Origin of the sequence: Sphaerimonospora thailandensis, assembly GCF_016863115.1 — a bacterium.
In the GTDB taxonomy this organism is placed as follows: domain Bacteria; phylum Actinomycetota; class Actinomycetes; order Streptosporangiales; family Streptosporangiaceae; genus Sphaerimonospora; species Sphaerimonospora cavernae.
The window spans coordinates 55,035-112,705 of record NZ_BOOG01000012.1 but is presented as its reverse complement, the minus strand read 5'-3'; the positions used below and the strand labels follow the sequence as shown (position 1 = coordinate 112,705).

Annotated in this window: 50 protein-coding genes (2 of these 50 cut by a window edge); 36 read left to right on the top strand and 14 right to left on the bottom strand. The window is 67.7% G+C overall.

Annotation, left to right across the window (positions count from 1 at the left end; translation table 11 throughout):
• Together Mth01_RS29575 and Mth01_RS06695 are read left to right on the top strand one after the other, a co-directional pair.
• Nucleotides 1–673, top strand: the 3' portion of a protein-coding gene (locus Mth01_RS29575; protein WP_239089423.1) for a carbohydrate-binding protein. Its footprint begins 209 nt before the window's first position; the window shows 673 of its 882 coding nt (coding positions 210–882); the start codon falls outside the window, past its left edge; it ends in the stop codon at nt 671–673.
• A 204-nt stretch (nt 674–877) separates the two neighbouring features.
• Nucleotides 878–1,732, top strand: a complete 855-nt coding sequence (locus Mth01_RS06695) for a hypothetical protein (RefSeq protein ID WP_239089422.1) — start codon at nt 878–880, stop codon at nt 1,730–1,732.
• Between the two features lie 31 nt (nt 1,733–1,763).
• Here Mth01_RS06695 and Mth01_RS06690 read toward each other — a convergent pair whose 3' ends face one another.
• Nucleotides 1,764–2,630: an alpha/beta fold hydrolase gene (locus tag Mth01_RS06690; protein ID WP_204013094.1), complete on the bottom strand. Its 867-nt coding sequence runs from the start codon at nt 2,628–2,630 to the stop codon at nt 1,764–1,766.
• Nucleotides 2,631–2,728: 98 nt separating this feature from the next.
• Here Mth01_RS06690 and Mth01_RS06685 point away from each other — a divergent pair, with 98 nt between their 5' ends.
• From Mth01_RS06685 to Mth01_RS06665, 5 genes are all read left to right on the top strand, one after another.
• A complete protein-coding gene (locus tag Mth01_RS06685) occupies nt 2,729–3,190 on the top strand; it encodes a MarR family winged helix-turn-helix transcriptional regulator (RefSeq protein ID WP_204013091.1) in 462 nt (153 codons plus the stop codon).
• Nucleotides 3,191–3,302: 112 nt separating this feature from the next.
• Nucleotides 3,303–3,611: a type II toxin-antitoxin system Phd/YefM family antitoxin gene (locus tag Mth01_RS06680; protein WP_204013088.1), complete on the top strand. Its 309-nt coding sequence runs from the start codon at nt 3,303–3,305 to the stop codon at nt 3,609–3,611.
• Between the two features lie 2 nt (nt 3,612–3,613).
• A complete protein-coding gene (locus Mth01_RS06675; RefSeq protein ID WP_204013086.1) occupies nt 3,614–4,132 on the top strand; it encodes a type II toxin-antitoxin system RelE family toxin in 519 nt (172 codons plus the stop codon).
• A 229-nt stretch (nt 4,133–4,361) separates the two neighbouring features.
• Nucleotides 4,362–4,850, top strand: a complete 489-nt coding sequence (locus Mth01_RS29570) for a hypothetical protein (RefSeq protein WP_239089421.1) — start codon at nt 4,362–4,364, stop codon at nt 4,848–4,850.
• Between the two features lie 110 nt (nt 4,851–4,960).
• Complete coding sequence (locus tag Mth01_RS06665; RefSeq protein ID WP_204013071.1) at nt 4,961–5,362, top strand: hypothetical protein; 402 nt, start codon at nt 4,961–4,963, stop codon at nt 5,360–5,362.
• A 46-nt stretch (nt 5,363–5,408) separates the two neighbouring features.
• Here Mth01_RS06665 and Mth01_RS06660 read toward each other — a convergent pair whose 3' ends face one another.
• Both Mth01_RS06660 and Mth01_RS06655 read right to left on the bottom strand, forming a co-directional pair.
• The gene (locus Mth01_RS06660; protein ID WP_204013069.1) at nt 5,409–5,762 is read right to left on the bottom strand and encodes a DUF742 domain-containing protein; all 354 of its coding nucleotides are present in this window, start codon (nt 5,760–5,762) and stop codon (nt 5,409–5,411) included.
• Complete coding sequence (locus Mth01_RS06655; RefSeq protein ID WP_204013066.1) at nt 5,759–7,852, bottom strand: sensor histidine kinase; 2,094 nt, start codon at nt 7,850–7,852, stop codon at nt 5,759–5,761. Before Mth01_RS06655 ends, Mth01_RS06660 begins: the two co-directional genes overlap by 4 nt.
• 349 nt (nt 7,853–8,201) lie before the next feature.
• On the opposite strand from Mth01_RS06655, the gene Mth01_RS06650 reads away from it, so the two are divergent.
• The gene (locus Mth01_RS06650) at nt 8,202–8,558 is read left to right on the top strand and encodes a hypothetical protein (protein ID WP_204013064.1); all 357 of its coding nucleotides are present in this window, start codon (nt 8,202–8,204) and stop codon (nt 8,556–8,558) included.
• Nucleotides 8,559–8,601: 43 nt separating this feature from the next.
• Here the strand turns inward: Mth01_RS06650 and Mth01_RS06645 are convergent, their stop codons facing one another.
• Nucleotides 8,602–9,624, bottom strand: coding sequence for an LCP family protein (locus Mth01_RS06645; RefSeq protein ID WP_204013062.1), 1,023 nt, complete (start codon nt 9,622–9,624; stop codon nt 8,602–8,604).
• Nucleotides 9,625–10,141: 517 nt separating this feature from the next.
• Here Mth01_RS06645 and Mth01_RS06640 point away from each other — a divergent pair.
• From Mth01_RS06640 to rfbD, 4 genes are read left to right on the top strand one after another with little or no spacing between them, the layout of a single operon-like run.
• Nucleotides 10,142–11,446, top strand: a complete 1,305-nt coding sequence (locus Mth01_RS06640) for a sugar transferase (protein WP_308440770.1) — start codon at nt 10,142–10,144, stop codon at nt 11,444–11,446.
• Nucleotides 11,447–12,514, top strand: coding sequence for a glucose-1-phosphate thymidylyltransferase (locus Mth01_RS06635; RefSeq protein ID WP_204013058.1), 1,068 nt, complete (start codon nt 11,447–11,449; stop codon nt 12,512–12,514).
• Nucleotides 12,511–13,479, top strand: coding sequence for a dTDP-glucose 4,6-dehydratase (gene rfbB / locus Mth01_RS06630; protein ID WP_204013056.1), 969 nt, complete (start codon nt 12,511–12,513; stop codon nt 13,477–13,479). The genes Mth01_RS06635 and rfbB overlap by 4 nt, the downstream gene beginning before the upstream one ends.
• On the top strand, nt 13,452–14,318 hold the full coding sequence (gene rfbD / locus Mth01_RS06625; RefSeq protein ID WP_239089420.1) for a dTDP-4-dehydrorhamnose reductase: 867 nt from the start codon (nt 13,452–13,454) through the stop codon (nt 14,316–14,318). The genes rfbB and rfbD overlap by 28 nt, the downstream gene beginning before the upstream one ends.
• On the opposite strand, the gene Mth01_RS06620 is transcribed toward rfbD, so the two are convergent.
• Entirely contained in the window at nt 14,315–15,457 is a 1,143-nt protein-coding gene (locus Mth01_RS06620; protein ID WP_204013053.1) for a GumC domain-containing protein, read from the bottom strand. The genes rfbD and Mth01_RS06620 overlap by 4 nt on opposite strands.
• 36 nt (nt 15,458–15,493) lie before the next feature.
• Complete coding sequence (locus Mth01_RS06615) at nt 15,494–16,603, bottom strand: glycosyltransferase family 4 protein (protein ID WP_239089419.1); 1,110 nt, start codon at nt 16,601–16,603, stop codon at nt 15,494–15,496.
• 105 nt (nt 16,604–16,708) lie between these two features.
• Between Mth01_RS06615 and Mth01_RS06610 the strand changes: the two genes are divergently transcribed.
• Genes Mth01_RS06610 through Mth01_RS06595 form a run of 4 tightly spaced genes read left to right on the top strand, consistent with a single transcriptional unit; the run spans nt 16,709 to nt 21,045 of the window.
• Nucleotides 16,709–17,851 carry a DUF1972 domain-containing protein gene (locus Mth01_RS06610; protein WP_204013050.1) on the top strand — a complete coding sequence of 381 codons (1,143 nt, stop codon included), beginning with the start codon at nt 16,709–16,711 and terminating at the stop codon, nt 17,849–17,851.
• A gap of 3 nt (nt 17,852–17,854) precedes the next feature.
• Nucleotides 17,855–19,138, top strand: coding sequence for an MATE family efflux transporter (locus Mth01_RS06605; RefSeq protein ID WP_204013047.1), 1,284 nt, complete (start codon nt 17,855–17,857; stop codon nt 19,136–19,138).
• Nucleotides 19,116–20,144 carry a hypothetical protein gene (locus Mth01_RS06600; RefSeq protein WP_204013046.1) on the top strand — a complete coding sequence of 343 codons (1,029 nt, stop codon included), beginning with the start codon at nt 19,116–19,118 and terminating at the stop codon, nt 20,142–20,144. Before Mth01_RS06605 ends, Mth01_RS06600 begins: the two co-directional genes overlap by 23 nt.
• A 1-nt stretch (nt 20,145) precedes the next feature.
• Complete coding sequence (locus Mth01_RS06595; RefSeq protein WP_204013044.1) at nt 20,146–21,045, top strand: phosphotransferase; 900 nt, start codon at nt 20,146–20,148, stop codon at nt 21,043–21,045.
• Here Mth01_RS06595 and Mth01_RS06590 read toward each other — a convergent pair whose 3' ends face one another.
• On the bottom strand, nt 21,046–21,903 hold the full coding sequence (locus Mth01_RS06590; RefSeq protein ID WP_204013042.1) for a sulfotransferase: 858 nt from the start codon (nt 21,901–21,903) through the stop codon (nt 21,046–21,048).
• 150 nt (nt 21,904–22,053) lie between these two features.
• On the opposite strand from Mth01_RS06590, the gene Mth01_RS06585 reads away from it, so the two are divergent.
• The 13 genes from Mth01_RS06585 to Mth01_RS06525 all read left to right on the top strand — a co-directional run bounded on the left by Mth01_RS06585 (nt 22,054) and on the right by Mth01_RS06525 (nt 40,522).
• Entirely contained in the window at nt 22,054–23,358 is a 1,305-nt protein-coding gene (locus Mth01_RS06585; protein ID WP_204013040.1) for an O-antigen ligase family protein, read from the top strand.
• Nucleotides 23,355–25,067, top strand: coding sequence for a right-handed parallel beta-helix repeat-containing protein (locus tag Mth01_RS06580; RefSeq protein WP_204013038.1), 1,713 nt, complete (start codon nt 23,355–23,357; stop codon nt 25,065–25,067). The genes Mth01_RS06585 and Mth01_RS06580 overlap by 4 nt, the downstream gene beginning before the upstream one ends.
• Before the next feature lie 133 nt (nt 25,068–25,200).
• On the top strand, nt 25,201–29,400 hold the full coding sequence (locus Mth01_RS06575; protein ID WP_204013036.1) for a LamG-like jellyroll fold domain-containing protein: 4,200 nt from the start codon (nt 25,201–25,203) through the stop codon (nt 29,398–29,400).
• A gap of 122 nt (nt 29,401–29,522) precedes the next feature.
• Nucleotides 29,523–30,119, top strand: a complete 597-nt coding sequence (rfbC, locus tag Mth01_RS06570; RefSeq protein WP_204013033.1) for a dTDP-4-dehydrorhamnose 3,5-epimerase — start codon at nt 29,523–29,525, stop codon at nt 30,117–30,119.
• A 439-nt stretch (nt 30,120–30,558) separates the two neighbouring features.
• Complete coding sequence (locus Mth01_RS06565) at nt 30,559–32,028, top strand: sugar transferase (protein ID WP_204013031.1); 1,470 nt, start codon at nt 30,559–30,561, stop codon at nt 32,026–32,028.
• A 117-nt stretch (nt 32,029–32,145) separates the two neighbouring features.
• Nucleotides 32,146–33,348 (top strand): class I SAM-dependent methyltransferase, encoded by a 1,203-nt coding sequence (locus tag Mth01_RS06560; protein ID WP_204013030.1) that lies wholly within the window; start codon nt 32,146–32,148, stop codon nt 33,346–33,348.
• A complete protein-coding gene (locus Mth01_RS06555) occupies nt 33,345–34,124 on the top strand; it encodes a glycosyltransferase family protein (protein WP_204013028.1) in 780 nt (259 codons plus the stop codon). The genes Mth01_RS06560 and Mth01_RS06555 overlap by 4 nt, the downstream gene beginning before the upstream one ends.
• Nucleotides 34,100–34,789 carry a PIG-L deacetylase family protein gene (locus tag Mth01_RS06550; protein ID WP_239089418.1) on the top strand — a complete coding sequence of 230 codons (690 nt, stop codon included), beginning with the start codon at nt 34,100–34,102 and terminating at the stop codon, nt 34,787–34,789. The genes Mth01_RS06555 and Mth01_RS06550 overlap by 25 nt, the downstream gene beginning before the upstream one ends.
• A 12-nt stretch (nt 34,790–34,801) precedes the next feature.
• The gene (locus Mth01_RS06545; protein WP_204013026.1) at nt 34,802–35,821 is read left to right on the top strand and encodes an NAD-dependent epimerase/dehydratase family protein; all 1,020 of its coding nucleotides are present in this window, start codon (nt 34,802–34,804) and stop codon (nt 35,819–35,821) included.
• Nucleotides 35,818–37,089: a DUF4910 domain-containing protein gene (locus Mth01_RS06540; protein ID WP_239089417.1), complete on the top strand. Its 1,272-nt coding sequence runs from the start codon at nt 35,818–35,820 to the stop codon at nt 37,087–37,089. The genes Mth01_RS06545 and Mth01_RS06540 overlap by 4 nt, the downstream gene beginning before the upstream one ends.
• Nucleotides 37,090–38,112: a hypothetical protein gene (locus Mth01_RS06535; RefSeq protein WP_204013024.1), complete on the top strand. Its 1,023-nt coding sequence runs from the start codon at nt 37,090–37,092 to the stop codon at nt 38,110–38,112.
• Nucleotides 38,109–39,605, top strand: a complete 1,497-nt coding sequence (locus Mth01_RS06530) for an oligosaccharide flippase family protein (RefSeq protein WP_204013021.1) — start codon at nt 38,109–38,111, stop codon at nt 39,603–39,605. Before Mth01_RS06535 ends, Mth01_RS06530 begins: the two co-directional genes overlap by 4 nt.
• Nucleotides 39,606–39,616: 11 nt before the next feature.
• Nucleotides 39,617–40,522, top strand: a complete 906-nt coding sequence (locus tag Mth01_RS06525; protein WP_204013018.1) for a glycosyltransferase family 2 protein — start codon at nt 39,617–39,619, stop codon at nt 40,520–40,522.
• On the opposite strand, the gene Mth01_RS06520 is transcribed toward Mth01_RS06525, so the two are convergent.
• A complete protein-coding gene (locus Mth01_RS06520) occupies nt 40,494–41,681 on the bottom strand; it encodes an acyltransferase family protein (RefSeq protein WP_204013015.1) in 1,188 nt (395 codons plus the stop codon). The genes Mth01_RS06525 and Mth01_RS06520 overlap by 29 nt on opposite strands.
• Before the next feature lie 150 nt (nt 41,682–41,831).
• Between Mth01_RS06520 and Mth01_RS06515 the strand changes: the two genes are divergently transcribed.
• Nucleotides 41,832–42,599: a hypothetical protein gene (locus tag Mth01_RS06515; protein WP_204013012.1), complete on the top strand. Its 768-nt coding sequence runs from the start codon at nt 41,832–41,834 to the stop codon at nt 42,597–42,599.
• 14 nt (nt 42,600–42,613) lie between these two features.
• Here the strand turns inward: Mth01_RS06515 and Mth01_RS06510 are convergent, their stop codons facing one another.
• A complete protein-coding gene (locus tag Mth01_RS06510; protein ID WP_204013009.1) occupies nt 42,614–43,486 on the bottom strand; it encodes a DUF6492 family protein in 873 nt (290 codons plus the stop codon).
• Between the two features lie 141 nt (nt 43,487–43,627).
• Here Mth01_RS06510 and Mth01_RS06505 point away from each other — a divergent pair, with 141 nt between their 5' ends.
• Together Mth01_RS06505 and Mth01_RS06500 are read left to right on the top strand one after the other, a co-directional pair.
• The gene (locus Mth01_RS06505) at nt 43,628–44,323 is read left to right on the top strand and encodes a YveK family protein (RefSeq protein ID WP_204013006.1); all 696 of its coding nucleotides are present in this window, start codon (nt 43,628–43,630) and stop codon (nt 44,321–44,323) included.
• Entirely contained in the window at nt 44,317–45,714 is a 1,398-nt protein-coding gene (locus Mth01_RS06500; protein WP_239089416.1) for an O-antigen ligase family protein, read from the top strand. The genes Mth01_RS06505 and Mth01_RS06500 overlap by 7 nt, the downstream gene beginning before the upstream one ends.
• A gap of 69 nt (nt 45,715–45,783) precedes the next feature.
• On the opposite strand, the gene Mth01_RS06495 is transcribed toward Mth01_RS06500, so the two are convergent.
• Nucleotides 45,784–46,374: a dTDP-4-dehydrorhamnose 3,5-epimerase family protein gene (locus Mth01_RS06495; protein ID WP_204013003.1), complete on the bottom strand. Its 591-nt coding sequence runs from the start codon at nt 46,372–46,374 to the stop codon at nt 45,784–45,786.
• A gap of 227 nt (nt 46,375–46,601) precedes the next feature.
• Here Mth01_RS06495 and Mth01_RS06490 point away from each other — a divergent pair, with 227 nt between their 5' ends.
• The 3 genes from Mth01_RS06490 to Mth01_RS06480 are packed head-to-tail and all read left to right on the top strand — an operon-like array spanning nt 46,602 to nt 50,799.
• Entirely contained in the window at nt 46,602–47,339 is a 738-nt protein-coding gene (locus Mth01_RS06490) for a WecB/TagA/CpsF family glycosyltransferase (protein ID WP_204013000.1), read from the top strand.
• A 2-nt stretch (nt 47,340–47,341) separates the two neighbouring features.
• Nucleotides 47,342–49,453, top strand: a complete 2,112-nt coding sequence (locus Mth01_RS06485) for a glycosyltransferase (protein ID WP_308440772.1) — start codon at nt 47,342–47,344, stop codon at nt 49,451–49,453.
• Between the two features lie 47 nt (nt 49,454–49,500).
• Nucleotides 49,501–50,799: a hypothetical protein gene (locus Mth01_RS06480; RefSeq protein ID WP_204012994.1), complete on the top strand. Its 1,299-nt coding sequence runs from the start codon at nt 49,501–49,503 to the stop codon at nt 50,797–50,799.
• A gap of 54 nt (nt 50,800–50,853) precedes the next feature.
• On the opposite strand, the gene Mth01_RS06475 is transcribed toward Mth01_RS06480, so the two are convergent.
• The 4 genes from Mth01_RS06475 to Mth01_RS06460 all read right to left on the bottom strand — a co-directional run bounded on the left by Mth01_RS06475 (nt 50,854) and on the right by Mth01_RS06460 (nt 55,794).
• The gene (locus Mth01_RS06475) at nt 50,854–51,735 is read right to left on the bottom strand and encodes a phytanoyl-CoA dioxygenase family protein (RefSeq protein WP_204012990.1); all 882 of its coding nucleotides are present in this window, start codon (nt 51,733–51,735) and stop codon (nt 50,854–50,856) included.
• Between the two features lie 30 nt (nt 51,736–51,765).
• Nucleotides 51,766–52,707, bottom strand: coding sequence for an NAD-dependent epimerase/dehydratase family protein (locus Mth01_RS06470; protein WP_204012976.1), 942 nt, complete (start codon nt 52,705–52,707; stop codon nt 51,766–51,768).
• Nucleotides 52,708–52,865: 158 nt separating this feature from the next.
• Nucleotides 52,866–53,942, bottom strand: a complete 1,077-nt coding sequence (locus tag Mth01_RS06465; RefSeq protein WP_204012962.1) for a 2-oxoacid:ferredoxin oxidoreductase subunit beta — start codon at nt 53,940–53,942, stop codon at nt 52,866–52,868.
• Complete coding sequence (locus Mth01_RS06460) at nt 53,935–55,794, bottom strand: 2-oxoacid:acceptor oxidoreductase subunit alpha (protein ID WP_204012960.1); 1,860 nt, start codon at nt 55,792–55,794, stop codon at nt 53,935–53,937. The genes Mth01_RS06465 and Mth01_RS06460 overlap by 8 nt, the downstream gene beginning before the upstream one ends.
• A gap of 533 nt (nt 55,795–56,327) precedes the next feature.
• Between Mth01_RS06460 and Mth01_RS06455 the strand changes: the two genes are divergently transcribed.
• Nucleotides 56,328–57,671, top strand: the 5' portion of a protein-coding gene (locus tag Mth01_RS06455) for a glutamate-1-semialdehyde 2,1-aminomutase (RefSeq protein ID WP_204012958.1). Its footprint extends 6 nt past the window's final position; the window shows 1,344 of its 1,350 coding nt (coding positions 1–1,344); its start codon is at nt 56,328–56,330; its stop codon lies beyond the right edge, outside the window.

Below are 57,671 nucleotides of genomic sequence, written 5' to 3'. Positions count from 1 at the left end.
CGCCCAGCCGATCAGCCTGAGCGTGCGTACCCCCCCTCTGCCTGACGGCGGGCTTGCCTTCTCCTTCAACTCGCCCACGATCATGGCCGGTCAGTACTCGACGCTGGCAATCGCTCCTTCGTCGCAAATCCCGAAGGGGACCTATCAGATCACTGTTGTGGCCACTGGCGCCTCGGTGACCCGGGAGGCGACGTTCTTCCTGACCATTGACGGCCACAAGCCTCCTCCCATGCCGACCATCTTCACATCGGTGGAGCCGTCGTCGGTCACGGTCCAGGCGGGCCAGTCGACCACCGTGACTCTCAACACCGAGATCGTGTCCAGCGGTCCGGTTCCCCTGACGCTGTCGGCTATCGCGCCGTACGGGGCGACCGTGACCTTCAACCCGTCCACGGTCATGGCGGGAGAAGCGTCGACGGTGACGATCACCACGTCCGAAGACCTCGTGGCGGGATCCCACGAAATCACTCTTCTGGCGAGTGTTGAGTGGCAGATGACCAGGTCGAGACTCTCGCTGACCGTTACCAAGGCGAGCAGTTGGGCGACCTGGACCCCCTACAAGGTGGGGGACACCGTGACCTACATCGGGCAGCGCTACCGATGCATCCAGGCGCACACGTCCTTGCCCGGCTGGGAGCCCCCCATCGTTCCCGCTCTGTGGCAGCGGATCTAAGGAACGCGGGAAGATGGCGCACCCGGATTGGACAGTTCCAGGAGCGTGATCGGATCCGTCGGGTCGATCGGCCGCAGCTCTGTCAGAAGCAGCGTCCCTAAATCCCGCGTTCACGAACCAAGTCAGCTGATGGGTGTCTCCTGCCGAGCGTACGAGCGAAAAAGCGGAAGCGCCGGCGGTCCGTGAAACGCCATCATGATGGGAATGGCGACACCGAACCTGCCGTTCCGATGGGATCTGGTCGGCCGCGACCAACTCGGCAACCTGCTGGAGGGGCGCCCCGAGCCCGCGCTGCCGTACCTGGACGCCCTGATCGAGTGCGGGGCGAGGGTGCTGGCCCGCAGCGGCGACGGCGACGTGCATTTCGTCGGGCGCTCGGCCGACAGCGTCTTCGATCTGTTGTCAGGCGCGCTGTCGGCCACCTCGCGGCCCGACCGGGTGCGCCTGTTGCCGTTCTCCTACCGGCTCGAACGGCCGCTGCTCGCCCATGAGGTCCGCCAGATGCGGGCCAACCTGGACGCCATGGGCCTCAGCCCTCAACGGCTGGCCCGCCGCAGGAGGCCGTTCGTGTTGGCCGACCTCGTCTACGCCGGTTACACCTTCACCCACCTCTACGGCTTCCTCCGCGACTGGGTGGACGAAGAGCGCGAGTCCTGGGATGTCATCCGGCTCAAGCTGCGCTTCCTCGGCATCACCGCACGCGGGAAGACCAGTCCGAAGACCTGGCGTTGGTGGCAGGACGCGGAGTGGACGACCGACCTGCCCCGCAGGAACGTCATAAACGTGTCGATCCACCCGTACGCCTGGAGCTATCTGGGAAATCACCAGCACAAGCTCACGCTGTCGTTCCGGCGCATCCGCTGGGCGGACGAGACGGTCACCGCGCCCCGGCACGACGACAAGACGCTTGACGCTCTCGCGGAGGCCGTCGCCCTCGTCGAGCGGGGCCGTACGTCCGCCGTACGGACCAGGATTGCCCGCCAGTTGGCCGAGGAGCCCTCGTTCGCCCAGCCGTGGCTGCGCTCGCTCGCCCTCGAACTACGCCGTGGAAGGTCCTGACGGTTTTTGCTCGACGGCCTGAGGTTCGGTTTCAGGCCGCGGTCCTGTCGAGAAAATCGACGATGCGGGTGTTGATGTCGGCGGCCTTGTGCCAGGGCATCGCGTGGTGGGAGAGGTCCGGTAGCACCGCGGTTTCCGCGTGCGGCAGGACGCGCATGACGGCGGATGCGATGCGAAAAGGGTCGTGCGCCCTGCCGCGGCCGGCGAGGAGCACCAGGGCCGGTGTCGTGAGTGCGCGCAGCGATCCGGGCTTGGACCGTTTGCCGATCACGACTTTCGTGTCTGGGAACTCCGCGGCCAGGCCGTACAGCCGCAGCCAGGCGGGGTCGGCTTCAACGCCGCCGGTCTCCCACGCCAGGAAGGCTCGTGCACGCGAGGCCGTCGGCCTGATGAGGGACGGCAGCGCGCGTGCCAGGTATCCGACCCGGAAGCCGCCGAAACATTGCGTCGGGTCGAGGAGAACGAGCCGCCGGACCCGCTGGGGCGCGTGGAGGGCGTACGTCAGGGCGATCCACCCGCCGTAGGAGTGCCCGCAGACGGCGGCGCTCCCGATTCTGAGCCCGTCGAGCACCCCGTCCAGCCAGTCGAGCAGGCCGGGGACGTCGCGAGGGGCTCGTTCGCCCCGGATGCTCCGTCCCGGCTCGCCGATGCGGTCCACGGCGTACACCCGATGCCGGCGGGCGAGTTCCGCGACGTTGGCGAACCACGATGCCGCGGTGGTGCCGCCGCCGTGCAGCAGGATCAGTGGCGGACCGTCCGCGGGCCCGCACGCGTTCACCCGGGTCGTGCCGTACGCCGACGGCAGGTCGATCGGCTCGACCTTGACCGGCCAACGTTCCAGGACCGCGTCATAGGCGGCGAGGAAGACCGCACTCGCGGCGTGACCGTCATCGGACATGCCTCACCTCGACAGGTAACTCGCCCAACAAGTATCTCGTTGATCGAGATACTGCCATAATATTGCGGTGGCCATGACGGAGGAAGGCGGCAGGCGACGTGCACGAACAGGACGCCGGGATGCGCGTGGTGCACCTGCTGCGCGCCATCACCCTGGAACTCGACCGGATCGGGGAGAAGTTCGCCGCCCGGCACGCCCTCCATCCGACCGATGTGCGCGCGCTCATCTGCCTCCTGGACGCCGCCCGCACGGGCGCGCCCGCCACCCCGGGAACGCTGGGGGCGCATCTCGGCCTCAACTCCGCGGGCACCACCGCGGTGATCGACCGGCTGGAAAGACTCGGTCATGTGCGCCGGGAACGCGACATCCGAGACCGCCGGCGTGTGCTGTTGAAAGTGGATGAGAGCGCGGTCGCGCTCGGATGGGGTTTCTTCGGCCCGCTCATCCATGAGGTCGTCGCCGTCCTCGGACGGTTCGACCCCGCGGATCAGGCGACCATCGAAGCCTTCCTCGGCGACGTCCATGAGGCTGTCACCCGGCGACGAGCCGGCCAGGACTGACGCACTCTCCGGCATGAATGCCGAAGATTCGGCCCGTGCCGCGGGTGCGGGTGACCTCAGTCGGTCGGGCGAGGCGATAGAGTTTCTGTACAAATTTCTATACAGTAGCCGCATGACGATGTTGCATGATGCCACTGAGTTGAGCGTCACGGAGGCGGCCCAGCGCGGAGTCGCACGTCTGGTCGCCGACGCCGAGCAGGGGAACGAGCTGGTCGTGACTCGTCGGCACCGACCGGTGGCGGCGGTCGTGAGCATTCGCCGGCTGGAGGAGTTGGAGGCGGCGGCGTCCGATCTGCGGGATCTGGCGCTGGTGCTCGCACGCTCGGTCACCGATACCGGGGAGCGTGTCTCGCTCGACGATGTGCTCACCGCTTTCGGACACACCCGTGAATCCCTGGCAGCGATGCCGGACGACGAGTAGCCGTGGCCGATATCGTCTTCACCGATCCGGCCGTCGATGATCTGCGGCGGATCGGCCCCGATGCCGTGCCGAAGGTGCTCAAAAAGATCCTCCTTCTGCTCGACGATCCCGAGGCGGGCTATCCCCTGGGTGGAGAGCTGACCGGATTCCGGAAGCTTGTGGTCGGGCGCAACACATGGCGGGTCGTCTACCGCATCGTTGCCGATAAGTCGATCGAGATCTGCGAGGTGCGGGCCGTTGGCGAAAGAGCCGACGCCGAGGTGTACGCCGAGGCCACGGCCAGGGTCCGTGCCGCCGGGAAGGGGCGTCCCGAAGTGGTGCTGCTTGGCCAGATCATTGAACGCCTCGGTGCGATGGCCGACCACGTCCGCGTCAATCAACCGTCTCCCCGGGAACCGGTCCCGGACTGGCTCGCGGATCGTCTGATTTATACGGTCGGCATGTCTCGCGAGGACGTCGCCGCTCTCGATTTGCAGCAGGCAGTCGATCTGTGGGCTGAGTTCCGTTCGAACCCGCGCTAGCCAAGGGGGCCGTCAGTCCATGCCGCGCCGCCCAAGGGCCCAGGGTTATCCGTCGCGAATGTGGCGTTCAGGTTCGCCCCGAACCTCGGCCTGAGCGCCGTCCACGTCGACCAGCACGTTGCGGACGTCCCGCTGAACGCGTGCCGATGGATCGCTGGTGGATCCGCCGAAAGCCGCATGGAGGTCGGTATTCCCTCTCGGCGGGTACGTTCCCAGGAGGGGGAATGCCATGAAGAAGATCTTCGCAGTCGCCGTGTTCGCCACGATGACCATGCTGGGCACGACCGCCGCCAGCGCAGGCAACGTCCATTCGCACGCCGGGTCGCGGGCCGGGGGGCCACCGGAACCGCAGCCGGGCGCCCAGCCGGGCGCCCAGCCGGGCGCCCAGCCGGGCGTCCAGTCGGGCGTCCAGTCGGGCACGGCGTCACAGCAGCCGGCGAAGGCGCTGCGTCAGGTGAGCGAGGACCAGTACAAGATCCTCCTCAACCAGTGCCGCTACGCGGATACGCAGGAGGCCCGCGAACAGTGCCGGGCGGACGTCGCCGAACAGTACCGCGTCGGCAAGCACGACCCCACGCTGGACTGCCGCGCCTACTCCGGCGTCACCGTCTGCGGTGAGCTGAAGCTGAGCGAGCGCGAGCAGGCCTGCGTCCAGGAGTCCGTACAGGGCGGGATGACCCATCGCCGCGCCGAGGTGGAGTGCTACGCCTTCCGCTGAGCGGCGCGATGCTCGGCCGAGTCCCGTCGATCCGCCCGTGACGGGGATAAATCACGCTGAACAACTAGATTTTGGCTGATTGTGAACTTCGGATGATCTAACCTTCCGGGGTGGACGCCAACAGCAAGGGCGCCGCCGATCTCCTGAGAGCTCTGATGCATACGGCGGCGCGGTTCAGCGACACCGGCCGGTCGCTTTCCGATGCCAACTTCCCCCACGTCCGCTGGGCACCGATCTCAGATCTGGCGGGCCGGGCCGTACGGCTGGGCCTGGAGCTCACGCTCCCCGGGCACGAGATCGTCTTCGAGATGTCGGTCGTGGTCCCGGTCGATGGGGGATTCGCGGTGCGGGGCGAGATCGTGCTGGACGGCGCGGAAGCCTGCCTTGTGCTGCCCCTGGTCGAGACCGCCGACGTGGCGGCGTGCGCGACGACGCTCGACCGCTACGCGGAGGAGCTCATCGCGCCCGCACGCCGGCATGTCAACCGGTTGCTCGAGGAGTGCTCGTCCTGATCTCGCCTGCCCGGGCCTGGAGGTGGGCGGGAGGCAGAGGCTGCCGTCACAGTGCCTGCAGGCCCTGGATCACCTCCCGGAGGATGTGCTCCTGGGGAAGCTGAGCGACGGTCGCCGGCGGGCGAGCCGTGATCAGGCCCTGGTCGCGTAGATCGCTGAGGAGGATCCGTACGACGTTCAGCGACAGGTTCAACTCCCCGGCGATGTCCGCGACCGAGGCCGGCGACTGGCAGAGGTTGAGGATCCGCAGGTGCTCGGGGGCGAGCCCGGCGGTACGGTCGTAGGCCGAAGGGGCGGTCCGAATGATCATCATCAGGTCGAACTCGGGCCCCGTCGGGCGGGTCCGACCTCGGGTGAGGGTGTAGGGCCGCAGCAGCGGCCCGAATTCCTGCTCCGTCATAAATCGTCCTCCTGAGCGCGCTGCCAGCCCGCCTGGAAGGAGGAGAACAAGTCGGCCCGCTCGTCACGCAGTTGTGGTGCAAGGTTCGCCTGCCGGACGCGCCTTGGCAACTCGTCCCCGTCGCCATCCCGATTGCCCAGGTCACCGCGGCCTCGCGGATCAGCGGCGGCGGTGTCGGCGGCCGGAGGGGTCAGCGAAAGAGCGGGAGCGGGGTGCGGTGCGGCGATTCGCTCGACGGAAAGATCCCGGGCCTCGGTCTCCACGACCAGTTCCTGCGGGACGAGCACGATCGCGCTCGTGCCGCCGTACGGCGAGGGCCGCAGCGAGACGCGCACGTTGTGGCGATGGGCGAGGCGCGCCACCACGAAGAGGCCGAGCCGGTCGCTGTCGGCGAGGTCGAATTCGGGCGCGTTGGCCAGCAGCTCGTTGATCCGCGCCAGCTCCTCCGGCGCCAGGCCGAGGCCGCGGTCCTCGATCTCCAGGGCGAAGCCCCGGGCGACCATCTCACCGCGGACCTGGACCCGCGTGTGCGGCGGAGAGAAGATCGCGGCGTTCTCGATCAGCTCGGCCAGGAGGTGGATGATGTCGGTGACCGCGCTGCCGACCAGAGCGTGGCCGTGCGGCACGATCACGTCGATCCGCAGGTAGTCCTCGACCTCCTCGATCGCGGCGCGGACCACGTCGAAGAGGTTGACCGGGTCGCGCCAGCCTCGGGCCGGGGCCGCCCCCGACAGGATGATCAGGCCTTCGGCGTGCCGACGCATGCGGGTGGTCAGGTGGTCGATCCCGAACAGCTTCTCCAGGACTTCGTGGTCCGCGACCTCCCGCTCCAGGCCGTCGAGCATGCCGAGCTGCCGCTGCAGGAGCGACTGGTTGCGGCGCGCCAGGTTGAGGAAGACCTTGTTGACGCCCTTGCGCAGCTCGGCCTCGTGGACGGCGGACTCGATCGCGGTGAGCTGCACCGAGGTGAACGCATTGTTGACGCTCTCCACCTCGACGGTCTCGGCGGTCTTGAGCGCGGGCGGGGTCTCGGCCGCCACGTCGACGTCCTCGCCGCGTCGGAGGCGGTTGATGATGCGGGGAAGTCGCAGGTCGGCGAGCTCGGTCGCGGCATGCTGGAGCCCGGTGAGCTCGCCCGTGATCCTCCTCGCGAACCGGAGTGAGACGAAGGCGGTGGCGAGGATCGCGAGGAGTCCCGCAACGCCGATGACGGCGATGCTGATGAGGATGCCCTGGGCCCGCGGGGCGGCCCGCGCGGTGAGGGTCATGCCCACCCCGAGGGTGAGCTCCTCGAACTTCTTGGACAGCCCCTCGGCGACCGTCGGCCAGGATTGCGCGCTCGACGGCAGTGGCTTGTCGGGCTTGATCCGCTTGACTATCTGGTCCTCGATCGACGTGAACGAGCTGTAGAGGGCGCTGGTGTTCAGGTCGGTGAACGGCTGAAGCAGTTCCGCGTCGAGTTGACCTGTGCCGAGGCTGTAGAGCAGCCGCCGCTTGCTGACCATCGCGGCGAAGGCGTCGCGCTCGTCCTGCGTTATCCGGCCCGCTGTCTGCACCCCGGTGAGCAGCGCCGATTGCTGGCTCACCAGCTCGTGGCCGCGGACTATCAGGACGATCGCCCTGGTCTGTTCGATCATGTCGATGTCCGCGGAGATCATCAGATAGTCGTAGGCCAGGAAGCCGATGTCAGCGACCGCGGTGTACTCCTCGATGGCATCGAGGCTGTGCAACGTGTGGCGGTCGACCCGGTCGCGCAGTCCGTCGAGCTTGCGTGCCCGGTTGACCAACTCCTGGACCCGGTTCCACATCGCGGGAGGCGTGTCGTCCTTGACGCTGGAGGATGACCGGGCCAGCTCCGCCACCGCCTCGTCGGTGACCTTGCGCTCCTTGTCGAGCTCGCTCTTGAGCGGGGCGGGAGAGTTGAGGCATTCGGCGGTCAGCAGGCGCTCACGCTGCAGTTGCAGGATCACGCCCGCCATGGGCTGCACCACGTTCGTGAAGACGGTCTGGATCCGGAGCAACTCGACGCCCTGCCGAATGGTGAGCGTGGCGGCGAACCCCCACGTCATCACCAGAGCGATGGTCGGCACGAGCAGGATCGCCGTGATCTTGAATCGAATAGAACGTTTTCGGCCAGCCATAAACCTTGCCCGTCCCTGACCCCTCGCTTAATAGTGGCGAAACCCTAGCAATCCGTGAGGCGCACTACCAGCCAGGGTTCTTAACAGTTGGGGGACGGTTCGCTGCAACATCCTGTTTATGGCGATTTGCGCGGTTTTGTCCTAGATTTAAAGTGGGCCGGCCGGGGCGCGTGGTCGCACGACGGGTTCGGAGACCGGCGCCGTCCCGCGACGGTCGCGCCCCGGATCCTTCCATGACACGTACGGCCTTCCGCCGGTTCGCTTGCGGGTGCGGCGTCAAGTCGTCACAATCGCGCCCATGCACGGCGACCCAGTGCCGGATTCCTATGTGTACGTCACCGAAGAAGGCGTGACCCGCCATTACGCGGACGGCAGCGTCGAGGCCCTCGCGTGGGAAGACGTCGTCGAGGTCAGGGTCGGCGGCCACAGGCCCGCCGACGGCGACGTTTTCATCGTCCTTCTGGACAGCGAGGGTGAGGGCTGCGTCGTCCCGCGGTCGGCGACCGACGCGTCCTTCCTGACACGCTTGAGGTATTTGCCGGATTTCGACCTAGATCAGTTGAGTGCTGCCGTTGAGGGCGCCCATGACGGATATGTCGTGGTATGGCGTAGTCCGGATCCTCCCTCGTCGATTCCTGATCTCGAGTACGGCTGATCCGTGATGGCACCTCGGGTGGGAGACCACGGTCGGTGCCGCATCACATAACGGTCGAGGTGTCGTTGAGTCCACCGTTGTCGGTGAAGTAGTGATCGAGGGTGTCGTTGCTGATCGCTTCGGCGAGCTTGGCGCCCTCGCGCGCGTCGAGCCGGACGATGCTCATCCCCTTGACCGTGTCAGTCCCCGAGATGGGCATGGTGGTCGACAGCAGGTCGCCGCCTCTGACGTCGCGCAGCTCGAATACGAGGTCGCGGAACGTGCCGATGGTGACGCTCGAATCCACGGTCACCGACTTGGTCAGCGCCTGCAGGAACTCGTCGAGCGCGAAGGGGTCGGTGAGCATGCCCTTGCTGAGCGCCTTCTGCATCATCGCGCGGAGGAAAGCCTGCTGACGCTTGATCCGATCGAAGTCTCCGCCGGGCAGGCCGAAACGCTGCCGTACGAACAGCAGGGCCTGCTCGCCCTCCAGGTGAGTCTCGCCCTGCCGCCAGCTGACCTTGTTGGCCGAGTCGTACGAATCCTTCGAGATGTAGACGGTGACACCGCCGAGCGCCTTGCTCATCGTGACGAAGCCGGCGAAGTCGAGCGCGGCGAAATGGTCGATCCGCACGCCGGTGAGCTTCTCCACCGTCGTGATGAGCAGGCGTGCACCGCCGTAGGCGTAGGCCGAGTTGATCTTGCCCTTGCCGTGGCCGGGGATCGTGACATAGGAGTCACGCGGGATGCTGATCAGGTAGACGCGCTTCCTGTCCGCCGGAATGTGCGCGATCATGATGCAGTCCGACCGCTGGAACCCCCCTTCGTCGGGACGGCGGTCAGACCCGATGACCAGCCAGTTCTGTACGGATCCGACCGCTTTGGCCGGTCGGTCCTGCTCCGCCGGAAAAACATCCTGAACGCGTTGGATGTTGCTGTCGTAGACGTACTGACGCTGCATCGCCAGCGCGAACAGCGCCGCGAGCGGCAGCAGCAGCACAAGGGAGACGATGATCAGGACTTTGCGCCGGCGTGCGGTCGGTGGTCGTGCGTCCGTGCGGACGGGGAGTTCTTTGGAGGTCGTCACCAGGGGGGTCCAATGCGGCGATCCGTTGCTCTCATGAACGTAACCGAAGAAATGGTGCAGGCGTAAGGGGGCCTCGCGCCGGCGCCTCAGCGGCTCGTCAAGGTGCCGGAGGGGATCGGCCGATTGGGCGAATAGTACAAATAGGACATTCGGGGATGAATGTCTGGTCGACGGGAGGGTCCAGCCTCATGCTGGGGTGCGCTCCATAAGATGGCAAGGCATATGGCCACATGGGGACGCAAAGGTGAAGTTCCAGGGAACTTCAGGTATTACTGGGAGCGTTCCAGAGGCCACTTCCGGAAGCCGTGGTGAACCGAACGGGCTGCGACGCGTCTTCTTAGTGATCGACTAACGACGCAGGGCGGGGTATATGGGCGTTGCCGTTGAAAGTGCCGTGCTCTCAAGTGGTGGGCGCACGGGCAGAGCAGACTGGCGACGGCGATACATTCGCCGAGTAGTGGCGGGTGATGCCCTCGGCGGAGGGGCGGCGATCTTCCCTGTCCTGACGGTCAGGGCATTGGCCACGGAAGTCGAGATGCTGGAGGCCGTTCTCGCGGCGTCTCTCACCGTCGGCTGGCCGATTGTCCTCGCTTTGATCGGCGGCTATGACCTGCGCCATCTCGGAGACGGCGCCGAGGAGTACCGCAAGGTCTTCCACGCCGCCGGGATCCTCGCCTCCGTTGTAGCGATCTCCGCCTATCTCACCCAGACCCCGATAGCCCGCAGCTACGTGATGGTCGCCGTCCCACTCGCCGGCGTGATCTGCTTCGCGTGGCGGTACGGCTTACGCAAGCGGCTCCACCGGCTGCGCCGCGACGGTGAATGCCTGAGCCATGTCGTCGTGGTCGGCCACTGGGCCGCGGTGCTCGAACTGCACAGGCAACTGAGCCGCGAACGCCATCATGGCATGCGGATCGTCGCCGCCTGCGTTCCCCCGCAGCAGCACGTGGACCTGCCCCCGCAGTTCGACGGTTTCCCCGTGCTGGGTGACTTCACCACCGCGGCCGAGGTCGCGGAGAAGACGCAGGCGGACACGGTCGCCGTCCTGTCCTGCCCCGAGCTGGACGGTACGGCACTGCGGCATCTGGCCTGGCAGCTCGAGGAGACGGGGACCGACCTCTACGTGGCTTCGGCGTTGATGGAGGTGACCGGGCCGCGCATCAGCATCCGGCCGGTGGCCGGACTGCCGCTGCTCCACGTCGCCCACCCCGATCTGCGGGGAACGCGACAGATCGTCAAGAGCATCTTCGATCGTGTGGTCGCGGCGGTGATGCTGCTCGTCATGTTGCCGGCCATGCTGCTGATCGGCTTGCTGATCGTCAGCGACAGCAGGGGGCCTGCCCTCTTCCGGCAGCGCCGCGTGGGCAAGGACGGCAAAGAGTTCACCCTCTACAAGTTCCGGAGCATGACGCCGGACGCCGAGGCCGCGAAGGACGCGCTGCTGCGCGACAACGAGGGCAACGGCGTGCTGTTCAAGTTGCGCGACGACCCGCGGGTGACGAGGGTCGGCGGCTGGCTGCGTAGGTACTCTCTGGACGAGCTCGCACAGCTGATCAACGTGCTGCGCGGTGAGATGTCCCTCGTGGGGCCTCGGCCTCCGCTGCCCGAAGAAGTGGCGCAGTACGGCGACGACGTGCGGCGTCGGCTGCTCGTCAAGCCGGGGATGACGGGGCTGTGGCAGGTCAGTGGTCGGTCCGATCTGTCCTGGGAAGAGTCGGTGCGGCTTGACCTGCGCTACGTGGAGAACTGGTCCTTCACCATGGACCTCCAGATTCTCTGGAAGACGTGGTCCGCGGTCATCGGCGGAGAAGGGGCCTACTAGATGAAGGCACTCGTTCTCGCGGGCGGATCCGGTACCCGCCTGCGGCCCATCACACACACCTCGGCCAAGCAACTCGTACCGGTGGCCAACAAGCCTGTGCTCTTCTACGGGCTTGAGGCGATCGCGGCGGCGGGCATCCGAGACGTCGGCATCGTGGTGGGGGAGACCCAGGCGGAGATCGAGACGGCCGTCGGCGACGGTTCCGACCTCGGGCTCGATGTGACCTACCTGCGCCAGGAGGCCCCCCTCGGGCTCGCCCACGCCGTGTTGATCGCGCGTGACTACCTCGGCGACGACGACTTCGTCATGTATCTCGGGGACAACTTCATCATCGGCGGGATCAACGCTCTCGTCGACCGCTTCAAAGCCGAGCGTCCCGACGCCCAGATCATGCTCACCCGAGTTCCCGACCCGCGCAGCTTCGGGGTCGCCGAAATGGACGCCCGGGGACGCGTGGTGCGTCTGGAGGAGAAGCCCGAGACCCCGAAGAGTGATCTGGCTCTGGTGGGTGTCTACCTGTTCACGTCGGCGGTGCACGGGATCGTGGCCGAGCTCAAGCCGTCATGGCGAGGCGAGCTGGAGATCACCGACGCGATCCAGGGCCTGATCGACGCGGGCCGGCGGGTGGAGGCGACGGTGATCTCCGGATACTGGAAGGACACCGGGAACGTCGACGATATGCTCGAGGTCAACCGCCTCGTCCTGGAGTCACTCGAGCCTGCCGTACACGGGCAGGTCGATGAGAACAGCGAGCTGATCGGGCGTGTCGTGGTAGAGGAAGGCGCGACGGTCCGCGACTCGCGGATCGTCGGGCCGGCGCTCATCGGTCCCGGAACCCTGGTGGCCGACTCCTACGTCGGCCCGTTCACCTCCATCGGCGCCGACTGCGCCATCAGCGACAGCGAGATCGAATACTCCATCGTGCTGTCCCGCTCCTCGATCACCGGTGTCCGCCGGGTCGAGGCGTCCCTCATCGGGCGTGACGTTGAGGTCACCCCCGCGCCCAAAACCCCCCGAGCCCACAGACTGCTGCTCGGCGACCACAGTAAGGTGCAGATTTCGTCGTGAGGATCCTCGTCACAGGTGGAGCCGGGTTCATCGGCTCGCACTACGTCCGAACCCTCGTCTCCGGCGGCTATCCGGCCTTCGCCGGGGCACGGGTCACCGTCCTGGACAAGCTGACGTACGCCGGCAACCTCGCCAACCTGGAGCCGGTCGCCGGTGGGTACGACTTCGTCCACGGCGACATCGGTGACGCCGCGCTGCTCGCCGAGGTTGTTCCCGGGCACGACGTCGTCGTCAACTTCGCGGCCGAGTCGCATGTGGACCGGTCGATCGATGGAGCCGCCGAATTCGTGCGGACCAACGTGCTCGGCACGCAGACACTCCTGCAGGCGTGTCTGGAGGCGAGCGTGTCCAAGGTCGTTCAGGTGTCCACGGACGAGGTCTACGGGTCCATCGAATCCGGGTCCTGGGATGAGGCGGCGCCGCTGCGGCCGCGCTCGCCGTACTCTGCCGCGAAGGCGGGCGGCGACCTGATCGCCCAAGCCTACGGTGTGACCTACGGACTGCCGGTGTCGATCACCCGCTGCGGGAACAACTACGGCCGGTACCAGTTCCCCGAGAAGCTCGTCCCGCTGTTCGTCACCAGGCTCATGGAGGGGCGGAAGGTTCCGCTCTACGGCGACGGCGGCAACATCAGGGACTGGGTCCACGTCGACGACCACTGCCGGGGCATCCAGCTCGTCGCGGAACGCGGCACGCCCGGCGAGGTCTACAACATCGCCGGAACCGCGGAACTGACGAACAAGGAGCTGACCACGCGGTTGCTGGAGGCCTTCGGGTTCGGCTGGGACATGGTCGAGTACGTGACGGACCGCAAAGGCCACGACCGGCGGTACTCGCTGAGCGATGCCAAGCTCCGCGGGCTCGGCTACCGCCCGTCGATCTCTTTCGACGATGGACTCGAGGACACGATCTCCTGGTACGTCGCCAATCGGGAGTGGTGGACGCCGCTCCTCGCCGCACGATGATGCGATGGCTGATCACAGGTGGCGGCGGGATGCTCGCCACCGACCTGGTACGGCGCCTGGGCGGGGACGCGGTCGCGTTGAGCCGGACAGAGCTGGACATCCGCGACGCGAACGCCGTGAAGGCATGTCTCTTGGCCCATCGTCCGGACGTCGTGGTGAACTGCGCGGCCTGGACGGCCGTCGACGACGCCGAGTCTCGTGAAGACGAGGCGCTGGCCGTCAACGGTCACGCGGTTGAGCCGCTCGCCGGGTTCTCTGCCAAGCTGGGCGCCCGGTTCGTACAGATCTCCACTGATTACGTGTTCTCGGGAGTGGCGGACCATCCGTTCGAGGAGGACGCCACGACCGCGCCGATCAACGCCTACGGCCGTACGAAGCTCGCAGGGGAACGGGCGGCACTCGAAAATGGCGGTTACGTGGTCCGTACGGCATGGCTGTACGGCGCTGCCGGGCCGAACTTCGTCCACACCATGATCAGATTGGCGGGTGAGCGGCGAACGGTGGATGTCGTGGATGACCAGCATGGCCAGCCGACCTGGACGGCCGACCTCGCGGATCAACTCGTGCTGCTGATCGACTCCCGGGCCGAGCCGGGTGTCTATCACGGCACGAGCTCAGGGCAGACGACCTGGTATGGATTCGCACGCGAGATCTTCACCTTGCTCGGCGCCGACCCGGACCGGGTCCGTCCCACCTCCAGCGGGTTATTCGTGCGGCCCGCTACCCGGCCCGCCTACAGCGTCCTCGGCCATGCGGGATGGGCGAAGGCGGGACTGCCGCCGATCCGTGACTGGAGACACGCCCTTCACGCCGCGTGGTCCCAACTCCGCATGGACTAGGGGGAGTTGGCCTCGGCGCTCGGGTCGGCGACATCGAGTTTCTCGTCGCCGTTCTCGGAGTCGTAGGCCTTCGAACCGTTGCTCTTGGAACCGCCGCTGCTGCTTTTCGAGCGGTTGCCCGTGGCGTCACGGGAGAGGCCGCTGTTGCCGTTGGGTCTGTAGGTGAGCAGCGAGTCGCGATCGTAGACGTCGGTGCGGTCGCCATCGTCATCCTCATCGATAGGTCGGGGTGATGGGGACGGTCTGGCCGGCGGGGGGTCTGCCATCGGGGGTTCCGGCGGTGCGGGTTCGTCCGGTGCGGCGCGTCGTCGGCGCTTGCGCTGCCCGTCCCCCGTGGTCACGCGATGGACCCGGGCGATGGGATTGGTCGCCCGTAGGAATGCGATCACGATCGCGATGAGCGCCCCGAGCGCCAGGCCGATCGCGATGTTCTTCGGTAGTTTGCTCGGCGTGATCCGCTCTGGGTTGGCCTGGTCGACGAAGCGCGTCCCGTTGCTGTAGGTGGCGAGGTCGATCTGGGCGTCGCTCTCCTTGAGCTGCAACTGTGCGAGGACCTCGGAAAGCGAGTTGGCCAGCGCGCTACCTTCAGGAGCCGACTTGAGACTGGCGCGCACCTGGCTCTGGGTCGTCTTGATGCTCTTGACCAGTTTGGCCTGCTCGACTTCGGCCGCCGTCGCGGTGAGTTCCTGGTAGGCCTGGACCACCGAGTTGGCGATGTTCGCGGCCACCTGGTCGGTTTTCGCCGTGGTCTGCACCTCGATGATGCCGCCGCTCGAACCGGGGGCGGCCTGTACGGAGTCGCGCAGCGTCTCCAGATCGATCGTGTACGAATGCTCGGCCTTGAGGATCTCCTGCGTGCGGGTGAGCACCTTCTCGGACTCGGCGAACACCGCGCGCTGCGCGGTGTAGGCGATGTAGCTGCTGTCGGAGGAGACACCCTGGCGGAGGAACGTGGTGCTTCGCGGGTCGGTGACGGCGAAGCGAGCGACGGCCTCGGCCTTGTTGAGTACCAGGAAGGTCGCTTCCGCCGCCAGCAGGCCGGACAGGATGATGATCAGAAGCGAGGACCAGCGGTAGCGCCACACTGCTTCGAGGAGTCCGACCTCGGGCAGCATGTCCTCGGTCCCGTTGGTTGCCACCGTCGACTTCCCCCTCGTTTTGGTCCCATCGGCAGTCTAAGCAGAGGTGATTGGCACCCCAAGAACACGAACGATGTCACCGTGGTACCGCGAGAGGGCGAAACGCTCTCTCGCGGTCTGCTGCCCGTCGCGGGCCAGGGCCCGCGCCCGCGGCCAGTCGTCGAGGAGCGCTTCGATCGCGTCGGCGAGCGCCTCGGGGCTGCCGGGCGGGACCAGCACCCCGGTCTCACCGGTCTGGATGATCTCCATGAGGCCCTGCACCTCGCTGGCCACCACGGGGCGCCCGGCCAACATCGCCTCGACCGCGACGTTGCCGAACGGCTCCTCCCGTGAGGGCACCAGCACGATGTCGGCATCGGCGAGGAAAGGAGCGATCGGGTCCTGGAAGCCGGCGAAGACGACACCGTCGGACGCCAGGCTTCGGAGCTCCTCCTCGAACCACTCGTAGCCCGGAAAGATCGAGCCGACGAGCGTGAGCGTGACCCGCCGTCCGCGCTCACGCAGGAGCGCGACCGCCCGGACGGCCACATCGCTTCCCTTGCGTGGAGACAGCCTGCCGACGAGCACCAGCCTGCCCTCGGGCGCGTCGCGCGCAGGCGTGGCGTCCCCCCGGTCGGGTACGCCGTTGTAGATCACGGTTATCCGGCCGGGACGTACCCCGCCACGGGTCAGGGTCCGCAGGCAGGCCTCACTGTTGGCCACCACCTGGTGCGCGAGCCGTACGGGGGCGGTGAGAAGGCGGCGCAGCAGCGGTGAGATGTGCTGCTCGGCCTCGTGCACGTGGCAGATCACCGGGATCCGGGCCAGGCGGCCGGCCACGATCCACACGGGAATCGTGAGCGTGCTGACATAGAGGGCCGTCGGCCTGATGCGCCGGAGCATCGCGACGATCCGCGGCAGGGTGGTGAGCGTCTGCCACGCGAGTGTCAGCATGCCTCGCGGGGAGAGCAGGGATTTGCGGAGCACGGGTGACGGCATGATCGCTAGCTCGCTGCCCGTCTCACGCAGGCGATCGCCCAGTGGCCCCTCCTCCGGCAGCACGACCGTGACCTCGGCCGCCTCGGTCAGCGCCCGCACCGACTCGAGCAGCATCCGGTCGGAACCGTAGAGATCAGGTGACGGATGGGTGACAACAACATGCTCCACCCTCAAGTGACCTTCCCTTCGATAGTCTTGCCCCAGGTCGGGGCAATGCCGGGTTCAAGAGGCTTCAGCAATGGTATGCAGAACGTTCAGTCGTGGGGGAGTCGCGTGCACATCGCCATGATCGGGACAAGAGGTGTTCCAGCCCGGTATGGCGGTTTTGAAACCGCGGTCGAGGAAATCGGCGCCCGGTTGGTCGACGCGGGGCACCAGGTCCGGGTTTACTGCCGCGGTGCGGCGGAGCGGCAGGACGAGCACAGGGGCATGCGCCTGGTTCACCTCCCGGCCCTCAGACACAAGACGCTGGAGACGCTGAGCCACACCGCGCTGTCCGTCGGACATCTGCTGGCCCACCGGACCGACGTCGCCCTCGTTTTCAACGCCGCCAACTCGCCGCTGTTGCCGTTCATCCGCGCCGCACGGATCCCCGTCGCGACGCATGTCGACGGTCTGGAGTGGAAGCGGGACAAGTGGAGCGGGGCGGGGCGACGCTACTACCTCATCGCGGAGCGCCTCTCCGTACGCTGGTCGCACGCGGTCATCGCAGACGCCCGTGCCATCCAAGACTATTACCAGGAACGTTATGAGATCGGAAGTGTGCTGATTCCGTACGGCGCACCGATTCAGGACGTGGCGAATACGGAGTTGCTGAAACGGACGGGGTACGAGCCCGGGCGTTTTCATTTGGTGGTGGCGCGCTTCGAGCCGGAGAACCACGTGGCGGAGATCGTCGCGGGCTATGTTCGGAGTCGAGCGGAATATCCGCTGATCGTCGTGGGGTCGGCGCCCTATGCGGCTGAATACACCGAGCGGGTCCACGAGATCGCCGGCTCGGATCCGCGGGTCCGTCTGGTCGGCGGGATCTGGGATCAGGAGTTGCTGGACGCGCTGTACGCCGGCTGCGCGTCCTATCTGCACGGCCACTCGGTGGGCGGCACGAATCCGTCGTTGCTCCGCGCGATGGGCGCCGGCGCCCCGGTGATCGCCTATGACGTGGTGTTCAACCGTGAGGTGCTGGCCGACACCGGACTGTTCTTCGGCGATGAGGCCATGCTGGCCGAGACGCTGGAAACGGTGGAGAAGCGACGTGATCAGGAGGCCGCCCGCGGTGCGGCGGCCCGGGAGCGTGCCCGCACCGCATATCGCTGGGACGACGTCGCGGCTCGGTACGAACGGCTGTGTCATGATCTCGTGACCGGAGATCTCGGGGCCCGACGAGCCGGGGTTGGACGAGCCGGGGCCGGGGACTGACGGGTGCCGGGTCTCGGGGAGCGGGTACGCAAGACCGTCGCCTCAGCCGGGGGGTCGGTTCTCGCCCAGGTGGTCGCCGCGCTCAGCAGCCTGCTGCTCCAACTCATCGCGGCCAGAGAGCTTGGTTCGGCCGGGTTCGCCGCGTTCACGCTTCTGATCGCCACGCTGACAGTGATCACCACGCTCCACACGGCGTGGGTCGGCGACTCTCTCACCGTGCTGGACCGCTTCGATCCGCGTGTCCGGGCCGCACTCGCGGCATCGTCGGTGGCGACACTCGCTCTCGGCGCCGTCGTGGGCACGGTCTTGGCGATCGTGCTGGATGCGGCGAGCGGGCCCGGTGTCGTGCTGTTCGGCGTGCTCGTGGTGTTATGGCTGCTGGAGGACACCGGGCGACGAATGCTCGCCGCCCGGCTGGAGTTCGGCCGGCTCGCCGCGAACGCGGTCGTGGACTTCGTCGTCGTCTTCGTGGTGCTGGGCGCGTTCTGGCTGGCCGGCGCGCTCCGCCTGGAGACGGTGCTCGCCGCGATGTGCGCGGGCTCTCTGGCCGGGGTCGTGCTGGCCGTCATCAGCCTGCCCCGTGAGGAGCTCGCCTGGCCCGGTCTGCGCCGGGCCGATCTGCGGGGGATCGTCGCGTTCGCCACGTGGCGTACGGCCCAGGCCGGGCTGCGCCCGTTGACGCTGATGCTGAGCAGGGTCGCCATCGTCGCCATCGTCTCCAGTGTGGCCCTCGCCGCCATCGAGGGCGCCCGTCTGCTGCTGGCTCCGGCGCTCACATTGATCAACGGGGTGGGCGCGTTCCTGCTGCCCCGGATGGTACGGCTCCGCCAGAGCGGCACGCCGCTGCGCCTCCGCCTGGCGCTGTCCGCCTCGCTCGCGCTCACCGCGCTCACCGCGGTCGGTGGCGTGGTCGTGGTCGCGCTGGCGAAACCGCTGGAGCCGTTCATCACCGGGGGGAACTTCCCGATCGAGCCGATCGCGGTGGCCGGCTGGGCGGCCTATTCGGTGAGCATCGCGGCCACGCTGCCGATCAGCATGCTCGCCACCGCCTACCGGTACTCCCGGTTGGTGTTCGTGGTCCGGCTGATCGAGTCCGTGGTCGGCATCACGCTGCTTCTGCTGGTGCTGGCCTTGCGACCGGATCTGGTGAACCTCGCCCCGTTCTGCATCGGCATGGGGGGTGTCGTGACCTCAGTGATCCTTGTCGTACGGCTGCGCGCCCTGCGACATCACGGACCCGCTCTGCCCGCGGAGAGGATGAGCCATGTGGCGCAAGCTGATCATTAGCGGCTTCTTGCTGGCCGGGGTGACGATGATGGCGCCGACCGGCGCCGCGGCTCGGGAGCCGACCCCTCAGCCCTCCACCGTGCCGAGCTCGGCATGGAAGCAGGCCTTCGTCTTCGCCGACAAGCGGATCGACCAGTCGAGCGGGCTGGCGGCCAGTCGCGTCAATCCCGGCGTGGTCTGGACGTTCAACGACACAGGCGGCCCGGTACGGCTGTTCGCTGTGGGGTCCGACGGCAGGACCCGCGCGGTGGTCACCCTGGACAACGTCAAGGGCGTCGACCCCGAGGCCATGGCGGCCGCGCTCGGGGCAGACGGCACGGACTACCTGTACGTCGGGGACATCGGCGGGAATGCGAGCGCACGTTCGACCGTCGTCGTCTATCGACTGGCCGAGCCGACCACACTGTCGAACACGTCGGTCAGGGCGACCGCGTACCGGTTGACCTACCCGGACGGGGCGCACGATGCGGAGACGTTGCTGGTCGACCCGCGCAGTCAGCAGCTCTATGTGGTGACCAAGAGCCCGAAAGGGGGTAACGTCTACCGGGCTCCCGCCGAGATGTCCGAGACCGGGACCAACGCGTTGACCCTGGTGCGGCGGCTGCCCTATGTGGTGAGCGATGGGCTGATCACACCAAACGGTGCCATGATTCTGCGCAGTTACAACAAGGCCCGGGTCTGGGACGGCCCAGGGGGCGACCTCACCTGGGTCATGGATCTCCCGAAACAGCAGCAGGGGGAGGGCATCGCGATCGCTCCGGACGGAAGGACCTTGCTGATCTCCAGCGAAGGCGTGTCGTCGCCCGTGTGGCAGATGGAACTGCCGACCGCGCTGGGGCCTGAGGGAGCGGTTCCGGCGAATGACACGACCGGTGCGGCCCCTGAGTCGGAGGCCGATTCGCTGCTCGCACCGGGCCGGCTCTGGGCTGCGGTAGGCGGCATCGCGCTGCTCGTCCTCACCGCTTCACTGATCATCGTGATTCGGGCGGAGAACCGGGGGTGGTGACATGTCTGTAGCCGGTCGATACCTGGCCTACCCCCCGGGCCGGGGGAACGTCTGGATCCCCACCTGCGACGGCCGCTCCGCCGGTGCCGGTCTCTCGCTGCTGACGTTCTCCAAGCCGGTGCCGTTGGCCCTGCAGTTCGCGTTGTTCGCCGCTGTCCGCGTGGCAGGCCCGTGGGTGCTGCCGGGCCGGCGCAGGCGGTGGCGTCCGCCCGTGGCGGACGAGGCGTGGGCGGCGATAGGCGAGCAGTCAGCGGCGGTGGTCGGTCCCTCGGACGCCGTAGCGGGCTACCTGCGCCCGCAGTTGTCACGGGCCGGGGGCGCCGCGCTGCTCCTTCTCCGGGCGGGACGCCCCATCGGGTTTCTGAAGATACGGGAGCGTCCTGAGGAACTGCTGCGAGAGGCGACGGCGCTGGCCGCCTTCACCTCCGGAGCTGACATCGGGTTCCGTGTGCCCGAGGTTCTCGGCGCCGGATCCACCGACGGCCTCCACTGGCTGCTGCTGTCCCCCATGGAACCGGTGCCGGCGCGTCCCGCCCGGAATATCGAGGTGGCCGGGCTGAGCGAACAGATCAGCTCCAGCCTGGCGGCACGCCTGTCCCGGCCGGCTGACGTTCCCGCGCACTGGCAGCCGATGCACGGCGACCTCACCCCGTGGAACCTGCGGCTCACCCGGACCCCGGTGCCGTGGCTGATCGACTGGGAGGATGCCGAATACGCTCCGCCGCACGCCGACGAGACCTACTACACGGCCACCCGCCTCGCGGTGTACGGCGGTACGCCTCCTGCCCGGAGGTACGGCGAAGCCGCCGCCTACTGGCGCGACCGGGTGAGCCGCCGGGTCGCGGATGATGTGGAACTCAACCGGAGGCTCCTGGAGATCCTCGACAGGTTGATCGATTAGTTAGGGAGTGGCCCAGTCCGGGAACGAACGGTCGAGCATCTTCTCCAGAGCGGCGTTGTGCGGGGCGAAGTGCTCGATCAGCCGGTGTCTGATCGACGTGGCGAACTCGGCCTGGGGAGCGGGATTCCATACCTTCCCGGCATCGGGCAGCGGGGCGTGCGGCAGGCCGAGGAATGCCGCCACCTCGTCGCACACGCGCTGTTGGTCGCGGTAGAACTCCTCGCTGCTGACCACGTGGAACCGGTCAGCAGGGAAGTGGTCGAACCAGCGCCGCAGCGCGAGATCGTATTCGCTCTGCGCCATATAGGACTGCTGTTCGTGGGCGTAGCTGTAGTAGGCCGGGTCGGAGATGAGACGCTGCTCCTCGCCCGCGGTCCGCTCCGCCTCCGCGGCCAGCGCATCTTCGAACGACAGTTGCTCGGCGCCGGCCCGTACCCGTTCCCGATAGTGCGAGAAGGTGCGTTCCACCGGGTCGCGCAGGATCAGCAGAATGCGCGCGTCGGGCACGTCCCGGGCCGCGCGCTGCGCCGCGAGCGGATGATACAGGTAGTAGGGCGAGCCCTCGCCGGTGATCACCGGCCCTCCGGCGCGCCGGGCCGCGCGGGAACGGGCCGCCTTGCTGGGCAGATACGACCGGTACCAGCGCATGCCACGTTGATAGTTGCTGTCGAAGAAGTGCACGCCTTTGGTGTGGTTGGCTTTGGGAAGCAGGTCGGCCGAGGGGAAAAGCGGAATGATATTCGGGTGCTCGAGGAGTGCGTAGTACAGAGAGGTCGAACCGCCGCGCTTAGCACCGATGAGGAGGAAATCCGGGTCCGGTCTCGTCCATGCCGTCGCCATTCCGTAGGCTCTGAACACGCTCCGTCCCATAGTCAGGACAGACTCCGGTAAGAGGTCTCGCGTGCTCATACGTCGCCTTCTCCTTGCTTCGCCACCACCCAGTGCCTACTATCTCATCGGTTCGGGGTGCAAGTCGGCGGGGCTGTGGTACGGGCGAGGAGCGTCTGCATGATAAAGGCTCGCCATCGCCGCGAACATGTCCACTGGTGGCCCGTTCTGGTGCCGATCGGTCTCATCCTCGCGAGTGAGTACAAGTTACGCTCCCGGCCGGTGAACCAGTCGATCAACGGAGGCGTGGACGCGACCATCCTCCTGGAGATCGGGGTCTACGGCCTGGTCGCGCTCTACCTGTACCGACGGTTCGGGATCAGGGCGCCGCGCCGACGGGGGTCCTCGATCCGGCTGCTCGGCTGGGGGTTCGCCGTGTTCTCGATGATGAGTGTGCTCTGGACCCCGTTCCCCACGTTCGCCGCGGTGCGCGGCGTGCAACTCCTCATCATCGCCGCGGTCTCCCAGGTGCTGGTGGCCCGGGCGGAGCGGGAGGACCTGTGGCGGCTGGCGCACGCGTTCATTCTGCTCGTGCTGGTCTCCGTGGGCATCGGCGTCGCCATTCCGTTCCCCCGCACGCCGCTGACCGTGGACCGGTTCAACTGGCTCTACGTTCACCCTGTCTCGGCCGGCATCTTCCTCGGTATCGCGATCTTGTTGGTCGCCGGATTCGCGCTGCCCGGGGGACCGCCGAGGCGCTGGCCGCTGCCCGCTTACCCGATCGCGGGGGTGATCCTGGTCGCGGCCCTGGTCGGCACGGGCACCCGGGGTGCGGCCGGCGGCTGCGCGGCCGGGTTGGTGGTGATGTCGCTGCTGGCCCGCGGCCCGCGCGGCAGGGCGATATTCCTGATGATCACGCTGCCATGTGTGATCGTGGCCGGGCTGGCCTTCACCGACCGGTTGGTCGGTTTCGCCACTCGTGGTGAGTCGGTCGAGCAGTTGGAGAGCCTGAACGCCAGGACCGACCTGTGGACGTTCGCGCTACGCGCCTTCAGCGCGGAGCCCTTCTTCGGCAACGGCCTGTCGTCGACGCGCGGGCTCTTCCTCGACGACATCGGCCTGGGGGGCGGCCACAACGCCATCGTCAATGTCCTGGTCGAGGGCGGCCTCGTCGGCCTGACCCTGTTCTGCATGCTGATCCTGGCCCTGATCGTCCGCCTGCTCGTGCTGGTCCGGGCCAGACACGTCCGGGCAGAGGCCGCGATGCTGCTTGGTGTGATGGTCTTCTTCCTGGTCGACGGGGTCACCACCGAGATGGTGGCGGCGCCGGCCAATGTCGCGTCCGTCTGGCTCTACACGGTGATCGCTTGGACGATCCTGCTGGCGCGTAAACCGCCGGCGGACGACAGGCGTCCAGAAACTGACTCCGGGGCGGACACTCCGGATCTCCCCGCACAGGTGGCGTCCCCGAGGGCGGTCAGATGATACGGCTGCGTGTCAACAGGAGGGTCGGTGTCGCCGGTCTGGCGACGCTGGCGGTCCTCGGCACCGGATGGGGCGCGTGGAGCCACGACACACCTGGCCCTGTCGTGGCCGACTGGCGCACGGCCGGGCCGCTCGCCATCGGAACCTCCGCCTACCCCGTTCCGCAGGGGGCGTATTTCGTGGCGCCCTGGGGAAACGACGTCGCCCCGGGCACCGGGGAGGCGCCGTGGCGCACCGTGGGGCACGCGGTGCGGGCCGTCCCCGCCGGCGCCGTCATCGTGCTCCGCGGGGGCGTCTACCACGAGTCCGTCGAGGTGTACGGCAAGCAACTGACCCTGCAGGCCTATCCGCGCGAGGCGGTGTGGTTCGACGGTACCGAGGCGGTGTACGGCTGGGTCCGGGATGGTGCGGTCTGGCGCAGGGACGGCTGGAACATCCGGTTCGACAACACCGACCCGACGGCGGGGGGCGGTGAGGCCTGGCGCATGGTGGGCCCGGAGAACCCCGTGGCCAACTGGCCCGACCAGGTCTTCGTCGACGGGCAGCAGCAGAAGCAGGTGGCCGGCCGCGACCTGCTGAAGCCCGGAACGTTCTTCGTCGACTACGACGGCGGAAAGCTCTACCTGGGCTCCGACCCGACCGGCCACGACGTGCGGGCCACGACCCTGGCCGAGGCGCTCTACCTCAACCAGGCGGACGGCTCGGCCGTCCTCGGCATCGGCTTCCGCCGCTACGCCACGCCGATCAGGAGAATGGGCGCGGTGAAGGGGTTCGCGAACGATCTGCGGTTCGAGAACGACGTCTTCGCCGACACCGCGCTCGCCGGGCTCAGCATCAAGGGTGACCGGATCGTCGTGCGGAACAACGCCTTCCTGCGCAACGGACAACTCGGGCTGCACGGGCACCGCACGCAGCAGGCCACCGTGGCCGGAAACCTGATGGAGGGCAACAACTGGGAGCACTTCGAGATGGCTCCCGTCTCGGGCGGCATGAAGATCACCACGTCGGCCGGGCTCCAACTGGCCGGCAACCGTTCGGAGCGCAACTTCGGGCCGGGCTTCTGGCTCGACGAGTCCGTGTCCGACGCGGTGGTCGCCCGCAACCTCGCGCTGGCGAACGCCGGGCACGGCATTCACTACGAGATCTCGGCACGCGGGCTGATCGTCGGGAACGTCGTGGCCGACAACGGCAAGAACGGGTTGTACGTCAACGAGTCGAGCGATGTCCGGCTGTGGAACAACACCGTGCTGCGCAACGGCGGCACGCAGATCAATGTCATCGACGGCGCGCGGGAACAGGACGACCCACGCATGCCGTGGAACGTGTCCGGCGTGGAGGTGCGCAACAACCTCGTCCAGGGCGGACCCCAGCCCCTCGTGTCGGTCGAGGACCTGACTGGCAGGCGGACTGCGCCAGAAATGGCCGATTTCGACTACAACGTCTACTATCTCGCAGACGGTGGCGGCGCCGATTCCATCAAATGGGTGGACCGCCGGGCCGGGCACCGTTCATTCACGGACCTTCGCACCGTCCAGGAGCGGGCCGAAATCGAACGCCACGGGCGGGAAGCCCGCGGCTCCATTCCCTTTGCCGACCCCGGCGCCTTGGCCGTCGGAGAGGGATTGCCCAATGGCGCTCCCCTCCCGGATGACGTCGCCACCTGGCTCAACGCCCCGGCCGGTCGATCTGTCCGGGTCGGTGCCCCTTAGGCTAAATCATGATCCATTGAAACGAATATGTTGCATTACGAATCAATGGAGTCGATTCCGCATCTGTATCGTTCCACTACGATCTAGATGAATCCGGGCCAGTAGGGCATACGGAACGACGTGTAGGATACCCATGGGTAAAAAGTTAGACCTCGTCAAGCGTTCCGCGTTCGCATTACTCATCGCCGGCTTCGGTCTCGTCCAGGGCGGGACCGCGTCGGCGGACATCGACCCCGAGCCGGGGGTTCCCGAGACCGTCACGGCCGACGCTCTGCCCACCTGGCAGATCAACGGCGTGGTCTGGAAGCAGGTGACGGTCGGGAACACCGTGTACGCGGTGGGCAGCTTCTCCAAGGCCCGCCCGCCGGGGACCAGCCCGGGCGACCCGCAGGAGGTCAACCGGGCGAACATCCTCGCCTACGACATCACCACCGGGAACCTGCTGCCGTTCAACCACACGCTGAACGCGCAGGCCCGCTCGATCGCGGCATCCCCCGACGGGTCGCGGATCTACGTGGGGGGCGAGTTCACCACCGTCGACGGCGTGACCCGCAACCGCCTTGTCGCGTTCAACACCGTGACGGGCGCCGTCGACACCGCCTTCAACCCCTCGGTCGGCTCAGCGGTCTGGGCGATCACCGTCTCCGACTCCACCGTCTACATCGGCGGCAACTTCTTCAACGTCAACGGCTCCTCGCGCAACCGCACCGCCGCTCTCGCCCGGAGCAACGGCGCGCTGCTGCCGTGGCGGCCCGAACCCGACGACGAGGTCCACGCCCTGCTGATGGCCCCGGACCAGAGCCGCGTGCTCATCGGTGGAAAGTTCCAGAACTTCAACGGTGAGGCCCGCGTCGGCATCGCCGCGGTCGATCCGGTCACCGCCGCGTCACTGCCCTGGAGCAGCAGCCCCACCCCCGCCCGCCAGTCCAGCAGCAACTTCTCGTACGTCGACGATCTCGTCACCGATGGCACGCTCGTCTACGGCGCCAACGATGGCGAGGGCTGGCACTGGTTCGACGGCCGCTGGGCGGCGGATCCGTACACGGGCGACCTGGTCTGGCTCGACAACTGCTACGGCGCGACGTACGGCCTCTTCGTCATGGGCCAGGTGCTCTACAGCGTCGGGCACGCGCACGACTGTGCCTCACTCGGCGCGTTCCCTGAGACGAGCCCGCAGACGTGGCATCGCGCGCTGGCCGAGACGACCTATCCGACCGGCACCGACCAGGCCCCGCCGTCCAACAACAGCAACTACAGCGGGCAGCCCGTCCCGAGCCTGCTGCACTGGTACCCGTCGATCAACGCCGGCAGCTACACCGGCATGTATCAGGGCGGCTGGTCGCTCACGGGGAACTCCCAGTATCTGTCGATGGGCGGTGAGTTCACCTACGTCAACGGCAACCCGCAGCAGGGGCTGACTCGATTCGCGGTCAAGTCGGTCGCGCCGAAGAAGGCCGGACCCATCCCCACCTCCAGCCTGACCCCGAGCGCGGTCTCCTTCCAGGAAGGCGCCGCACGGGTCAACTGGCCGGCGACGTGGGACCAGGACAGCGAGACGCTGACCTACGAAGTGCTGCGTGACGGGTCCGGCACGCCGATCGGAACCGTGACGGCCAAGTCCAACTTCTGGACGCTGCCGTCGCTCGGCTTCAAGGACACCGGGCTCACGCCCGGCACCACGCACACCTACCGAGTCCGGGTGAAGGATCCCCAGGGGAACTCGGTCGGCAGCGGAACGTCGGCGCCGGTCACCATCGCCACCACCGGATCGTCGAGCGCCTACTCCGACGCCGTCCTGGCCGACTCCCCCACGAGCTTCTGGCGGCTCGGGGAGGGCAGCGGACCCACGGCGTACGACCACTCGGGCTTCATCGATGTCGCTCAGAAGAGCGGCGTGACCTACGGCGCCGCCGGGGCGATCAACGGGGACACCGACACCGCGTCCCACTACGACGGCACCACGAACGGCTTCGGCGTGACCGGCACCCAGGTCCCGGCGACCCCGAGCTTCACCGCCGAGGCGTGGGTGAAGACCACCTCGACCAGAGGCGGAAAGATCGTCGGCTACGGCAGCGCGGCAACCGGTAACAGCGGCAGCTACGACCGGCACGTGTACATGGACAACGCGGGCCGCATCTGGTTCGGCGTCTATCCCGGCGCCGTCCGCACGGTCAACTCCGCTGCCGGCTTCAACGACGGCCAGTGGCACCATGTCGCGGCCACGCTCAGCGACACGGCCGGCATGGCGCTCTACGTCGACGGCCGCAGGGTCGCCCAGAACTCCGGCACCACCACGGCCCAGGCGTACACCGGCTACTGGCGGATCGGCGGAGACAACCTGAGCGGATGGCCGAACCAGCCGTCCAGCTCCTACCTCAACGGCGACATCGACGACGTGGCGATCTACCCGGCGGCCCTGTCGCACGAGAAGCTGCTCGACCACTACGTCGCCAGCGGCCGTACCAGCCCGATCCCACCCGCCCCCGCGGACGCGTACGGCAAGGCCGTCTACAACGCCGAGCCGACGTTCTACTGGCGACTGGGAGAGCAGAACGGCACAGTCGCCGCGGATGCGGGCAAGGGCGGTGTCGACGGCGCCTACACCGCGACCGGCGTCACCTACGGCCGGCCCGGTGCCATCACCGACAGCACGGACAGAGCGGTCGCACTCAACAACGGCGGCATCGCCTCCAAGGCGTCGTACGTCAACCCGACGACCTACTCGGGAGAGCTGTGGTTCAAGACGAGCACGACCAGCGGCGGCAAGCTCCTCGGCTTCGGCAACGCCGCCTCCGGCACCAGTTCCAACTATGACCGCCACATCTACATGACGAACAGCGGCAAGCTGGTGTTCGGCACGTATACCGGCGCGATCAACGTGATCACCTCGCCGAACGGCTACAACGACGATCAGTGGCATCACGTGGTGGCCACTCAGGGCTCCGGCGGCATGAAGCTGTACGTCGACGGTGCTCTGGTGGGCAGTGACCCCCAGACGGGCGCGCAGAACTACACCGGCTACTGGCGAGTGGGCGGGGACAACATCAACTCCTGGCCGGATCGGCCGACCGGCGACAACTTCAACGGTGAGATCGACGAGGTGGCCGTTTACGGGAGTGTGCTGACCGACTCCCAGATCGCCGAGCACTGGCAGAAGGGCTCGGGCAACGGCCCCGCCAACCAGGCCCCCACGGCGTCGTTCAGTGCCACCTGCACGGATCTGGACTGCTCGTTCGATGCCGGGGCGTCCGGCGACCCCGACGGCTCGATCACCGGGTACGCCTGGGACTTCGGCGACGGCACCACGGGCGCCGGCCAGACGGCCACCCACACCTACCCGGCCGCGGGCGACTACCCGGTCACGCTGACGGTCACCGACGACGCGAGCGCCACGGGGACGCACGCCGATGTGGTCACGCCGCAGCCGCCGGCGAACCCGTCGCCGACGTTGGCCTCGGACGCCTTCGGCCGTACGGCCTCCAGCGGGCTCGGCTCGGCCGACACCGGTGGCGAGTACACGCTTTCCGGCGCCGCCGCCTGGTTCGCGGTGGACGGCGACGCGGCGAAGATCACGATGCCCTCGGCCGGCGCGAACCGGCGGGCGTACCTGAACAGTGTGTCCAGCACGACCTCGGACACCACGTTCTCGGTCACCACCGACAAGGCGGCCACGGGCAACGGCATCTACCTCTGGGGCATCGGCCGGAGCGTCAGCGGTCAGGGTGACTACCGGGCCCGGGTCCGGCTGCTCTCCTCGAACGTGGTCGGTCTCGCGTTGAGTCGTGTCGACACGTCCAACAGCGAGGTGCTGCTGGCGCCCGAGCAGGGCGTCCCGGGTCTGACCTACAGCCCGGGAACCGTGCTGAAGGTCCGGCTGCAGGTGCTCGGGACCTCGCCCACGACGGTCCAGGCGAAGGTCTGGCCCGCCACGAGTGCGGAGCCGGTCGACTGGCAGGTCACCACGACCGACTCGACGGCCGGGCTGCAGGCGCCGGGCAGCGTCGGGTTCGGCGTGTTCCTGTCCGGCAGCGCCGCCAACGCGCCGGTCGTCGCCACCGTGGACGACCTGTCCTCGAACAGCATGGCCAGCGCCCCGACCGCGGCGTTCTCGGTCGCCTGCACCGGCTTGACCTGCGCGGTGGACGCCTCGGGATCGACCCCGGGAACCACGCCGATCGCCTCCTACACCTGGAGTTACGGTGATGGAGTCGTCGAGTCCGGTCAGACCGCCTCGCACACCTTCGCGCAGGCGGGGACGTATCGGATCACGCTGACCGTGACCGGGACCGACGACCTGACCAACGTCACCACCCAGACGGTTACGGTCTCCTAGCGGTTGTCGTCGTCAAGGCCCCGCGGCGCCGCTGCGGGGCCTTCCTTCTGCGCCGGCACGGCTTGGTAGATACGACATGCTGGGGTGGGTTTGTTGAGGTGCGGCTTGTTGGAGTGTGATGCATGAAACCGTTGTCGATCAGTGATGCCTACGTCTTCACTCCCGCCATCCACGGTGACGACCGTGGTCTGTTCTTCGAGTGGTTCCGCGCGGGTGAGTTCACCGAGGTGGTGGGGCACCGGTTCGGCCTCGCCCAGGCGAACTGCTCGGTCTCCGGCAGGGGAGTCCTCAGGGGCGTCCATTTCGCGGAAGTGCCGGTAGGGCAGGCGAAATACGTCACGTGCGTGGCCGGCTCGGTCCTCGACGTGATCGTGGACCTGCGCGTCGGGTCACCGACGTTCGGCAGGTGGGAGATGGTTGCGCTGGACGACGTGACCCGTCGCGGGATCTATCTCGCGGAGGGCCTCGGACACGGCTTCATGGCGACCAGTGAGCAGGCCACGATCGTCTACCTGTGCTCCGAGCCGTACGCTCCGGGGCGAGAACACGGGGTGCATCCGCTCGACCCCGAGTTGGGGATCGCGTGGCCGGACGGTCTGGAGCCGGTCCTGTCGCCGAAGGACGCCGTCGCGCCCACGCTGTCGGAGGCGCGCTCCCGCGGCATACTCCCCGACTACCACCGATGCCGGGAATACTACGAGAAGCTCCGCTCGTCGTAGCGTTTTGCGGGAATTCTGGCATGTTCGGGGCCGCCTCGGCCGGGAGGCGGGCAGAGTGTCACCATAATTCGGCGTGATTGACGTTCGATATCTGCTTGACCGAAATGCCGGCCGCGACCAACATGATAAAAGCTCACAATCGGGTGCCACGAATGAGGGTCGTGGCGCCTGAACTCCGGCATATCCTCCCGTTTCCTGCCTGAAGGTGTGATTCGCCGCCGGATCGGCATCCTGTGGGCACTTCCACATTGTTCCGTCAAGTGTTCTGGACGGATTGCTCGCGACCAAATGTGGACACGGGGCTACATTCCATACCCGTGGGTTGCTCTTTAATATCAGCTAGGAGCGCCGGTCCCGATATGGGCGAGTCTTGGGTCAACCTGAGAGGCGATAGAGGCGTCAACTTCGCGGAAGGTCCGGTGTGCGAGGGGCGTGGTGAATGGAAACGCGACTGGGATTGCCCGACCCTCCGGCCGTCGTCGAACCCGCCGGTGTGCGGCAGGCGAAACGCGTGCCGGCGGCGCGTCGAACCTGGCTGCTGATCCTGGGCGACCTCGCCTGCGCGATCGGCGCGTTCGCCGCCGTCGTGCTGACCCGGGTCGGGCTGGGGATGTTCATCCCGGTCGAGGACTTCCTGCTCGGGCTGTCCCTCACCATTCTGTGGCCGTCGGTCATGGGGCTGGTGGGGGCGTACCGCAGGAAGATCCATGGCGAGGGAACCGAGGAGTTCCGCGCCGTCATGCAGGGAGGCATGGGGCTGATCGCCGCGACCGCGATCGGAGCCTACGCGACCCAGGCCACGGTGGCGAGAAGCCACGTGATGGCCATGATGCCGCTGGCCACCTTGATCACCCTTGTGTTCCGCTACTGCCTGCGCAAGCGCCTGCACCGGGCACGTGCCCGCACCGAGCACCTGCGCCGGGTCGTGGCGGTGGGACACCGCGCGTCCGTCCTCGATCTGATCGCTCAGTTGCGGCGGCAGCCGTACCACGGCATGCGGGTGGTCGCGGCGTGCCTGCCGCGGGACGACTACCAGATGCGGCGGCGTGAGGTCGGCGGGGTGCCGGTGCTGGGGGACTTCGGTGACGTGCCCGCCGTAGTCCTCAAGGCCGAGGCCGACGCCGTCGCCGTGCTCGCCTGCCCGGAGCTGGACGGTGCTGCCCTGCGGCGGCTGGCCTGGGGGATCGAGCCCGGGGGCACCGACCTGTTCGTGGCCTCGGCGCTCATGGATGTCGCCGGACCGCGGATCAGCGTCCGTGTCGTGGCCGGCATGCCGCTCCTGCACGTCGAGCACCCCGACATCGACGGGATCCGCCAACTCGTGAAGAGCGGATTCGACAAGATCGTGGCAGCCGTCGCCCTGCTGGTCACCGCCGTGCCGATGCTCGCCATCGCTTTCGTCATCCGGGCGACCAGTCCGGGCCCGGCTCTGTTCCGGCAGACCCGGGTCGGCCGGCACGGTCGTGAGTTCCAGGTGTTGAAGTTCCGCACGATGGTCGCCGACGCCGAGCGGATCAAACGGGACCTTCTCGATGACAACGAGTCCGACGGGGTGTTGTTCAAAATTAGGAACGATCCAAGGATCACTCGGGCGGGCCGGGTGCTGCGCCGCTACTCCCTCGACGAACTCCCTCAACTCATCAACGTGCTGCGTGGCGAGATGTCGCTGGTCGGCCCGCGCCCGCCGCTGCCGGCGGAGGTGGAGCGGTACGGCACGGACGTCCGCCGTCGTCTGGTGGTCAAGCCCGGGATGACCGGGCTGTGGCAGGTGAGCGGAAGATCGGACCTGTCGTGGGAGGAGTCGGTCCGGCTGGACCTGCGTTACGTGGAGAACTGGTCGCTCATGTTGGACCTGCAACTGCTGTGGAAGACGTGGTCGGCGGTCACTCGCGGAGACGGGGCCTACTGAGCATGAGGGCCCCCATGTGGTAGTCGCAAGGACTCGATCAACGACTCGGTCAACGACGAACAGTGCTCGATCTCGCGCGTCATCCGACGGCGAGAACGCGGGCGAGGGAGAACATCGATGACAATCTGCCGGCTGTGCGGCTCGGCGAATCTGACGGGGGTCGTCGACCTCGGCGCCACGCCCCCATGCGAACGCTTCCTGACGGCCGACCGGCTCGACGAGCCGGAGCCCACCTACCCGCTGCACCTACGGGTCTGCACCGACTGTTGGCTGGCGCAGCTCCCGCGACTGATCACTCCGGAGGACACCTTCACCGAGTACGCGTACTTCTCCTCGTACTCGACCTCCTGGGTGGAGCACGCACGGAGGTTCGTCGCCGAACGGGATCCGCGACCGGGCGCGTTCGTGGTTGAGGTGGCCAGCAACGACGGCTACCTCCTGCAGCATGTCGTCGAACGCGGGGTGCGCTGCCTGGGCATCGAGCCGTCGGCGAATGTCGGGCAGGCGGCCAGAGACCGGGGCGTGCCCACGCTCACCGAGTTCCTCACCCCCGAGATCGGGCGGAGGGTCCGCGCCGAGCACGGGCCCGCCGACCTGGTCGTGGCCAACAACGTCTACGCCCACATCCCCGATGTGGTCGGCTTCACCAGGGGTCTGCGGGCGCTGGTCGCCGACGACGGCATGGTCTCCGTCGAGGTGCAGCACCTGCTCTCGCTGATCGAGCTCAACCAGTACGACACGATCTACCACGAGCACTTCCAGTACTACACGGTCGCCTCGGCGCAGCGGGCGCTCGCGAGCGGCGGCCTGACGCTGGTGGACGTGGAGCCGCTGCCCACGCACGGCGGTTCGATCCGGCTGTGGGCCCGCCCCCATGGCGAGCCCGGCGAGCGTGTCCAGGAGATGCTGGCCCGGGAGAAGGCGGCCGGCCTGCACGAGCTGTCCGGGTACGCCGACTTCGCCGCCCGCGTCGCCCGGGTCCGGCGGGACCTGCTGAGATTCCTCATCGAAGCCGCCGACGTGGGCCGGACCGTCGCCGGGTACGGCGCGCCGGGCAAGGGGAACACACTGCTCAACCACTGCGGAATCCGGTCCGACCTGCTCCCGTACACGGTGGACCGAAACCCCTACAAGCACGGCAGGTTCACCCCGGGGACGCGGATCCCGATCCTGCCGCCGGAGCGTCTCGCCGCCGACCGGCCCGACTACGTCCTGGTGCTCCCGTGGAACCTGCGCGAGGAGCTGACCGAGCAGCTCTCCTACGTCCACGACTGGGGTGGCCGGCTGGTCTTTCCCATCCCCCGCCTGGAGGTCGTGTGAAGGTCGTGCTGTTCTGCGGCGGGCGCGGCACGCGGATGCGCAGCGAACTGCCCGGCGGCGACTTACCGAAGCCGATGCAACTCGTCGGGCCCCGGCCGCTGCTCTGGCACGTCATGCGCTACTACGCGCACTTCGGGCACAAGGACTTCCTGCTGTGCCTGGGGTACGGAGCCAACTCGATCAAGGAGTTCTTCCTCAACTACCAGGAGACCGACTCCAACGACTTCGTGCTGAACGGCGGCCGGGTCGAGCCGCTGTCCACCGACATCTCCGACTGGTCGATCACCTTCGTGGACACCGGGCTCGACACCCCGATAGGAGAGCGGCTGCGCCGGGTGCGGCCGCACCTCGACGGTGCGGAGATGTTCCTGGCCAACTACGCCGACGTCCTCTGCGACGTACCGCTGACCGACGTGATCGACCGCTTCGCCGTCACGGACGCGGGCGCGTCGATGCTGGCCGTTCCGCCCAACAACACCTTCCACTGCGTGGACCTGGGCGAAGGCGGGCTGGTCGGCGGGATCACCCCGGTAAGTCGGATGCCGCTGTGGGTCAACGGCGGCTTCTTCGTGCTCCGCCAGGAGATCTTCGAGCACATCCCCGAGGGCGGCGACCTGGTCGCGGACGGCTGCGCCGAGTTGGCCAAGCACGGCAGGCTGCTGGCCTACCCCTATCGCGGCTACTGGCGGCCGACCGACACCGTCAACCAGCGGCTGGAGCTGGATCGGGCGTGGGCCCGCGGTGATCGGCCATGGGCGTTGTGGGAGGCGTCGTGATGTCGCGGCTGGCGCCGGATCGCTGCGAGGAGATCGTGCTCCTCGCCGCGCACTGCGACGACCTGCCGATCGGGGCGGGCGGGACGCTGCTCGAGCTCTGCCGGGCCCGTCCCGGGCTGCGGATCACCGCGCTCGTGTTGTCGGGCGGCGGCACCGCGAGGGAGGCGGAGGAGCGGGTGGCGCTGCCCGCTTTCTGCCCCAAGGCGGAGCTCGATCTGACCGTGCTCGACCTGCCGGACGGCCGGCTCCCCGCACACTGGGAGCAGGCCAAGCAGGCGCTGGAGGACCTGCGGCGGCGGTGCGATCCCGACGTGGTGTTCGCCCCCGCGCCGCATGACGCGCACCAGGACCACCGAGGACTGGCCCGGCTGGCACCCACAGTGTTCCGCGATCACCTGACGCTGGGCTACGAGATCCTCAAGTGGGAGTCCGACCTGGCCCAGCCCGCCGTCTTCGTGCCGCTGGCCCGGGAGACTCTGCGGGAGAAGATCGACCTGCTGCACGCGCACTACCCCTCTCAGCACGCGCGGAGCTGGTTCGACGAGGAGACGTTCCGCGGGCTCGCCAGGGTGCGCGGAGTGCAGTGTCAGAGCCGCTACGCCGAGGCGTTCCACGCGGCCAAGCTCACCATCGATTTCACGGCCGGTCCCAGGGCCGGCTTCTAGGGAGAGATTTCGTTGCGTGTTCTACTGACCGGTCACCAGGGCTACCTGGGCACGGTGATGGCTCCGGCGCTGGCCGAGGCCGGCCACGACGTGGTCGGGCTCGACTCCGGGCTCTTCGCCGACTGCGTGCTCGGCTCCGCCCCCGCCGACCCCAAGGCGTACGCGGTGGACCTGCGGGACGTACGCCCCGAGCACCTGGCCGGCTTCGACGCGGTGATCCACCTCGCGGCGCTGTCCAACGATCCGTTGGGCTCGCTGGCTCCCGAGCTGACCTACGACATCAACCATCACGCCTCGGTACGGCTGGCCAGGCTGGCCCGGGACGCCGGAGTGCGCAGGTTCCTGTACGCGTCCACCTGCTCGGTCTACGGCGCCTCCGGCGGTGACGACCTCGTGACGGAGGACGCGCCGCTGCGTCCGGTCACCCCGTACGCCGTCTCGAAGGTCCAGGTCGAGGAGGACCTGGTCGAGTTGGCCGACGCGGACTTCAGCCCGGTGTTCCTGCGCAACGCCACCGCGTTCGGATTCTCGCCCCGGCTGCGCGCGGACATCGTGCTGAACAACCTGGTCGGCCACGCGGTGCTCAGCGGCGTGGTGAAGGTGCTGTCCGACGGCACACCCTGGCGGCCTCTCGTACACGCCGAGGACATCGCGGCCGCGTTCCGGCTGGCGCTGGTCGCCCCGCGTGAGGCCGTACACCTCGGGGCGTTCAACGTGGGGACCGAGCGGAACAACGTGACCGTGAGGGAGATCGCCGAGGAGGTGGTCAGGGCGGTCCCGGGCGCCGAGTTGCTGATCACCGGAGAGACCGGGGCGGACCCGAGGTCCTACCGGGTGGACTTCTCCCGGATCCGTACGGCGCTGCCCGGTTTCGACTGCGCCTGGACGGTCCCGGCGGGGGCGGCCGAACTGGCGGCCGCCTACCGGCGGCTCAGCCTCACCCCGAAGGATTTCGACACCCGGTTCACCCGGCTGGCCCGGCTGTCCGACCGGCGTGCGGCGGGGACCCTCGACGAGAGCCTGCGCCCGTGACAGGGCGCGAGATGCACGACCTGGTGACACGGCTCTACCCGCTGTGCCGGAGCATCACCGGGGACGGGGTGCGGCGCACGCTGGAGATCATCCAGGAGTCGATCCCGCTGGACGTGCACGAGGTGCCGACCGGGACCCAGGTGCTCGACTGGACGGTGCCGAAGGAGTGGAACATCCGCGACGCCTTCGTGAGGGATCCCACGGGCGCCAAAGTGATCGACTTCGCCGAGTCGAACCTGCACGTGGTCGGCTACAGCGTGCCGGTGTCGGCCACGATGACCCTCGACGAGCTGCGACCGCACCTGCACACGCTGCCCGGGCAGCCGGACCTGATCCCGTACCGGACCAGCTACTACGCGGAGACCTGGGGGTTCTGCCTCAGGCACGAGACGTTGTCGGCGCTGGGCCCCGGGCCGTACGAGGTGCGCATCGACTCGACGCTCGCCGACGGTCACCTGACGTACGGCGAGCATGTGGTGCCGGGGGAGTCCGCCGACGAGGTGCTGGTCTCGTGCCACGTGTGTCATCCGTCGCTGGCCAACGACAACCTGGCCGGTGTCGCGGTGGCGGTGGAGCTCGCCAGAAGGATCGCGCGGGCGAACCCCCGGTACACCTACCGGTTCCTGTTCGCACCCGGCACCATCGGGGCGATCACCTGGCTCGCGCGCAACCGGGAGCGGGCCGGGCGCATCAGGGCCGGGCTCGTGCTCGCCTGTGCCGGGGACGGCGGGCCGCTGACCTACAAGCGCAGCAGGCGGGGGAACGCCGAGATCGACCGTGCGGTGGAGCAGGTGCTCCGCTCCTCCGGACGGCCCCACACGATCATCGGCTTCTCGCCGTACGGCTACGACGAGCGCCAGTTCTGCTCGCCCGGGTTCGATCTGGGCGTCGGCTCGCTCACCCGGACGCCGTACGGCGCCTACCCCGAATATCACACCTCGGCCGACGACCCCGGGTTCGTCTCGCCCGAGGCGATGGCGGACACGCTGGAGACCTGCTGGGAGGTGCTGGGCGTGCTGGAACGCGACCGCCGCTACCTCAATCTCAGCCCCTACGGAGAGCCCCAGCTCGGCAGACGCGGACTGTACGGATCGCTGGGAGGCCGCAGCGACACCAGGGACGACCAGATGGCGATGCTCTGGGTGCTGAACCTCTCCGACGGTGACCACAGTGTGCTGGACATAGCGGAACGATCCGGGCTCCCGTTCGATCTCGTGGCGGACGCGGCACATGCCCTCGCGGACGCTGGACTGCTCAAGGAGCGATAGATGACGCAATTCGCCACCCCCGCATCGCTGAGCCTCAACCTGAGGGTCGGCGAACTGGTGGAGGTTCGCAGTGAGGAGGAGATCCTCGCCACCCTCGACGAGAGGGGGGAGCTGGATGCTCTGCCCTTCATGCCGGAGATGCTGAGGTACTGCGGTCAGCGTATGACTGTGCACAAGGTGGCGCACAAGCTGTGCGACACGATCAGCGGCAGCGGCATGCGGCGCATGGACGGCGCCGTCCACCTGACCGGGGCGCGGTGCGACGGGTCGGCCCATGGCGGCTGCCAGACCGCCTGCTCGCTGTACTGGAAGGAGGCCTGGCTCAAACGAGTGGACGCCGGGACCCCAGAAGCTGGGGATGCCGTCACCCCCCGGCCGTCCCGGCCGCTCCTGCCCCTGCTGGAGGTCAACAGCAGGAAGGAACCCGGCCCGGACGGAGAGGAGCGCTTCTCCTGCCAGGCCACCGAACTCCTGCGCGCCGCCCCTGTCTGTCTGCCGCTGAAGAACCTGGGGCAGTACGTCACGGACGTGCGCAGCGGCAACGCCGGTTCCCTCGCGGTGCTGCGAACCTTTCTGGTCCAAGTTTTCAACCGCTACCAGAACATCAGCAGGCGGCTGCTTCCGCGGTGGCTGTGGATCCGGGGCGGGTTGCGCTGGGGTTGGGTCAAGGGCGGGGCGGGAGCTCACACCCCGGTCGCGCATCTCGGGCTGCGGCCGGGCGAGCTCGTCCGGGTCAAGCCCAAGGAGGAGATCCTCAAAACTCTCAACGAGGACCTGCTCAACCGCGGGATGGGGTTCGAGGAGGAGATGAGCCGTCACTGCGGCCGGACGGCCCGGGTGCTCGCCAGGGTCGACCAGTGCATCGACGAGAAGACCGGGCGGATGCTGCGGATGAAGACGCCCTGCGTCATCCTCGACGACGTCGTCTGCGGGGGCGTCTACAACGCCAACTGCCCCCGTGGCTTCGTGCCGTTCTGGCGGGAGATCTGGCTTGAGCGCGTCGAGGAGACACGGCCGGCATGAGCCGCTCTCCAGAGCAGGAACGGGAACGGGAACAGGAGGCGGGGCTGAGCTCGATCGGCCGCAAGGCCGGCCGGGGTCTGGGGTGGAGCCTGCTGGGCACCCTGGTGACCAAGATCGGCTCTCTCGCCATGGGCCTGGTGCTCGCCCGGCTGCTCGCGCCCGCGGACTTCGGCCTCTACGCCATCGCGCTGGCCGCCTCCCAGTTCGTCATGCACATCAACGACGCGGGCATCATCGCGGCGACCGTGCAGTGGCGGGGGAAGCTGGAGGACATGGCGCCGACCGCGGCGGTGCTGGCCGTCTCGTTCAGCACAGCCGTCTACGGGATCTTCTGGGTGATCGCGCCGGCCTTCGCCCGTCTGGCGGGCAACGAGGCGGCGACCCCGGTCGTACGCCTGCTGACTGTGATCATCCTGGTGGACGGGCTGACCGCGGTCCGCAGCGGGGCCCTGCTGCGCAGATTCGAGCAGGACAAGCTGACGAAGGCCAACATGGTGGGTTTCGTGGCGAACGCCGCCCTGGCCATACCGCTGGCCGCCGCAGGCGCCGGAGCGTACAGCTTCGCCACGGGGCAGGTCGCGGCGTCGGTGGTCACCGGGGTGCTGGTGTTCCTGGCGGCCAGGTTGCCGGTCCGGATCGCCGTGGACCGTGAGATCGCCGCCAGGCTCCTGCGGTTCGGCCTGCCCCTGGCGGGAAGCCTAGGCATCGAGTCGGTGCTGGTGAACGCCGACTACGTCATCGTCGGGGATGCCCTCGGCCCGGTCGCCCTCGGCTATTACCTGCTCGCGTTCAACGTGTCGAGCTGGGTGCCGGGCCTCGTCGGCACCGCCGTACGCTACGTCTCCGTCGCGGGCTTCTCCCGACTGGCCGAAAACGATCCGGAGTCGCTGGACCTGGGCGTGCGCCGGACCGTCCCTCTGCTGGTCGCGGGCGTGCTGCCGGCGGCCGTGCTCATGTGCACGCTCGCACACGAGATCGTGGTCTTCCTGTACGGCGCGAAATGGGCCCCGGCCGCCGACGCCCTGCGTTTTCTCGCGGTGCTGATGGTGGTCCGGATGTTCGTCTCCTTCGCCTTCGACATCCTCACTTCGGTCGGCGCCACCAAGTGGACGGTCTGGGTGAACCTGGGCTGGGCCGTGGCGCTGGTGGCGGCGCTGCTGGCGGGCACCCGCATGGACGGCATCCGCGGCACCGCGATCGGTCACGCCGTGGTCGCTGTGCTCGTCGCGCTTCCGCTCACGGCATGGGCCCTGAACCGGGCCGGCGTCCGGTTGCGGCCGGTGCTGCCCGGACTGGTGCGGCCACTGTGCGGTGCCGCACTCGCCGCCCTGGTCATCACCATGATCGCCGCCGTGTCGGCGCCGCTGACTGGTGATCTCCCAGTGGTCGAGTTGTCGGTGGCCGGCAGCGCCGGCCTGCTTGTCTACATTCTCGTCGTCGTACCCATGAGCCGCATCAGGCAGTTGACCACGCGCGTGGTCCGGCTCATCTGAAAGGAACGAACATGCGGGGCAATGACGTCCTGGTGTCCGTCGGACTCCCGGTGCGCAACGCCGCCGATCGGCTGGAGCGCGTGATCGGATCGGTACTCGCCCAGGACCACGAGCACATCCGACTCGTCGTCTCCGACAACGCCTCCACCGACGACACCGAGGAGCTGTGCCGGGAACTGGCGAGATCGGACCGCCGGATCCTCTACCACAGGCAGACGGAGAACGTCGGGATCCTCAACAACTTCATCACCGTCATGCGGCTCGCCGAGGGGGACCTCTTCCGCTGGGTCGGAGACGACGACTGGCTGGCCCCCCACTGCGTCTCCCGCATGGTCGACGTGTTCGCTCGGGACGAGCGACTCCTGCTGGTGACCTCCCAGACCGCCTACACCGGCCCGGACGGGGTGACGGAGAGCGCCGAATACGTCGGCACCGGCCTGACGTCGGACGACCCGGTGGATCGGTTCGCCGAGATGCTGCGGATGCTCAACGAGAGTCATCTCCTCATCGACCCCCTGTACGGAATGGTCCGGCGCGACCGGGTCGTCGCCATCGCGCGGCGGAACATGCTTCGGGAGGACGAGGTGTTCGCGGCGAAGCTGGCGCTGGCCGGCCCGTGGGCGCACGTGCCCGAGGTGCTCGGCCACCGGCACTGGAAACACGAGAGGATGCCGGAGATCGCCCGACGCCTCGATGTGCCGCCGTGGCAGGCCCACTTCGCCTCGGTGCTTCAGTGCGTCGAGATGCTGCGCTGGCTGTCGGCCACGCGCCTCACCGCCGAGCAGCGTCGGCGGGCCCGGCGGGCCGTGTACGGCTGGTACGCCCGCCGTCAGTGGCGGACCACCGCACACCGCGGCCGCAAGCTCATCCAGATGGCCTCCGGTGCGCTCACCCCTCGGCCGGGGGCCGGACATTGACCGGCTCACCCAGGACCTCTCGGTCTATCCGGTCGGGCGGCCGGGACAACCGACCCTTCGCCGCCGTTCGGAGGGCAGACCAGCTCCGGTGACGCAGGAACGGAAACTCGAAAACTGTGGAGAACAACCACGCGACGAGCAAGCTCACCGGTACGGCTACGGCCACTGTGGTGAGGAACGCGGGTATGCCGGGGGCGACTCGCGGGGCGATCACCATCGTGCTCAACACCACCACGATCGGGGCATGCGTCAGATAGAGACTGTAGGAGATCCGGCCCAGTGCGCGGATCGGAGCCGCGTCGAGCAGCCGGACGAGGCCGACGGGACGGCCTGTTGCCACCGATGCCAGGGCCAGGCCGGCGGCGGGCCCGATCGCCAGATCGATCCAGAAGAAGTGTGCCGCCGTCCACGCCGGTCCGTTGACACAGATCAGCACGACCACAGGGACGGCGGTCAGCGCCGCGAGTGCCGCGAGAGACCAGGGCCTGGCCGCCCGCTTGGGCCGGGTGAGGATCATCGCGGCGACGATGCCGATCGCGAACAGCGCAGCGAACTGCGGCGTCAGTCGCATCAGCGTGGCCACGGCGGGCACTTCGGGCGACAGCAGCCCGATCATCGCGACCAGCGCTGTCACGATGCCGAGCAGCACCACCGCCCCGGCCCGCCGCAGCACGAAGATCATGATGGGGAAGGCCAGGTAGAGCTGGGCCTCAACCGCGATGGACCAGAAGGCGCCGTTCGGGCTGGGAGATCCGGCGATGTCCTGCAGCAGCAGGCCGTACAGCACCACCGATTTGAGGGTGGGCACGCCTTCGCCGGGCTGCGGTACCAGCGTCCACGCGACGACCAGGCTGAATGCCAACGCCCCCCAGTACGGCGGGAGGATGCGCCACGCCCGGCGGGCGGCGAACCGGCGCAGGCCGCCGAGCCGCCAGTCGGAGCGGGCGGGGGAGACCGCGAGCGAGAAGCCCGAGAGCACGATGAAGAGGACGACCGCGAAGTGTCCGTAGAGCAGCCAGCTCAGCCACCCCGGACCGGTGTCGGCGGGAAACCCGGGAAACGACGTCAGCCGGCAGTGATGCAGCACGACGAACAGGGCCGCGAGCCCCCGGATTCCGTCCAGCCCCGCCAGGCGACCTCGCTCGGCGGACGACTCCATTCGATCCACTCCAGATTATCGTCGGACGGCCGCGAGATGTCACAGGTAACGGTTGTTGGATCGTTTCAAACCGGGGGCGCGGACTCCCGATTGGTAAAGTACATTCTCCGGTGTTCGTCGTACATGGGAACGCTCGGAGGGTGAGGAAGCATGGACTTCTGGAAGCGCATCCTCGGGCTCGTGCGGCGTAAATTCGTCGGGCCTCCACTGATCACCTTGGGGATTTTGGCCGCCGTAATCACCTATTTGGTCGTGCCCACTCGCTATGTGTCCAGTTCCTCCATGGTGCTGACCACTCCCGCGACCGGCGGCACCCTGTCCGCCGATCCCGATGAGCCGGTCGGCCTGACCAACCCATTGCTTCAGTTCAATGACGGCCTGCGAACGACGGCCGGCATTCTGATCCTCGCGATGAACACCCCGCAGATGCTGGAACGGCTCGGTGCCGGCGACGGCAGCCCGACGGAGATCATGATCAACGATGGGCGCACCAATCCGGAGCTTCTCGGTATGAGCCTGAACGGCCCGTTCCTCTATATCGAGGTGGACAGCGACTCGCCTGACACCGCCCGTGCCGTGGCGGTGCGGGCGGAACAGTTCATTCGCGAGGAGTTGGACGCGCGGCAGCGGGCGCTCAAAGCCCCGGCGTCCACCCATATCGCGGTCACCGCCGTGGTGCCGCCGGCGGTCCCTGAGGCTCGGCGCGCCACCAAACTGGGCACCGCGGTCGGGGCGCTGCTGGCCGTGGTCGCCGGCGGGCTCGGCCTCGCCTATTTCCGGGAACGGATGCGGGACGTCCGGCGCGAAAGACGTTCCGTACCCGATCCGTGGGGTGCCGGGCCTGATCCGCAGGAGAACGGGGCCGTTCCGAGGGAGAACGCGGACGAGGTCACACCGACGGCTCCAAGTGCCCGATGAACGTCCCGCCGATGTCACTCGCCGGCCAACTCGGCGCATCTCCGCGCCGCGGCGAGCCGAAAGCGCCGAGGCGTGCCCGACTTCGCGGAGATCATCATGGCGATCGCCTCAGACGGCAGTCGCTCCGCGAACGCCACGGCCCCATCGTGGTCCAGTGGCGCCTGATCCCACATGTTGTGGCAGATCGTGGTGTCGGAAGGCGCGGCCGACGCGCCGAGGACCTCGTCGACGTACACGCCGTAAAGGATGAACTCGGATATGTGCAGTTGAGAGTTGAAGGCGTCTATCCAGTCCTGGCCGGTCGTCTCCTGGATGCGCCGCTGCATGGCGCGGACGATCCGCGGATCCCAGAAGTTCAGCGGGCTCACGTAGTCGCGCAGCGGCGGCGCCGGGGCGGAAGGCAGTCCGAGCAGTCTCCTGGCGACATGATGCCATCGCACGTGCCGCTCCATCTCGGCGGTGACCGCGTCCTCCTCGCGATAGAGCCGCATCCGCCCATCCGTCATGAATCTCTCCGCGGTCGTCGGCCGGACCAGCACAACGTCGGAGTCGGCCAGCAGGACGACGTCGGCGGCGATCTCCCCTGCCGCCGCGATCTTCAGGGTCTGCTGCATCACCCAACCTCGGACGGGTGGCCAGGGGCGGCGGAGGTTCATCCACAGACCGGTCCGCGGCAGGTGCGCGTAGCGTCGCGGCAGGATCTCCGGATACGTCCACACGTGGCAGCGCGCACCGCCGTACTGGGCGAACAGGGCTCTGTCCGCCGGCGGGACGATGACGTGGTGCACCGTGTCGTGCGGGGTGTGCGTGAGGACGGACCTGTGCAACTCGGCGAAGAGATCCGCGTCCGGTGCGTAACTGGGTGTGATGACGGCAAGCTCGCTCATGGCTGGTCGGCTCCCGGTCGTTGTGCCCCGATCGATAACGGTGAGCGCCATGGTAACGAGACCGCTCATTCCGGTGGTCCGTTTTCACGGGTACGGCGATGCCCGGCCAAGGACCAAACGTGTGAACGGGAGGGGTAACCCATGGACTTCTGGGGGACGGTCGTCGTTCTGTTCCGGCGTTGGTATGTCACGCTGCCCGCGTTCGCGCTGGCCGTGGGTGCCTCCTTCGCGGTTTACGTGTCAATCCCGACAACTTATGTGTCGAACGCCGTTCTCGTGCTGACGATCCCGACGAGCGGTGGGACCCAACCGCACGACCCGGAGCGCCGCGGCGACCTGACCAACCCGCTGCTCAACTTCGACCATGGGCTGAGCATGGCGGCCTCGGTCGTCATCGTGGCGCTCGGCACACCCGAGGTATCGGGCGAGCTGGGGGTGACACCGGGCGGTGACCCCGCTTACCAGGTCACCAACGGGAACGGCAACCTGGAGGCGCTGACCCAGTCGCCGTTCGTGTTCATCACGGGCGAGAGCACTTCGCCGGAGAGCGCACGCCGCATCGTCGGCCGGGTGATGGTGAAGGCCAGGCAGGTACTGGACGATCGGCAGCGGAGCCTCGACACCCCACCGGCCACGTTCATCTCGATGAGTGAAGCCGTACCGCCGACGACCCCGCTGCCGCAGTACGGCCGTCGGCTGCGCGCGGCGGTCACGGCGGCGGCACTCGGGTGCGTGGCGAGCCTGGTGACCGCCTTCGCCGCCGAGAGCATCGCCCAGTCCTCGCGGGCACGGAAGGCCGCCCGGGTAGAGGTCGGCGACGGGGCTCCGACGTGGTGACCGCGCTCGCCGTCGAGCCGGTCGACGGTCCGGACGTGCTTGGCCGTGGGCGGGCTGATGGCGCGACCCTCGCCGTTCTGTTCGTTATGGCGCTGCTTCTCATACCGGCGCGTCTGGTCATCAAGGGGTTGCCGCTGTCCCTGACGCCCGCCAGCCTCTTCAGCCTTCTGGCGGGCATGTGCTGGATGTGCGCGACATTCACGACCACGCTGGGCGCGGCCAAAGGCCGCACTCCCGCGCGGACGGCGTTGTTCGTCTACACGACGGCGACGCTCGCCACGTACGGTGTCGCCAGTTACGGTTTCCTACCGGCGGATGAGTTGAGGCTCGCCGACCACGCTCTGGTCCTGATCATCGCCAACGTCGGAATCGCGCTCGCGGTGTGCGACGGCGTCCGGGGAGCCGACCGTCTGGACTTCGTGCTCAAGGCGGTCGTGGTCTGCGGCGCCGTGATCGCCGTCATCGCGGTATTCCAGTTCGCCGTGGGCCTCGACCTCACCCGTTATCTCGAACTGCCCGGGCTCCGCTATTCCACGGAGGGGAGCATGGTCGAGATTCGTGATTCCTTGCGCCGGGTGGCGGCGACGGCCACCCACCCCATCGAGTTCGGCGTGCTGTCCTCGATGCTGCTGCCGCTCGCCGCCCATTACGGTTTTCAGGCGCGGGAGCGTGCCGAGCCCACTGTGCGCTGGTGGGTGTGCACCGGTTTGATCGGCGCCGGCCTGATGTTCTCCGTCTCCAGGTCGGCTGTTCTCGGTGCGGGGGTGGTGGCGGCCGTCCTGCTTTCCGGCTGGCCCGGCCGCCGCAGGGCCAGGGCGCTGAGCGTCGCCGCCGTTTTCCTCGTGCTGATGAAGGTGCTGGTTCCGGGCCTGCTCGGCACGTTCTATGGCCTGTTCGCCAACTTCGGTACGGATAACAGCGTTCTGTACCGCACCAATGACTACTCGATCGCCATCGCTGAGATCGCCAGGCATCCCTGGCTCGGCCGCGGCATCGGCACCTGGTACGCGCCGAAATATATAGTGTTCGACAATCAGTACATTCTGACTGTCGTGGAAACCGGCGTGATCGGTGTCACGGTCTTCGCCGCGGTCTTCCTGGCCGGTGCCTACTCGGCGCTCCGTGCCCGTTACCTGAGCGGAAACCCGGGCCGGCGCGATCTCGGCCTCACACTGGCGGCGTGCCTGCTCGTTCCCCTGGTGGGTTCGGCGACCTTCGATCTGCTGGCGTTCCCGATGGTGACCGGTGTGTCGTTCCTTCTCATCGGGGCGGCGGGGTCCCTGTTGCGGACCAGCCGGGAGGAGGCTGGGACGGTGAGTGGCCGTAACCTGCTGGAGACACCCGATCGGCACGGTTCGGAGACGCCGGGCCGACCCGGCGAAGCAGGGTGAGGATCGGCAAAGCACTCCGACGACGACCGCGCGCCGTGCGACCACGCGCGAACATGCCTCATCCATCGGTCACGGGACGTCGTTGTTCGACACGTCGCGAGGGTTCGGGTCGAGGGCGGTTTCCAGCCGGGTACGCAGTTGCCGCCAGGACTGCGCCGCCAGGTCGCGACGGCTGATCGCGGTTACCGGGAGAGGCCACTGGATCGCCAGGTCGGGGTCGTCATACCGGACGGAGATGTCCTCGGCGGGATCGTGCTCCCTGTCGATGCGGTAGCAGACGTCGGCCTCGGTCAGCGCCTGATAGCCGTGCAGCAGGCCGGGAGGAACGTACAGGTGGGTGAAGTTCTCGTCGTCGAGCACCACCGACATCTGCTCACCATATGTGCTGGAGCCGGGCCGGGCGTCCACGAGCACGTCGAGGATCGCACCCCGGGCACAGCGGACGAGCTTGGCCTCCCCCCGCCCGGCTCGTCCGTGTAGGGCACGGATGCCACCCCGGATCGTACGGGACTGACTGTCCTGGATGAATGACGCGGGATCCAGGCCATGGGCGGTGGCGACCGAAACATCAAAGGTTCGTGTGAAAAATCCTCGTTCGTCCCGATGTGGTGTCGATATGAACATTAGGACGCCATCGAGTGCTCCGATTTCAACGTGCATGTATTTATCATCACAGATGTCCGGAAAATCCTCCAGGAGAATGCGTGTAACGAGAGAGATATCGTCCGCGATCCATTGGATGGTGCGGGCCGGCGGACCCACCGAATAAAGGTCGATCGGTATTCGACATTGGGGGTGGACATATTCCGGTGGACCGCTACCTGCGTAGTTCCGGATGGACGGCGAGTTCGGCGATCCCGCGGATACGTATTGGATCCGTCGACGTAATGGCGATCAGTGAGTCCGGGGTGGCGGAGCACATCGCGGAGGCCTGGCGAAGGAACCTCGGGGGCTCGATCGTCACGGCCAACATCGATATCGTCCGCGCTGCGACAAGGGACCCGGCGCTCACTTCGCTCGTCGCCTCGGCCGAACTCGTCGTCGCGGACGGAGCGCCGGTGGTGTGGGCGGCACGCCTGTCGGGTCACCCGGTCCCGGGCCGGGTGACCGGCGCTTCCCTAGTCTTCAGCCTCAGCGGACTGGCCGCACGCGAAGGACGCTCGATCTTCCTCCTCGGCGGAGATCCAGGTGTTCCGGAGACCGCCGGCCGACTGCTTTCGAAGCGCTACCCATCATTACGAGTGGCCGGGGTCTATGCCCCGCCGCACGGCTTCGACGCCACCCCCGAAGGCATGCGGGAAACCGCGGATCGCGTGGTCGCCACCACGCCCGACCTCGTGTTCGTCGGACTCGGCTTCCCGAAGCAGGAACGCACCATCGCCGCACTCCAGGCCCGGTTGCCGCGCGCCTGGTATCTCGGCTGTGGTGCGGGCATCCCGATGGCCGCCCAGCAGTTTCGCCGGGCCCCTGAGCGGCTGCAGCGGATCGGAGGCGAGTGGCTGTACCGGCTCTGGCTGGAGCCACGCCGTCTCGCGGGCCGCTACCTGAAAGATGATCTCCCATTCGCGATCAAGCTGCTCTCCGGCGCCGCCTGGAAGCGGCTGTGGGTCAACCGTCAGCCCTGACCATGGAGAACAGCTGTCATATGCCCCTTTCAACTCGTCCGCCACTTGCCGTGGTGATCGTCACATACGCGTCCGGACAGATCATTGAGGACTGCCTGCGTTCCCTCGGCCCGGCGCTTGAGGACGCCGGCCCGGCGCGAATCGTCGTAGTGGACAACGCCTCGCCGGATGACACCGTCGACCGCGTACGGAAATGGGGGGCGGGAGTCGAGCTGATCGAGATGGGACGCAACGGAGGTTTCGCGGCGGGGATCAACGCTGGCGTGGCGGCAGCACCCGGCTGCGACGTGCTGGTGCTCAACGCCGATATCAGGATGCGCCCGGGATCGGTGGCCAGGCTGCGGGAGGTCCTCGAGGCGGCCGGGGCGGGGATAGCGGTGCCCCGGCTGGTCGGCTCGGATGGCAGGCTGCATCTCTCCCTGCGTAGACGGCCGACCGTGATGCGAGCACTGGGCGAGGCGGTGCTCGGCGGCTCCCGGGCCGGCCGGTACGCACTGCTCGGTGAGGTTCTGACCGACCCCGCCGCCTACCGGTCGCCGCGTACCGTCGACTGGGCGACCGGTGCGGCCTGGCTGGTCTCGCAGGCATGCCTGGACGCGCTGGGGCCTATGGACGACCGTTACTTCCTTTACTCCGAGGAGACCGAGTACATGCTGCGCGCGGGTGAGCGGGGCTTCGCCGTCCGCTACGAGCCGTCCGCGACCGCGGTCCATCTCGGTGGCGAGCAGTCCACATCCCCCGTGCTGTCGGCATTGGCGGCGACGAATCGTGTCCGGCTGCACCGCGAGCGGCACGGCAGAAGCGCGGCGGGCCTCTTCCGACTCGCCGCCATCCTGAACGAACTGATCCGCGGTGTGGCCCGCGGCGGCGCGAGCGGACGGTTGCATCGGGCCGGTCTGCGGGCGCTGCTCACGATGGGTGAGTGGCCGGCCCGGCCGGATGGGCCGGACCGGCGGCCCCCATCCGGGTACGTGTGCTTCTCCGCCCAAGACTGGTGGTACCACAACAGAGCGCACTCCGACTTCCAGCTCATGCGCGGGATAGCCGCGCGCAGACCCGTGCTGGTCGTCAACGGCATCGGCATGCGGATGCCGTTGCCGGGCAGGTCCACCCATGCGCTGAGGCGGGTGGTGCGCAAGCTCCGAAGCGTGGCGAAGTTCGTCCGGCGGCCGCTGCCGGGCTTCTATGTGATGTCACCCCTGCCGCTGCCGTTGTACGGCTCACGCTTCGGCAGATGGGCAGGCGCGACGCTTGTGCGGACCCAGGTCCGTGCTGTGTGCTGGGCGCTCGGTCTGCGCGAGCCAGCGATCATGGCGACTCTGCCGACGGCGTGGGATGTGGTGCGCCCGTTACGCCGGCATACTCTGGTGTACAACCGCTCGGATCGGCACTCCGCATTTCCCGAGGCGGACCAGACCGCGATCGAGGCCATGGAGAAGGCGCTGCTGGAGAACGCCGACCATGTGATCTACGTCAGCGGTGCCCTGATGGCCGAGGAACGCGCGCTGACAGGCGAACGCGCTCGCTTTCTCGATCACGGGGTGGACCTGGAGCACTTCCGGCCTGTGCCCGTCGAGAGACAGCCCGCCGACCTGCGTGCGATTCCGGGTCCCCGAGTGGGCTTCTTCGGGGCGCTGGACGATTTCGTGGTGGACTTCGACCTGCTGGAGCGGGTCGCCAAGGAGCTTTCCGATGTGTCTCTCGTGCTGATCGGAGACGCCACCGGGTCTATGGACCGGCTCGTCCGCTATCCGAACGTGTACTGGTTGGGGTTCCGCCCCTATGAGCAGATCCCCGCGTACGGGTCCGGCTTCGACGTCGCGATCATGCCATGGCTGGACAACGCGTGGATCAGGTATGCCAATCCGATCAAGCTGAAGGAATACCTCGCCCTGGGCTTGCCTGTCGTGAGCACCGACTACGCGGAGTTGGCGGGGTACGTCGACCGGGTGCGGGTGGCCGTGAGCGGTAAACCCTTCGTCGACGCCGTTCGCACGGTACTGTCCGAGGGCGGCCCGATGAGCCCGGGAGCGCTGCGCGCCTCCGTGTCCGGCGCGGACTGGTCGGCGCGCGCCGCCGAGCTCATGACGCTGGTCGAGATGCGCAGAAACTGACACGTCCATGGATTCACGTGGAGACGAGCCGCGGCGACGGGAGCGGTATGGCTTCGAGACGGGGGAAACGGCGTCTGTCGGTGATCGCGGTCGTGCTCTTGGCGGCCTCGGCCGCGTGGTGCACCGCGAGCGCGACCCTCAACCACCGGTTGGACGAACTGCGGCTTCCCCGGATCGCCTGGGAGGGGGGACCCGCGTACTACGAGAAGTTCAGGGTGGCCAAGGACGCCGGATGGGGGAAGTCGTCCTTCTTCCCGATCGGTGTCTGGTTTGAGTCCGTAGGAACGGACGAGGACGTGGTCACGGACAAGGCCGCGGGCATCAACACCTATGTCGAACTGACCGAAAACAGCGACATGAACCTGGTTCGGGCGCATGGCCTGTACGCGCTGACCAGCAAGCCGCTGAAGGGCGTGGGCTCCGAGAGCGTCGGATGGCTCATCACCGACGAGGCCGACATGTGGGGCGGGCCTGGCGACGGTGTCTGGACAGGCCGGTTTCCTGGCGAAGGGGAGATATGTGATCCGCAGGATGCCCGCTGCGGTTACACGGCGATGCGTACGCTGAAGGACAGACTGCCCAAGGGTGACGGCCGGTTCTTCTATGCCAATTACGGCAAGGGCGTACAAGTCTGGGCGACGACGCAGGAGGCGGCCAAATTCGTCAACTCCTACACCGACGTCGCCTCGGCGGACATGTATTGGTACACGGACATCGGCATCTGCTCGGAGTCGCAGCATTTCCTCAAGTGGAAGCCCACGGAGTGTCCGCTCGCCGCGGACTACGGTTATGTCGTCGACAGGATGCGCCAACTGGACGCACTGGACGGGCGACGGCAGCCGATCTACGCCTTCGTCGAGCTCGGCTGGCCGGGAACGAACGGGAAGCGGCTGATCGAGCCCCAGGAGGCGGCCGGCGCGGTGATGAACTCACTGATCCATGAGGCACGGGGGATCGTCTACTTCAACCACAGTTTCGGGGGGCCCTGCCCGACACAGCACCTGCTGAGAGAAGACTGCTACGCCGAGATGAGGAGCGCGGTCACCGAGGTCAACCGGCGAATCGCCCAACTGGCCCCGGTGCTGAACACCCAGTCGTACCGCCACACCTTCGCGCCCGGCCTGGACACCATGCTGAAACTCCACAACGGTTCCTGCTACGTGTTCTCCATGGTCAAGCGGGGGGCGGCCACCGGCAGGCACACCCTGGCGCTTCCCCCGGAACTCGCTTCCGCCAAGGAGGTCGAGGTGCTCTTCGAGAACCGCAAGCTTCCCGTGCGAAACGGGCGGGTCACCGATGCATTTGACGCGGAATCCACCTACCACATCTACAAGATCACCCCCTGACGCCCGTCGGCGGAGGGCATCGGGAGCGCTTCCGTAAGCCTTGTCCGGCGGGCGTCACGTGTTCCCCTCGTACGCGAGCGCCACGTCCTCGGGCATCCGCTCCAGGTCACGGACGCGCAGGAAGTCACGGAGCGTGGTGCCGGTGCACGCGCAGTCGACGTTGGGCGCCTCACGCCTGGCGACCACGTCGTCCAGATGAACGGTGCGGAAGTCGATGCTGAACCGGGTCTTCCCCGAGGTGTTCGGCACCGAGGAGTGGAGTTGGTTGCCGGAGAAGATCATGACGCCGCCCCGCTCGGGGACGAGCGTGACCCGGGGTTCCAGCTCGACCGGCTCTTCCGGTTTGGGCTGCTCCCTGGTGTCCTTGCCGATGTGTTGGGCGGCGTTGAACCGGCTGGTGCGATTCCACTCGTAGTAGTCGTAGCGATGTGAGCCGTTCTTCACCGGGGTGTCCCAGTAACGCGGGTGGAAGGTCATCACGTTCTCCGGCACCACGTCGAAGATGGGGATCCACCAGTTGACCTGGCACAGCGGTGCCGAGTACCACGTGTCGCGGTGCGGATGGAAGGCGTAGGCGATGCCGGTGGTGAGGTAGTCGTCCGACGTGGACGAACGCATCCGGGGGACGTCGAAATACGTTTTGTCGGGATTGCAGCCAAAAGAAACCAGTAGTGCCTGAAGTAGTTCCTTTGACGTGGGATGGTGAATAAACCTGGGTTTGAGATCGGCCAAGATGGCGGCGAACTTCTCGACGGGCATCTCGTACTGCGCGGTCTCCGGGTCCAACCCGTCGAAGGCCTCGACGATCAGACCCCGGGCGAACTCGATCAGGGCGAGGGATTCCGGAACGGCCGAATAGAGGAACACCTGACCGCCGTAAAGGCGCGTCCGGCGTTCCGTGTCATCGAAGCGAGGATTCGAGAAGGTGACGGTCACACTACAGTTATCGCTCGTTCCCTTTCTTTGTTACCTTTTCCCGTCTGCCTCCCGGGCGTACCAGGAGAAAGTTCGCTTCAGGCCCTCCTCAAGGCCGACGGCGGGACGCCAGCCCCCCAACGCCTTCGCCACGGGCTCGAGGTCGGCGGTCTGGGCGATGTCATGCGGGCGGTCGGGGACCGCGCCGAATTCGGGTGCCCGCGTGCGCCCGGCGAGGTGGAAGAGCAGTTCCACCGTCTCCCTGACGGAGACCCGGGTTCCCGTGCCGATGTCGAAGATCTGGCCGACCGCCCCATCGCTCCGGGCCGCCGTCACGAACGCGTCGACCACGTCGTCGACATACACCCAGTCGACCAGCTTCGCCCCGCTGGTGAGCCGAGGCTCCTCGCCGCGCAGCAGCGCGAGCGTCACGTACGGCACCAGCTTCGTCGTGTCCTGCTGGCCGGGGCCGTACACCATGGTGGGCCGCAGGATCGTGATCGGCACATTCCACAGCCGCTGGAACAGCTGGGCGTAGCCGGTCGCCGCCCACTTGGCCATCGCGTAGGGCGAGGGTGGCGGCGAGTGGCCGTTGGCCAGTCGCGGCTCCTCGCTCGACCCGCACAGCAGCAGTCGGACGTCCGGCCGGGCGATCGCCGCACCGAGCACGTTGACCGTGCTGATCAGGTTGTGCTCCAGTGTCGGCAGCACAACGCGGGGGTCCCGGGCTCCGTTCACCTCGCTGGCCAGGTGGAACACCACATCCGGACGCGCGACCCCGAAGATCTCCAGGGTAGCGTCAGCGCTGCGTAGATCTGCGCGGTGCCAGATCTCTCCGAACTCCGCCCGCTCGGGGGGCCGACGGCTCACCGCGTGGATCTCGGCGCCGAGCGAGGCGAGCTGTCGCATCAGGTGGAAGCCGATGAAACCGGTCGCGCCCGTCACCAGCGTCCGCGTTCCCGCCCAGACTTCTTCCCGCCCGGCGGTGCTCACGGCAGCGCACCCCCTCCTCCCCTGCGTGATCTTGTAGTTTCTCGCAGAGGTCCGCTTCGACCTGCCCGAACTCATCTCGTGATCTTGCGGAAATGCGAGTCTATGCGCATGTCGCCGCCCCCTCGCGAGTTCTCGCAAGATCGCGAGGGGGCGGTCGGTTAGTTGATCTGCCAGGTGTCGCCGGAGTGGAGCAGGCCGGCGAGGCTGCCGGGACCCTTGGCGGCGATGGCGGTGTCGACCTGCTCGTTGAGGAGCTGGTCGTAGGCGGGACGGTCGACCGAGCGGAAGATCCCGATCGGCACGTGCTCGAACGCCGGGTCGTCCAGCCGCGACAGTGCGAACGCCACCGACGGGTCGGGGTTGTGCGCGTCGTGGATCAGGATCTCGCTGTCGGCGATGTCGGCTCGGCGTACGACCTCGACCCCGCCGGTCGGCGACAGCCGTACCGCCTTCTCGTTGTCACCGGTGCCGAAGACGATCGGCTGCCCGTGCTCGAGCTTGACGGTGATGTCGTCGCGGGTGGCGGGGTCCTTCAGCGCTTCGAAGGCGTTGTCGTTGAAGATGTTGCAGTTCTGGTAGATCTCCACCAGCGAGGCGCCCCGGTGGGCGGTCGCCTCCCGCAGCACGCCCTGCAGGTGCTTGCGGTCCGAATCGATGGTCCGGGCCACGAAGGAGGCCTCGGACCCCAGCGCCAGGGAGATCGGGTTGAACGGCTTGTCCAGCGATCCCATCGGGGTCGACTTTGTGATCTTCCCGACCTCGCTGGTCGGAGAGTACTGCCCCTTGGTCAGCCCGTAGATCCGGTTGTTGAACAGCAGGATGTTGAGGTTGACGTTGCGGCGCAGCGCGTGGATCAGGTGGTTGCCGCCGATCGACAGCGAGTCGCCGTCCCCGGTGATCACCCACACCGACAGGTCCGGCCGGGAGGCCGCCAACCCGGTCGCGATGGCCGGAGCGCGGCCGTGGATGGAGTGGATGCCGTAGGTGTTCAGGTAGTACGGGAAACGTGAGGAGCAGCCGATCCCGGAGACGAACACGATGTTCTCGCGCTTGAGTCCGAGCTCGGGCAGGAACGACTGCACCGCCGCCAGGATGGCGTAGTCGCCGCAGCCGGGGCACCAGCGGACCTCCTGGTCGGACTTGAAGTCCTTCAGCGTCTGCTTGGCCTCACTGCGGGGCACCAGGGCCAGGCCCTTGCCGTTCAGGCCCCCGTTGCCGTTGTGGATTTCAGTCACTTTCGATCACGTCCCCGATGACGTCGCTGATCACGCCGGCGAGCTCTTCGGCCTTGAACGGAAGCCCGCGCACCCGGTTGTAGCTGATCACATCGACCAGGAACCGGGCCCGCAGCAGCATGGCGAGCTGACCGAGGTTGATCTCCGGCAGCAGCACCTTGTCGTAGGCGCGCAGAACCTCGCCGGTGTTGGCCGGCAGCGGGTTCAGATGCCGCAGATGGGCCTGGGCGACCTTGTGCCCGGCCGCGCGGGCCCGCCGTACTCCTGCCGCGATCGAGCCGTACGTCGAGCCCCAGCCGAGCACGAGCACGCGGGCGTCCCCGTCGGGGTCGTCCACGGCAAGGTCGGGCACGTCGATCCCGTCGATCTTGGCCTGACGCAGGTGGACCATCCGATCGTGGTTGTCCGGATCGTAGGAGATGTTCCCCGACCCGTCGGCCTTCTCGATGCCGCCGATCCGGTGCTCCAACCCGGCGGTCCCGGGCACCGCCCACGGACGCGCCAACGTGTCCGGGTCGCGCTGGAACGGCAGATAGGTCGTGCCGTCCTCGCCGTTCGGCTCGGTCGCGAACTCCACCGAGATGTCGGGCAGTTCGTCGACCTCGGGGATGCGCCAGGGCTCGGACCCGTTGGCCAGGTACCCGTCCGACAGCAGCATCACCGGCGTGCGGTACTTCAGCGCGATCCGCGCCGCCTCGACCGCCATGTGGAAGCAGTCCGCCGGGGTGGCCGGGGCCAGCACCGGCACCGGCGACTCACCGTTGCGGCCGAACATCGCCATCAGCAGGTCGGTCTGCTCGGTCTTGGTCGGCATCCCCGTGCTCGGGCCGGCCCGCTGCACGTCCACGATGACCAGCGGCAGCTCGGTCGCCACCGCAAGGCCGACGGTCTCGGCCTTCAGCGCCACTCCCGGGCCGGAGGTGGTGGTCACGCCCAGCGACCCGCCGAACGACGCCCCAAGGGCGGCGCCGACCCCGGCGATCTCGTCCTCGGCCTGGAAGGTCCGTACGCCGAACCGCTTGTGCCTGGACAGCTCGTGCAGGATGTCGGAGGCCGGAGTGATCGGATACGAGCCGAGGAACAGCGGCAGCTTCGCCTGCACCGACGCCGCGACCAGCCCGTAGGCCAACGCCAGGTTGCCGGAGATGTTCCGGTACACGCCCGCCTTGAGCCGGGCCGGCTTGACCTCGTACGACACCGAGAACGACTCGGTGGTCTCGCCGTAGTTCCACCCCGCCTGGAACGCCGCGATGTTCGCCTTGGCGATCTCGGGCTTCTTGGCGAACTTCGCCTCCAGGAACGCGAGCGTCCCCTCGGTCGGCCGGTTGTACAGCCACGACAGCAACCCGAGCGCGAACATGTTCTTGGCCCGCTCGGCGTCCTTCTTGGACACGTCGAAGCCTTCGAGCGCCTTGACCGTCAGCGAGGTCAGCGGCACCGCGTGCAGACGCCACTCGGCCAGCGAGTCGTCCTCCAGCGGGTTGCCGTCGTACCCCACCTTGGTCAGATTGCGCTTGGTGAACTCATCGGTGTTGGCGATGATGTCCGCCCCGCGCGGCAGGTCCGACAGGTTGGCCTTCAACGCCGCCGGGTTCATCGCGACCAGGACGTTCGGCGCGTCCCCGGGGGTCAGGATGTCGTGGTCGGCGAAGTGGAGTTGGAAGCTCGACACCCCGGGCAGCGTGCCCGCGGGAGCCCGGATCTCCGCCGGGAAGTTGGGAAGCGTCGACAGGTCGTTGCCGAACTGAGCCGTCTCCGCTGTGAACCGATCACCTGTGAGCTGCATCCCGTCGCCGGAGTCACCCGCGAACCGGATGATCACGCGGTCGAGTTGCTGAACCTGCTTGGTCACAGCTCCTCAATCCTCCTCGACACGCCCGGGCCGCCCTGCCCGGCACGCGTTCCTATATCCATGCTAGATCCATCGGGGCCACGCCTTGTTTTCCATCGTGCGAACATTGACGTGCGTACTATCGGGGCTTGCCGCTCAGGGGGGAGGCGGGTTCGGATCCCGCATCTGACGCCCTGTTTGTGGCTGGACCGAGGTCGGCGGCCATATCAAGCTCGCGGGCCGTCCGGGCGACACAGCCCCGCCGCGAGCCGGCACAGGTCGACGTGCAAGCGAGCGAAGAGCGTCTTCCGGGTCACGATCCTCAACTATATGCGGGAGGCCGACCTCGGTCCCTCATTGCCCACTCTTTGGGATCGCCGCTTCCGGTGAGTGTCGGGGCTGTTCCGGTGAGTGATCGACTCGTAGAGGAGTGGCCACTCCATGACGGGCCGAGCCGTACGGACCGTTGATCCGGCGCGCTCCCACCGAGTCAACCGCAAGCCGTGTTCCCACAGTTTGTGGTGCAGGTCGAGGCCGGTCCCTAGTCTTGGATGATGCGAGATCAGAAGATTCTGTCCAGCTTCGAACGATCTGAGGTGCTGCAACGCCGTCTGCACGAACGGGTTCCGGGAGGGGCGCATACCTATGCCCGCGGCTCCGATCAATACCCGGAGGGCATGACTCCGGTGCTGGTGCGCGGCCAGGGGGCGAAGGTCTGGGACGCGGACGGCAACTGTTTCGTCGAGTACAACATGGGCCTGCGCTCCGTCACGCTCGGCCACGCCTATCGGCCGGTCCTGGACGCGGTCCGTGCCGTTCTCGACGATGGGCTGAGCTTCACCCGGCCGACAGAGTTGGAGCTGGCGGCGGCGGAGGATTTCCTGGGCCTGGTGCCGGGCGCGGACATGGTGAAGTTCTGCAAGAACGGATCAGACAGCACTTCTGCTGCCATCCGGTTGGCCCGGGCGGCGACCGGCCGGGATCTCGTCGCGGTCTGCGAGCAGCCCTTCTTCTCGATCCACGACTGGTTCGTCGGAGCTCTCGAGATGAACGCCGGGGTGCCCATGGCGGTGCGGGAGCTCACCGTCCGTTTCCGTTACAACGACCTCGAGTCGCTGCGCGAGCAGTTCGGGGCGCACGAGGGGCGGATCGCCTGCGTGATCCTCGAGGCGGCCACCGCGACCGCCGAACCGGCCCCTGGTTTCCTTGAAGGTGTCCGTGAGTTGTGCGACCGGCACGGCGCAGTCCTGATCTTCGATGAGATGATCACTGGGCTCCGCTGGTCCGCCGGCGGGGCCCAGGCCCTCTATGGCGTGCGACCCGATCTGTCGTGCTGGGGCAAGGCCATCGGCAACGGCTTCCCGATCTCGGCGTTGGCCGGGCGCAGAGAGCTCATGGAGTTGGGCGGCCTGCGTACGGACCAGCCAAGGGTGTTCCTGCTGTCCACCACGCACGGCCCGGAGAGCGTGTCTCTGGCGGCGCTGCGTGCGGTCGTGCGGGCCTACACGGAAGGCGACCCGATCGGCACGATGGAACAGCGCGGCCGGGCGCTCGCAGAGGGCGTCAACGCGGCGGCCGGGGAACTGGGCGTGAACGACCACGTCGCGGCCATCGGCAGGCCGTCCTGCCTGCTGTTCACGACGAAGGACGCCGACGGCTCGCCCTCCCAACCCTTCCGAACCCTCTTCATGCAGGAACTGCTCAGGCACGGCGTGCTCGGCCAGAACTTCGTCGTGTCCGCGGCGCACACCCCTGACGACATTCAGCGCACCCTGATGGCGACGCGGGAGGCCATGACGGTCTATCGCAAGGCTCTCGAAGAAGGCAGCGTGGACCGCTTTCTGGAGGGCCGTCCGGTGGCTCCCACGCTGCGGCGTTACGCGGCCCCACGCCGCATC

Bases quoted from the DNA above. Each gene is read 5' to 3' on its own strand.
- Mth01_RS06695 (WP_239089422.1), top strand. From the start codon at position 878: ATGGCGACACCGAACCTGCCGTTCCGATGGGATCTGGTCGGCCGCGAC.
- Mth01_RS06690 (WP_204013094.1), bottom strand. From the start codon at position 2,630: ATGTCCGATGACGGTCACGCCGCGAGTGCGGTCTTCCTCGCCGCCTAT.
- Mth01_RS06680 (WP_204013088.1), top strand. From the start codon at position 3,303: ATGACGATGTTGCATGATGCCACTGAGTTGAGCGTCACGGAGGCGGCC.
- Mth01_RS29570 (WP_239089421.1), top strand. From the start codon at position 4,362: ATGAAGAAGATCTTCGCAGTCGCCGTGTTCGCCACGATGACCATGCTG.
- Mth01_RS06660 (WP_204013069.1), bottom strand. From the start codon at position 5,762: ATGACGGAGCAGGAATTCGGGCCGCTGCTGCGGCCCTACACCCTCACC.
- Mth01_RS06650 (WP_204013064.1), top strand. From the start codon at position 8,202: ATGCACGGCGACCCAGTGCCGGATTCCTATGTGTACGTCACCGAAGAA.
- Mth01_RS06635 (WP_204013058.1), top strand. From the start codon at position 11,447: ATGAAGGCACTCGTTCTCGCGGGCGGATCCGGTACCCGCCTGCGGCCC.
- Mth01_RS06600 (WP_204013046.1), top strand. From the start codon at position 19,116: ATGTGGCGCAAGCTGATCATTAGCGGCTTCTTGCTGGCCGGGGTGACG.
- Mth01_RS06595 (WP_204013044.1), top strand. From the start codon at position 20,146: ATGTCTGTAGCCGGTCGATACCTGGCCTACCCCCCGGGCCGGGGGAAC.
- Mth01_RS06585 (WP_204013040.1), top strand. From the start codon at position 22,054: ATGATAAAGGCTCGCCATCGCCGCGAACATGTCCACTGGTGGCCCGTT.
- Mth01_RS06580 (WP_204013038.1), top strand. From the start codon at position 23,355: ATGATACGGCTGCGTGTCAACAGGAGGGTCGGTGTCGCCGGTCTGGCG.
- Mth01_RS06575 (WP_204013036.1), top strand. From the start codon at position 25,201: ATGGGTAAAAAGTTAGACCTCGTCAAGCGTTCCGCGTTCGCATTACTC.
- rfbC (WP_204013033.1), top strand. From the start codon at position 29,523: ATGAAACCGTTGTCGATCAGTGATGCCTACGTCTTCACTCCCGCCATC.
- Mth01_RS06565 (WP_204013031.1), top strand. From the start codon at position 30,559: ATGGAAACGCGACTGGGATTGCCCGACCCTCCGGCCGTCGTCGAACCC.
- Mth01_RS06560 (WP_204013030.1), top strand. From the start codon at position 32,146: ATGACAATCTGCCGGCTGTGCGGCTCGGCGAATCTGACGGGGGTCGTC.
- Mth01_RS06550 (WP_239089418.1), top strand. From the start codon at position 34,100: ATGGGCGTTGTGGGAGGCGTCGTGATGTCGCGGCTGGCGCCGGATCGC.
- Mth01_RS06535 (WP_204013024.1), top strand. From the start codon at position 37,090: ATGACGCAATTCGCCACCCCCGCATCGCTGAGCCTCAACCTGAGGGTC.
- Mth01_RS06530 (WP_204013021.1), top strand. From the start codon at position 38,109: ATGAGCCGCTCTCCAGAGCAGGAACGGGAACGGGAACAGGAGGCGGGG.
- Mth01_RS06525 (WP_204013018.1), top strand. From the start codon at position 39,617: ATGCGGGGCAATGACGTCCTGGTGTCCGTCGGACTCCCGGTGCGCAAC.
- Mth01_RS06520 (WP_204013015.1), bottom strand. From the start codon at position 41,681: ATGGAGTCGTCCGCCGAGCGAGGTCGCCTGGCGGGGCTGGACGGAATC.
- Mth01_RS06515 (WP_204013012.1), top strand. From the start codon at position 41,832: ATGGACTTCTGGAAGCGCATCCTCGGGCTCGTGCGGCGTAAATTCGTC.
- Mth01_RS06510 (WP_204013009.1), bottom strand. From the start codon at position 43,486: ATGAGCGAGCTTGCCGTCATCACACCCAGTTACGCACCGGACGCGGAT.
- Mth01_RS06505 (WP_204013006.1), top strand. From the start codon at position 43,628: ATGGACTTCTGGGGGACGGTCGTCGTTCTGTTCCGGCGTTGGTATGTC.
- Mth01_RS06495 (WP_204013003.1), bottom strand. From the start codon at position 46,374: ATGCACGTTGAAATCGGAGCACTCGATGGCGTCCTAATGTTCATATCG.
- Mth01_RS06490 (WP_204013000.1), top strand. From the start codon at position 46,602: ATGGCGATCAGTGAGTCCGGGGTGGCGGAGCACATCGCGGAGGCCTGG.
- Mth01_RS06485 (WP_308440772.1), top strand. From the start codon at position 47,342: ATGGAGAACAGCTGTCATATGCCCCTTTCAACTCGTCCGCCACTTGCC.
- Mth01_RS06480 (WP_204012994.1), top strand. From the start codon at position 49,501: ATGGCTTCGAGACGGGGGAAACGGCGTCTGTCGGTGATCGCGGTCGTG.